This is a genomic window from Siccirubricoccus deserti, from assembly GCF_014283215.1.
Lineage (GTDB): Bacteria > Pseudomonadota > Alphaproteobacteria > Acetobacterales > Acetobacteraceae > Siccirubricoccus > Siccirubricoccus deserti.
In genome coordinates, this window is sequence record NZ_JACOMF010000038.1 from 1 (window position 1) to 51,198 (window position 51,198).

Sequence of the window (51,198 nt, forward strand, 5' to 3'; positions counted from 1 at the left end):
CGCGATCGCCGACCATTGCTCATCGCTCAGCCAGAACAGTACCGACATGCGCAAGCCCCTGATGCCCAAGGGGCAGCGAATCACAACCGGCCGGGCCACTCAAAGCGGTAATCGAGTTCCGAGCCTAAAGCTCCGGTTGGTACGAGTCAGCGCCTACGACGGCGCCGGGACGGCCCACCAGCGGCAGTTCCGCCTCGCAGACCAGCCCGGCCGCCTCCCAGCCAAGGGATATCGTCCCGCCGAGCTGGCGACGCACTGTGCCCTCCAGCACGCGCATGCCAAAGCCACGGCGGCCCGGTGGCCCCGCCACCGCCGGCCCATCTGCCTCCGCCCAGCGTAGCCGCAGAGTCCCGCTGGCCGGGACGAGGGTCCAGGACACCGAGACGCGACCCTCCGGCACCGAAAGCGCGCCATGCTTCACGGCGTTCATCGCTAACTCATGCAGCGCCATAGCGATAGGCTGCGCCGCACCGGCCGGCACCTTCACGGGCAGGCCATCCAGTTCCGCGCGTTGTCCGACGATGAAGATCGCGAGTTCGCCCTGCACCAGCGCGCGCATGTCGACCCCGCTCCAGCGGTCCTCGGCCAGTAGGGTTTGGGCTTGGGCCAGCGCCCTCACGCGCCCCTCCACTGCCCGGGCATATGCAGCGGCGTCATTCCTGGGTGTCAGCCGCAGCATCGCCTGCACCACGGCGAGCACGTTCTTGGCGCGGTGGTCCACCTCGCGCGCGAGGAGCGCCTGCCGTTCTTCGGCTGCCTTCCGCTCGGTCACGTCAGTAAGGACGGCGAGGAAGCGGCGGCGCCCCGCCTGCTGGAAATGGCGGCCATGGACCTCCACCCAGCGCTCAGCATGGTCGGAGGCGCGCCGGATCCGGTGGGTCAGGCCGAAGGTACCGCCTTCCCGCAGCGTGCGCTCGTGCTCCGCCGCAATTGCCGCGAGGCTGTCTGGGTGCATCAGGCTGACGAAGACGGTGCGCAAGGCCCGGCCGTCGGGCGGGGCAGGTAGGCCGTAGATCTCGAAGATGCGGGGTGTGCCGATGCCTTCCTCGCCTTCCAGGTCCACGTCCCAGATGCCGAGGCCGACTGCTTCCGTAGCAAGGCGCAACCGCGCCTCGCTTTCGCGCAAGGCAGCCTCGGTCTGCTTGCGGGCGGTGGTGTCGATCGCTTGGATGACAAAGAACCGCACGGCCCGGTCTGCGCCTCTGACCGCCGTGACGGCCGCGTCGGCAGTGCAGATCTCCCCACCGGCTGCTTGGTACAGGTCTTCGGACAACACGGGCCCTTCGGTCCGGGCGGCTTCGGCGAGACGGCCGGGCCAGGCCTGACGCACTGCGGGGATATCGGCCCAGAATGGCGTGTCCCAGAAAAGCCGCCCGATAACCTGCTCCCGGGTCAGGCCAGTGATGCGCAGCGGCAATTCGTTGATCTCAAGCGTAACGCCCTCGGGGGAGAGGACCGCCATGAATTGGAACTGCTGGTCGAAGACGCCGCGGAAGCGCTCTTCACTCGCCCGCAGCGCTTGTTCGGCGGCGTAGCGCGCGGTCTCGTCGCGCAGCGTGAGCACGGCGCCGACCTGCTTGCCTTCGGCGGTCAGCAGCGGCCGAGTGCTGCCCTGGGCGAGCACCTCTGAACCGTCAGGGCGGCGGATACGCCAGCGCGCTTCTGTCACCGTCTCGCCGCACAGCACGGCACGGGTGAGCGGCAGGTCTGCCGGGGGATAGGGACGGCCGTCCTCGGTCAGCAGATGGAAGGTTTCGCTGTAGGCGTCAGGCAAAACATCCAGCCGCACCGTACCGTGGATCCGGGCCGCGGCGTCGTTCACGAAAGTAATGCGCCCGGTCGCATCGGCGACGATCACTCCCTCGGCGACCTGCCCAAGGACGGCGGCGTGTGCGGCTATTTGGCCCCCAACCTCGCCCCGAAGATACTCCCTCTGCGCCGCTGGCATGCGCTGGCCCTCGTTCAGGGTCGCGCTGGTCTGGAGAGTATCGGTTCGCCTATTTAGTTTGTCAGCGAGACCGGGGTGAGTGGGAATGTGATCAAGGCCCGCGCCCAGGACATGCTTGGCATGAGCCAAGTCAAACTCCTGCTGAAGGTTGAGCCAATAGAAGGCTCCGGTGCCGCAGAAGCGTCCAAGGCGTATAGCCATTTCAGGCGTGACACTGGCTGTAGCAGAGAGCAGGCGGTGGAGCGCCTGCCGCGTCACCCCGAGCTCACGTGAAGCACGGGCAATAGAAAAACCGGACGCGGCAAGCACATGCTCTCGCAACACTGAGCCTGGGTGGGGAGGCGCTGCCTGCTGCGCTACCGCCAGGGCCGGTTTTCCCCTATCTACGCTCAAGTTTTCCCTCCGGCCTCATCGAGGGCGTACATGGCCCGCCCTCCGAGTGTAACTCACCACCCGCGTTCTCGGCCCAGGCCATCGAGTTCGCTTTGAGAACCCCGCAGCGCATGGTGCTGATTAATGGGAAACGCTTGGCAGATCTAATGGTTGAGGATGGTCTCAGGGTACGATCCAGCCGGAAGATTGAATTCAACACCTCTACGAGAATTTCTTCTCAGAGGAATGACCTGCCTGACTGGCGTACCGAAGTGTTCGCTCTCAAAGTACGGATTTCGGGCAAGTGGGGTTCGAACTAGGCCAAGCGCCCATGGCGCTGAAACCGGCCTATGACCTGTGTTTCTGCGTTCCGTACTTAAACGGCCAAGTCAGGAGGTCCGGAGAGAATTGGCCTCCAGAGAGCGATTTTCGCCCTTCTGCGCCTCAGGCCAGTCAACAGGTCTGCCCCAAAACCCCAGGAAACCTGCCACTCAGCGCGGCGGTCGTGTCGGCGGAGAGTATGGCTCGTATGCGAACTGGCGGAGAGGGTGGGATTCGAACCCACGGTCCGCTTGCACGGACTTCGGTTTTCGAGACCGACGCGATCGACCACTCTGCCACCTCTCCGGGGCGGGCGCTCGTATAGTAGAGAAGCCGCGGCCTGACAACGCGTCTTCCGCGCCCCTTGGCAATCGCCTGAAACGCCGGCGAATTCCCGGCGGACCCGGAACGTAAACCCCGGCGGTCTCTCCCAGGGGGCCGCTCCCCTACCCCGCCGCCCGTCGCATGCGGCGGGCCAGCAGCGCCAGCAGGATCGCGATGCCCGAAGCCGCGGTGTAGAGGCCGAACGCATTCACATAGCCGATCATCGCCGCCTGCCGGTCGATTTCCTTGCCCAGCCGGGCCAGGCCCTGCAACGTCCCGGTGGTCCACCCCCCCATCAGCCCAGGCACCGAGAGCAACTCGTTGTAGGGCGTGATCATCTCCGTCATCCGGCTGTAGTTCATCGCCGTGGAACGCACGATCTCGGCGACGCTCAGCGAGATGAACAGGCTCGATCCGATGTTCCGCAACAGGTGGAACAGCGCCATCGCTTCCGCCAGATTGCGGCTGTCCAGGGTGGCGAAGGCCATGACGGTCAGCGGCACCCAGATGATGCCGACGCCTATCCCCTGCAGCGCCGCATTCATCAGCAGCACATCGACATTGACATTCAGGTCCAGGCTCATCAGCCACATCCCGGACAGCACCAGCAGCCCGAAGCCAAGCGTCAGGCCGATCCGCGGGTCCCAGCGGCCGATCAGCAAGGTGCAGACGAAGCCGATGGTGCCGCCGATGCCGCGATAGCCGACGATCAGCCCGATGATGCTGTCGGGGTAGCCGGCATGCTGCTGAAGCAGCGATGGCAGCAGCACGATTGGGGTAAAATTCACCATCCCGTAGATGAACACCAGCAGCAGGCCGAGCGCGTAATTGCGGTCCAACAGCAACCGCAGGTTCAGGAATGGCCGACTCGCCGTCAGGCTGTGGGCGAGGAACAGGTAGAAGGCCAGCGCCGCGATGCAGGTCTCCAGGATGATCTCGGGTGCCTCATACCAATCCAGCCGCTGGCCGCGCGATAACACCAGCTGCACGCTGGCGATGGCGGTCGACAACGCAAGGAAGCCGATCCAGTCGAGCGGCACCTTTGTGCCCGGCTGGTCCGACGGCAGGGCCAGGCGCAGGCCGATCGTCGCCAGCGCCCCGGCGGGGACGATCATGTAGAAGGCCCAGCGCCAGTTATAGGTCTCCGCCAGCACGCCGCCGAGCGCCGGGCCAATCACCGGGCCCAGCACCACCGTCATCCCGAAGATCGAGCTGACCAGCCCAGCCCGCCGGCGCGGGAAGCTGTCCAGCACCGTGGCATTGGCCAGCGGCACCACCGGCGCGCCGGCGCCGCCCTGGACGATGCGCCACAGCACGATCGTCTCCAGCGACTCCGCCTGGCCACACAGGTAGGTGGCGATGGTGAAGGTGGCCACGCTCCAGACCATCACCCGCCGTCGCCCGAAGCGGGCGACCAGCCAGCCGGTCATCGGCGTGACGATCGCCGTCGCCAGGATGTTGAAGGTGGTGGTCCAGGCAATCTCGTCCGCCGTTGCCGCGAAGCTGCCCTGCATCTGCGGCAGCAGGGTGGAGGCGACCAGCAGGGTGGTGGCGTAGAGCGTGGAAGCCAGCACCACCGCCGCCATGATCAGAAGGCGGCGGTACAACGGCAGATCGAGGATCGCCGAGGCTTCAGCCATCGGCTCGGGCATCGGGCGCCGCCGCGGGAACCGCACGCATCGGGCAATGACAGCCTTGACGAAATTGGCTGATGCAATGGTAACCTAGGCAACGGTTCGCTGCCAATCCATCCTCGGATGGGTCCGGTCAGGCAGCCGCCCTCCTCTCCGCAAGGCGCCCCGTGCCCCCTGAAGATGGCCGCCGCTACATCGGATTCCTGATCGCCGACGTGGCACGAATGATGCGCTCGGCCTTCGACCGGCGGGTCCGCCGCATCGGCCTCACGCGCTCGCAATGGCTCGTGTTGAGCCTGCTGCACCGCCGCCCCGGCGTCAGCCAGTCCGAATTGGCGGAAATGCTCGAGGTCGAGCGCGCCACCGCCGGCCGGATGATCGACCGGCTGGAACGCAAGCACTGGCTGGTCCGCCGGCCGGACCGCGAGGACCGCCGCATCAACCGGCTCTACCTGACCGAGGACGCCAAAGGGGTGCAGGCGGAGATGGGCCGGATCGCCGCCGAGTTGCTCGACGATGCCATGGCCTCCCTCGCCGAGGGCGAGCGCGAGGCGCTGGCCGAGATGATGGAGCGGATGAAGGCCCAGCTTCAATCCATGGGCCAGCGCCGCGCGGCGCTGGCCGAGGCCGGTTCGCAGCCGGGCGTCGCGCCATGACCCAGGCCCGCCGGGTGCTGCTGCGGCTGGCGTTGCTGGTCGGCGTGCCGCTGGTCGTCGTGGCAGGCGGGCTGCTGGTCTGGCTCACAGGCGGCCGCTACATCACCACCGATAACGCCTATGTCCGGGCCGACATCGTCCAGATCGCGCCGGAGATCTCCGGCCGGGTGGCCGAGGTGGCGATTCGCGACCACGCGCAGGTCGCGACAGGCGCCCTCCTGTTCCGCATCGACCCTGAGCCCTACCGCCTGGCTCTGGCCAAGGCGGAGGCGGAACTCGACACCGCACGCACCGCGGTGGAGACCGCCCGCGCCACCTACCACGAAACCCTGAGCGAGCTTGGCGAGCTAGAAAGCCGGGCCGACTACCTCAGCCGCCAGGCCCGCCGGCAGCAGGAGCTGGCGTCCCGCGGGGTCGCCCCGGCCACCCGCATGGAGGAGACCCAGAACGACGCCCAGGTGGCGCGGGAACGGATCAACGTCGTCCGCCAGCGCCTCACCCGGCTGCTCACCACCCTGAAGGGCGACCCCGAACTCCCGGTCGACGAACACCCGAGCGTGCGCGAGCGGATGGCCGAGCGCGACCGGGCGGCGCTCGACCTGGCGCGCACCACCATCAACGCGCCGATCGGCGGCACCATCGTGAACATGCGGCTGCAGCGGGGCGAGCAGGTGCGGGCGGCAACGCCGGTCTTTGCCCTGGTTTCGGAGCGCCGGCCCTGGGTGGAAGCGAATCTGAAGGAGACCACCCTGACCAATGTGGCGATCGGCCAGCAGGTGCGGGTCGTGCTCGACATCTATCCGGACGTCACCTGGACCGGCGTAGTGGAGAGCATCAGCCCCGCCACCGGCGCCGAATTCGCCATCCTGCCGCCGCAGAACGCCTCGGGGAATTGGGTGAAGGTGGTGCAGCGCCTACCGGTGCGCATCCGGCTGGAGCCGCATGCTGGCGAACCGCCACTGCGCGCCGGCACCACCACCACTGTTGCCATCGACACCGGCCGGCAACGCCGCTTCGAGGATGTGGTCACCGGCTTCGCCAATCTGTTCCGCGACAACGCCCGGGCCGCCAATGGCCCGGGCCCCACCGCGCTGGCGCGGTAGCCGGGGCCTTCGCGCCCCTCCGAGATCCGCTCTATTCGGCGGTCGCGCCCGAACGCTGCACCAGTTCGCCCCAGCGGTGCTGCTCGCGGCGGATGAACTCCGCGAATTGCGCGGGGCTGTCGCTTGCCACCGCCATGGTCGCCGCGGCGGCGAAGCGCCGGCCGATATCGGTATTGCGCAGCACCGTCGCCAGCGCGTGGTGCCAGCGCTGGATGATCTCCGCCGGCGTCGCCGCCGGCGCCACCAGCCCCTGCCAGGAGCTGGCGACGAAGGCCGGGTAGCCGCTCTCGGCCATGGTCGGCACGTCCGGCATACCCGGAGTGCGGCTGGCCGTGGTCACCGCCAGCGCCTTCAGCCGCCCCGCCTGCACCTGCCCGACGGCGGAGGAGAGCGTGACGAACAGCCCGTGCACGTCGCCAGCGACGCAGGCCGTGACCGCCGGCCCGGCACCGCCCGGATAGGGCACATGCACCATGTCGAGCCCACCGCCGAGTTCACGTAGCAGCTCCATCTCCAGCCGGTTCAGGCTGCCGGCGCCGGGCGAGCCGTAGTTGATCTTGCCCGGATTGGCCCGCGCATAGGCCACCAGCTCGGCCACCGTGTTGAAGGGCGCCGAGGGGTGCGCCACCAGCGCGTCCGGCGTCTCCGACACCAGCGACACCGCGGCGAAGTCCACGCTCGGCCGTACCCGGATGGTGCGGGCGAAGATCGCCGGGTTGACCGCCAGCGTCCCGACGTTGCCGAGGAACAGCGTGTAGCCATCCGCCGCGGCCCGCGCCGCCGCCTCCATGCCCACATTGCCGGCTGCGCCAGTGCGGTTCTCGATGACGAGTGGCTGGCCGAACGCCTCGGCAAGCTGCGGCTGCAGGACGCGGGCGGCGAGGTCGGTGGCGCCCCCCGGCGCGAAGGGTACGATGATGCGGACCGGCCGGTCCGGATAGGTGCTGGCGCGGGCCGGCCGGATGGCCGTCGCGGTGGCGGCGCCGGCCAACAAGTGACGCCGTCCGGGCTTGTCGATCTGGATCATGCGATTTCCTCCCGGGTGGAGGCTACCAGACCGCGGTTAAGATCGCCGGTGTAACACCATCATCCCGCCCCCGGCCAATAGCCCCCAGAAGGCGCCGCTGATGCCGAAGACCGTCAGCCCCGAAGCGGTGACCAGGAAGCAGATCACCGCGGCCTCCCGCCCCTCGGGCGCCGCCAGCGCCGCCTGCAGTGCCGCGCCGAAAGCCCCCAGCAGCGCCAGCCCGGCCACCGCCTGGATCAGCACCGGCGGCGCCGCGCCGACGAAGGCCGTCGCCGTGCCGGCCAGGAGGCCGAAAGCCACATAGGCCGCCCCCGCCACCACCGCTGCCTGCCAGCGCCGGGCCGGATCGGGCTCCGCTTCCGGATTGGCGCAGAGCGCCGCGGTGATGGCGGCAAGATTCACTGCATGGCCGCCGAGCGGCGCGCCCAGCAGGGTGAAGAAGCCGGTCACGGTGAACAGCGGTCCCGGCGCCGGACGGTAGCCATTGGCGTTCAGCACCGCCATGCCGGGGATGTTCTGCGAGGCCATGGTCACCAGGAACAGCGGCAGCGCCACACCAAGGATCGCCGCCGGGCTGAACTCCGGCGCCACCCACACCGGCACCGGCCCGGCCTCGGCCGCCAGCCCGGGTGGCAGGGCGACCGTCGCGCCGATCAGCCCCATCGCCACCAGCACCGCCGCCGGCACCGCCAGCAGCCGGTTGACCCGCCCCACAGCCGCCCAGGCCAGCACGATGGCCAGACCCATCGCCGGCGCCTCCGCCACCGCCCGCACCGGCGCCAGGCAGAGGCCCAACAGCACCCCGGCCAGCATCGCATTGGCCAGCGGCGCCGGGATCGCGGCAACGCCGCGGCCGAGCGGCTTCCACAGCCCGGCCAGCATGATCAGCGCGCCGGTGACCAGGAAAGCGCCGACCGCCGCCGGGAAGCCGCCCGCCGGCATGGCCGAGGCCGCCAGCAACGCCGCCCCCGGCGTAGACCAGGCGACGCTGATCGGCATCCGCCGCCACAGGCTGAGGGCGATGCCGCAGACCCCCATGGCGATCGACAGCGCCATCAGCCCGGAGGCCGCCTGGGCCGGGCTTGCCCCCATCGCGGCCAGCCCCTGCAGCACCACGGCGAAGGAGGAGGCGAAGCCGACGAAGCCCGCCAGCAGCCCCGCCGCGACGGCGGGCGCCGACACCGCCATGCTCAACCCTCCAGGGTCAGGCCGAGACCCGGGCCCTGCGGCACCGCGACGAAGCCGCCCTGCGGCGCCAGCGTCGGATAGGGCGGGGCGGCGAGATCGGCGAAATACACCTCCAGCGGCTCCTCCACCGCGGCGGCGGCCAGGAAATGCAGCGTCGCCAGCAGGCCGGGACCGAAATAGGGGCTGTGCGGCACCAGCGCCACGCCATGCCGCGCCGCCGCCTCCCGCACCGCCAGCAGGCCGGAGATGCCGAGCTTGGTCACGCTCGGCTGCACCACATCCACTGCCCCGGCCGCAAGCATGGCGGCGATCGCCTGCGGCGTGCCAAGGCATTCCCCGGCGGAGATGCCGGTATGGCCGGCCTGCCGCACCGTGGCGATGCCGGCGAAATCCTCCGGCGGCCAAACCGGTTCCTCGACCCAGCGGATGTTCCATTCCTTCACCGCCGCGCAGAAGGCGGTGGCTTCGGCAACGCTGTCCCAGGCGCAGTTGATGTCGAGCATCAGCGGGATCTCGGGCGGCGCCGCCTGACGCGCCGCCTCGATGCAGCGCAGGTCCACCTCATGCAGCTTGATCTGCCGATAGCCGCGCGCCACCGCCTCCGCGGTGTTGCGGGCGACCAGCGCCGGGTCGCCGTAGCGCAGCAGGCTGGCATAAGCCGGCACCCGCGCCCGCTTCGCCCCGCCGAGCAGCGCGTGCAGCGGCTTGCCCGCGGCCTGGGCGGCAAGGTCCCAGAGCGCGATGTCGAGGCCGGCGAGGGCGAAGGTCACCGGCCCGTTGCGGCCGAAATTATGGAAGCGCCGGTGCAGCATGCGCATCAGCCCGGGAATGTCGCCGGCATCCTGGCCGATGCAGGCGGGCGCGATCAGCCGTTCCAGCGCATCCTTGGTGGTGCCGACCAGGGTGAAGCCGAAGCCCTCGCCATGGCCGATGAGGCCGGACTCGGTCTCGATCCGCACCACCAGCGTGTCCATGGCGCGGAGATGCAGGTTGCCGCCCGGCCCCGCAGGATTGCCGTAGGTGAAGCTGCTGCTGAGGATGCGGCCGGTAACGGCGGTGATGCGCATGAGGCTCCTTCCCCGCCCCCTTCTACCCGGGGCTGCGGAAGGCGATACTCGCAGCCGCAGCCGGATGGAGAAAGCCCCGGCAGGAGGATGCCCATGCTCGCCCGCCTATGCCTTGCCCTGTTTGCCTTGCTCGCCACCGGGACTGTCCCATGGGCTGCGAAGGCCCAGGACACCTTCCCCAATCGGCCGATACGGCTGATCGTTCCCTTCACCACCGGCGGCCCCAGCGACATCGTCGCCCGCATGCTGGTGCCGAAGATGACCGCCCTGCTCGGCCAGCCGGTGGTGGTGGAGTCGCGTCCCGGTGCCGGCGGCGTCACCGGCATGGATGCGGTGGCGAAGTCGGCGCCGGATGGCCACACCATCGGCCTCGGCAGCGCCGGTGGTCTGGCCATCTCGCCCAGCCTGCAGCCGACCATGCCCTATGTGGTGCCGCGCGACTTCGCGCCGCTCAGTCTCGCCGTCATCGTCAACGAGCCGCTGGTGGTGGGCGCCTCCGTGCCCTACCGGACGCTCGGCGAGTTGCTGGCGGCGGCGCGGGACAAGCCGGGGACGCTGAACTACGGCTCCACCGGTCCGGGCAGCATGCCGCATCTGGCGGGCGAGCTGGTGAAGCTGACCGCGACTGTCGACATCGTCCATGTGCCCTACCGCGGCGGCGCGCCGCTGGCGACCGCGCTGGTGGCGGGCGAGGTGCAGATCGGCTTCGCCGATTTGCCGATCCTGCTGCCGCATATCCGGGCCGGGACGATGCGGGCGCTGGCGATCGGCAGCGCCGAGCGCTATCCGCTGCTGCCGGACGTGCCCACCTTCGCCGAGGCCGGGCTGCCGGGCGTGATGACCGATAACTGGCACGGCTTCGTCGCCCCCGCCCGCACCCCGCCGGCGGCGCAGGCGACGCTGCACCGCGCCATCATCGCGGCGCTCAGCGATCCGGACACGGCGAAGCTGCTGCGCGAGCAGGGGGCGATCCCCTCCCCCAACACCCAGGCGGAGTTCGCCGCCTTCATCCAGCGGGAGACCGAGCGCTGGGGCGCGGTGATCACTCGGGCCGGGGTGAAGCCGGACTGATGCGACAGGCCCTGAACCTCAGGGCCCCAGCCAACCTGGAAAGCGGCCGGCGGCAGCGATGCTTGCCGGCCGCCGCGATCTCAGCCGCCCCGCAGCCGCGCCAGCGCCTCGGCCAACGGATCATCCGACTCCACCGCCGCCGCATCGCCCGGCAGGCGGATGACGGCATCGCCCAGGGTATCGAGCACCACCAGCGCCCGCCGCCCGCCCGACGGCACCGCCGCACCGGCCACCACCACCAGCTCCTCCGCCAGGGTGAGGGAGCGGTTGATCGGCGCCAGGCTCGCCGCATCGCTGCTGCCGACGCCGCCATAGGGCAGCCGCAGGAACAGCACGAGCGAGCCGGTGACGAGCTGGAAGCAGAACTGCCAGGAGGCGATGCCATGCCCGACATGGCCGAAGCCGAGCTGCGCCGGCACCGCAGGATCCTCGACCGCCGCCAGCACGCCGGCGAGATCGCCGAGCGTGAGCGGCCCGGTGCCGTAGACCGCCTCAGCGGTCCGGGTCAGCCGCTCCGCCAACTCGCGCGGGATGGGCGGCAGCCGCAGCCCGGCCTCCCGCAGGGTCAGGAAGGCATCCTCGACCACCGCCATGCCGATCTCGGCCGTCTCTGCCGTGCCGCTCACAGGATGCCCTCCCGCTCGAACGCCGCCGCGAAGTCGCGGCCGAACAACCCACCGGATTTATCCGAGCCCACACCGGTGCCGGCGGCCTTCAGGAAGGCTTTGGCGGTAAGCTGCGCCGGCGCCGGGGACCGCCAGGCGGTCCAGTCGGCGACGACATACTCCGGATGCAACCCGGCCGCATGCATCTTGGACAGGTTGAAGCGCGACTCCGCGGCCGTCACTTCCGCCGCCGTCATCAGCGCCGCGAGCTTCGGCCGCAGGTCACGATCGAAGTCCGAGGCGATGATCCGGTCATACACCTTCTTGTCGATCAGCGGCGGCATGCCCGGCGGCGTGGTGCGGCTGAAATACTGGCCCTTGTTGGCGTTCGGGTCGGTCTGCTGCGCGCCGAAGCAGACATCATTGTCGATGCCGGTCACGGTGACCTCGTCGCCGTTGATGTCGACCATGTAGTTGCCGCCATGCCGGTCCATCTGGCCGGTGATGACATCGGACCAGTCGAGCGAGGTGAGCTGTTCCATCAGCTTCGCCTGGGCGGTGGCGGAAGGCGGGTTGCCCGGCGGCCACATCTCCCGCCGCTTCTTGACCCCGGTGACCGGATCGGTGGTGGTGATCGTCTTGCCCGGCGCCATGGTCATCAGCAGGCCGATCTCCTGTTCGCCGGTGGTTGGATTGGTGTGCATCCCGTAGCACACCTTGGGGACAATGGGCTGGCCCAGCAGCTCGGCCACCGCCAGGGTGGCGATGTTGCGGTTGCCGTTGTGCGGCGCCTTGGCGTCGATGCCGATCGCCGAGGCGGCGGAGAGCTGCACGCCCTCATCCGACACCCGCTCCCCCTTGAACACCAGCGTATCGCCGTTGGCGTATTCGATCTTGGCCACCGAATTCGCCATGCCGGAGCCGAAGGCGTCATCCACCTCCTCGGCATTGGTGTCGTTGTACAGGTCGAACCGGCAGTCGGCGAAGGCCATGCCGCGCTGCTTGCATTCGATCGCCTGCTTCAGCGTGATGTGGTGCTTCACCTGGTCGAAGGCCGGGTCGGCGCGTACCGCGGCGAGTGCAAGTTTCTGCGCCTGGGCGCTCGCCACCACATCGTCGGCGGCACCCGTCTTGTCGTTGTTCTTCTTGTGCTGGGCGCGGTAGCGGCCGGCGGCGGCGATCAACGCATCGAGCTGGCCGTCGAGCCCGTCGAGATCCCCGTCGACGAGACTGGCGGCGCTGAGCGTATTGACCGCGGTGATCTCGGCGCGGACGGCCTTGTATTCGGTCGAGCGCTTCCAGTGGCCGCCGAGCCGATCCTTGTGCGGCCGGTGGCCGATCTTGTCCGCCAGCTCGTCGAAGGTGAGCATCCGCGCGCTGACTTCCTGGACCAGCTGCGGCGGCCGCTGCGGGGTGGGCGGCGGCGGTGGGGCCAGCACGACCGGCGGCTCTTCACCGCTTTCGAGCAGCGAACTCCGGCCGATCATCGATAGCACCGAATCCGACCAGCTGCGCTGGACCCGGCTTACCAGACTGCCGCCCCGCTTCCTCTTGGGCTTCTCCTGGACATCCGACATGCCTCAATCCCCCTAGCGGATGGCGGTGATGATCTGGCGGAACGCCACGTCCATGGTGTCGAGCAGCCCGATCTCGACGCCGAAGGGATTGTCGTCCAGCGCCTCGGCCAGGGGGCTGGAATGCAGCATGGCGCGATAGGCCCCCACCGCCTTGCCGACCGCCGCCGCGGCTGCCGCGCGGTCGGCCGGCGCCGCCCGGTCATAGTCCTGCAGCGCCGCCATCAATGCGACCGTCTGCCCCCCGCCGGTGAGCCCGAACAGGCCATACTGGGCGATCTGGTCGAGATCCGGGTCCCCAAGCCCGCGCAGCGTCCGGCCCAGCGCTTCCAGCCGGGCATCGACCGCTTCCTTGGCGTCGCGCCAGACGCCCAAGATCGGTTCGCCACGGTTGCCCGAGGCGCCGGCCGGGTCGAGATTAAGAACGCGGATGCACCATTGCCGCTGGTCTTCGCTTCCCGCCACCGGGCTGCCCCCCACCATTCACGGTTGTAAAGCGCAGGCTAGTATTTTCGGCTCGCGATGCTAATGATTGATGTTGATTGCCTCTCGATCCGACCGACGGCCATAATCCGGCTTGCCCTGGCCCCGCGCCTCTGCTGAAACCCGCGCCCCTTTGCGTGGTGCCTCAGACGAATGCCCTCCGTCATCGGTGTCGACTTCGGCACCACCAACAGCGTGATCGCGGTGCGTGATGAGGCGGGCGGCCTGACAACCGCCCGCTTCGCCGTCGGCGCCGAAGCCATCGACGTCTTCCGCAGCGTGCTGTGCTTCTGGACCGAGGCCGGGCAGTCCCGCCAGGCAGCCGGGCCGGCGGCGATCGAAGCCTATCTCGAGGACCCGCTGGCCAGCCGCCTCATCATGTCGATGAAATCCTACCTGGCGCTGCGCAGCTTCGGCGAGACCCGTATCCAGGGCCGCGGCTGGCGGCTGGAGGATCTGATCGCGCTGCTGCTGCGGGTGCTGCTGGCCGGTCAGCCAGCCGCCGCACAGCTCATCGCCGGTCGGCCGGTGCGCTTCGCCGGCGATGCGCCGGATGATGCGCTGGCCGAACAACGGCTGCGCGCCGCCTATGCCGCGGTGGGCTTCGAGAGCATCGGCTTCGCACTGGAGCCGGAAGCCGCGGGGCATCGCTTCGCCGCGACGCTCGACCAGCCGACGACGGTGCTGGTCGGCGATTTCGGCGGCGGCACCAGCGATTTCTCGGTGCTGCGCTTCGAGCCGGGCGCGACGCGGCGCGTCACCGCCCTCGGGCATGCCGGCATCGGCCTCGCCGGCGATGATTTCGACTACCGGATCATCGACCATGTCGTCTCGCCACTGCTGGGCAAAGGCGACAGCTACGGGGTGATGGGCAAGCGGATGCCGGTACCGGTCGGCTGGTACGCCGGCTTCGCCCGATGGCACCGGCTTTCCCTGATGCGAGCGCCGCGCACCCTGGCCGATATCGCCACCGTCGCCCGCACCGCCGATGATCCGTCGCGGCTGCATCAGCTGATCCGGCTGATCGAGGATGAGGCAGGCTATGCGCTGTACCGCGCGGTCTCCGGCGTGAAGGCGGCGCTGTCGCGGGCCGACCGGGCGATGCTGAACTTCCGCCACGACGGCTTCCTGGTGGAGGCGGAGATCACCCGCGCCGATTTCGAATCCTGGATCGCCCCCGACCTGGCACGCATCGGCGGGGCGGTGGAGGCGGCGCTGGCCGGTGCCGGCCTCGGCCATGGGCAGGTGGACCGGGTGTTCCTCACCGGCGGCACCTCGCTGGTGCCGGCGGTGCGGCAGCTGTTCGAGGCGCGCTTCGGCGCGGAAAGACTGGCCGGCGGCGGCGAATTCGTCTCGGTGGCGGAGGGGCTGGCGCTGATCGGTGCGGCGCGCGGCGCGACGGCCCGGCAGGCGGCCGACGCAGCGGTTCCCTGACCTAGCCCGCCGCGACGCCCTTCGCCATCGGCGCGGCAGGCTGCCCGGCGAGCTCGATCAGCTCCGCCTCATCCAGCGTCTCCTTCTCGAGCAGCCGGCGGGCGGCGCGTTCCAGCACCTCACGACGCTCGCGCAGCAGCTGCACCGTCCGCTCCAGCGTACCGTCCACGATGGCGCGCACCTCGGTGTCGATCGCATTCGCCGTCGCCTCCCCGAAGTCGCGCTCATGCGGACCCGGCAGCGGGGTGGGGCCGGCGATGAAGCTGCGCGGGTCGCGCTCATAGGCGACACTGCCGAGCGTCTCTGACATGCCGTAGCGCGTCACCATGCTGCGCGCGGTGTCGGTGACACGCTGCAGATCATTGGCGGCGCCGGTGGAGAGATGGTTGTAGACCACCAGCTCGGCGGCGCGCCCGCCGAGCATCACCATCATCTTGCGCTCCAGCTCCTCGCGCGTCATCAGGAAGCGATCCTCGGTCGGCAACTGGATGGTGTAGCCGAGCGCGCCGATGCCGCGCGGGATGATCGAGACCTTGTGCACCGGATCCGACCCCGGCAGGCTCAGCGCCACCAGCGCATGGCCCATCTCGTGATAGGCGACCACCTCGCGCTCCTTCGGGTTGAGCAGCCGGTTGCGCTTCTCGAGACCGGCGACGATGCGCTCCACCGCATTGCCGAAATCCGTCATGGTGACGGCCTCGGCACCACGCCGCGTCGCCAGCAGCGCCGCCTCGTTGACCAGGTTGGCGAGATCCGCACCGGTGAAGCCCGGTGTCAGCCCCGCCACCGCCTCGGCATCCACATCCGGGGCGAGCTTCACCTTGCGCAGATGGACCTTCAGTATCTGCACCCGGCCCGGCCGGTCCGGCCGGTCCACCAGCACCTGCCGGTCGAAGCGGCCCGCCCGCAGCAGCGCGGGGTCGAGGATCTCCGGCCGGTTGGTCGCCGCCAGGATGACGAGGCCGGAACGCGAGTCGAAGCCGTCCAGCTCGACGAGCAGCTGGTTCAAGGTCTGCTCCGCCTCCGAATGCCCGCCGCCATAGGCGCCGCCGATGCCGCGGGCGCGGCCGAGCGCATCCAGCTCGTCGATGAAGATGATGGCCGGAGCCCGGGTGCGCGCCTGCTCGAACAGGTCGCGCACCCGCGCCGCGCCGACACCTACGAACATCTCCACGAATTCGGCGCCGGAGATGGAGAAGAACGGTACCTTCGCCTCGCCCGCCACGGCCTTGGCCAGCAAGGTCTTGCCGGTTCCCGGCGGGCCGACCAGCAGCACGCCCTTGGGCATCCGCCCACCAAGACGGCCGTAGCGTTCCGGCTCCCGGAGAAAATCCACGACCTCGCGCAGCTCATCCTTCGCCTCATCGACGCCGGCAACATCGGCGAAGGTGACGCCGGTATCGGCCTCCACATAGACCTTCGCCTTGCTCTTGCCGATCTGCATCAGCCCGCCCTGGGCGCCGAGGCGCCGGCCAAGCCACATCCAGACGCCGACGAAGAGCAGAACCGGCAGTACCCAGGACAGCAGGTCGCGGAGGAAGGTACTCTCGACCTGGCCGGTGTAGCGCACGCCGTGCCGGCTCAGCTCCTCGGCGAATTCGGGCGGCTCGACCCGGGTCGTGGTGAAGCGCGTCTGCCCGCTGGGCAGCGGTTCCTTCAGCGCACCCTGCAGGAAGCGGTCGGAAACCCCGACCTCGGCGACCTTGCCCTCGGCCAGAAGTTGCTGGAACTGGCTGTAGGGAATGGTCGCCACCGGCTGGACGACGACTGCCGCGACATATTGCACGGCGAGCAGGCCGAACAGCGCCGCGACCCAGTACCAGGCGTTGAATTTCTGCTTGTTCACGCTCCGCCTCCTGCCCGTTTCGCCTCACCCCCCGGCCCTACCGGGCGCCGCCGGCTGAAACGCCCGCGGCGGGCAGCTTGCTCAACTCCCGCACCCGCAGCACCGAGCTTGCCACCGCCGCGCAGACCAGCCAGTCGCCGCCCCCCAGCGCAACGGTCGAGAACGCCACCTGGAGGAACGGCAGGTAGATCACCACGGCGTGCACCAGCGGCGGAAACCCGACCGCTGCCCACAGCCAGCAATTGGCGAAAATGCCGACGAAGGCGCTCCGCTCGCGGGGACGGGCGCTAAACAGATTGCATATCTGGAACAGCGCCAGCGTAGCGAAGGCCGCGGTCTGCGCGTACCGCAGGTCGCCCGAGCCCCCGGTCAGCCCGCTGGCAGAGAGGCGTCGAGCACCAGCAGCACCCCCGTGGCCATGGCGGCGCCGACGAACATGATGCCCGCCCACATGCGGCGGGTGACCACCCCTTCGCCGAGCGGCGGCGGCGGCCGCGTCATCGTTCCCGCATCCGTCGGATCACCCCCGAGAGCAAGTGCCGGCGCGCCATCCGTCAGGTTGATCCAGAGGACCTGCGTCGCCAGCAGCGGCAGCACCAGGCTGCCACCCTGCGCCGTCAGCCCGATGGCATCCGCCAGCAGCACGCCGAAGAACACCGTCATCACCCCGCCGATGTTCGAGGAGAGCAGGTAGCGCTGGAATTTCCGGCGATGCACAAGCCGCATCCCTGGCAGCAGATGCGGGTTCGCCTTGCGGTATTCCTATGCGTCAGGACAACCAATTATACAGAGAGAGCCCGCCATCCACCTCGATTGTGGTGCCGGTGACGTAGCCGGAGAAGCGGTCCACCAGCAGCGCCACCGCCATCTGCGCCACATCCTCGGGCGTGCCGAGCCGCCCAAGGGCGATCGCCGCCGCCAGCCTCGGGTCGGCCTGGAAGCCGCCGCCGGCAATGGCGCCCGGGGCGATGGCGTTCACCCGGATGCCATGCGGCCCGAGCGCCCGCGCCAATTCCTGCATCGTCATCGTCAGCCCGGCCTTGGCGGCGCTGTAATGCGGCAGGTTGCGCGGGGTCCGCGCATGCAGCGAGGTGACGTAAAGCAGCCGCCCGCGGATGCCGGCATCACGCATGTGCCGGCCAATCCCCTGCCCCAGCACGAAGCCGGCGCGCAGGTTGACGCCGACCATGCGGTCCCAGGCCTCGATCGGGACATCGAGCACAGCCTCGCTTTCCAGCCGGCGCGGACTGGCGCAATGGACGAAGAGCGAAAGGCCCGGCGCCGAGGCCAGCACCGTATCGAGCAGGGTCGCCGCGCCATCCGGCGCCGCCAGATCGGCGGCGACGAAACGGGCCGGCAGGGCGAGCGCCTCGGCCAGCGCCTCGCCGCGCTCGGCGTCATTGTCGGCAAGGATCACCTCCGCGCCTTCCGCCGCCAGCGCCTGGGCCGTCGCCCGGCCGATGCCGGAGGCTGCCCCGGTGATCAGCGCGATCTCGCCTTCCAGCAGCATTCCGCCGTCCTCCCATGAAATCCCCCGAGAAAGGCAGGCTGGCCCCTGCCGCCGGGCACCGCAACCAGCAGGTTGCCCACAGGGCCGGTCCGGGTCATGCTCGCCGTCCGGGAAGCGAGGAGAAGGACGATGCACGATCTGGTCATCCGAGGCGGCACCATTGTGGACGGTACGGGTGCCCCGGCCTTCACCGGTGACGTCGCCATCAATGGCGACCGCATCGCCCAGGTCGGCGACAAGGCCGGGCCCGGCAAGCGCGAGGTGAAGGCCGAGGGCCGGCTGGTCACCCCCGGCTGGGTCGACGTGCACACCCATTACGACGGCCAGGCCACCTGGGACCCGGTGCTCGCACCCTCCTCCTGGCATGGCGCGACGACCATCATGTTCGGCAATTGCGGCGTCGGCTTCGCGCCGGTGCGGAAGGCGCACCACCAGGCGCTGATCGACCTGATGGAAGGCGTCGAGGACATCCCCGGCATCGCCCTGGCCGAAGGGCTGAAGTGGGACTGGGAGAGCTTCCCGGAATACCTCGACGCACTGGCGCGGCTGCCGCGCACCATCGACGTCGCGGCGCAGGTGGCGCACCACCCGCTCCGGGTCTTCGTCATGGGCGAACGCGCTATCAACCGCGAGATGGCGACCGAGTCCGACATCAACGACATGGCGGCGCTGACCGAGGAGGCGCTGCGCGCCGGCGCCTTCGGCTTCACCACCAGCCGCACCGACCAGCACAAGACCCCGGCCGGGGAGCTGGTGCCGGGCCGCTACGCCGAGCATGAGGAGCTGATCGCCATCGGCCGCGCCATGGGGCGGGCGAAGCGCGGCGCCTTCGGCATGCTGTCGGATTTCGAGGATGAAAGCGCCGAGTTCGGCTGGCTGCGCCAGATCGCAAAGGACAGCAACCGTCCGGTGTGGTTCCTGCTGACCGACCGCAGCTACGACCCCGACCGCTGGCGCCGGCTGATGGATCACATCCGGGCCGCCCGCAAGGACGGGTTGCCGCTCTCCGCCCAGGTGGCGGGGCGGCCGGTCGGGCTGATCCTCGGCCTCACCACCTCGCTCAACCCCTTCGCGCTCCGCGAAGGCTTCGCCGAGCTGGCGAAGCTGTCGCCGGCCGAGCAGCTCGCCCGGCTCCGCGACCCGGAGGTGCGCGCCCGCATCCTGTCGCAGGAAGCCTCCCCGCGGCTGATGGAGGTGCTGCCGCCGCTGTCGCGGCAGATCGCCACGCGCTGGGACCGGATGTACGACCTTGGCGGCACCCCGGACTACGAGCCGCCGCCGGAGAAGAGCATCGCCGCGCTGGCGGCGAAGACCAACCAGAGCCCGCAGGAATACTGCTACGACTTCCTGATCGGCGGCGACGGCGGGCGGATGCTCTACTTCCCGGTCACCAACTACGTCCATGGCGACCTGGAGGTGGTGCGGGAGATGATCCTCGACCCGCACACCGTGCTCGGCCTGTCCGATGGCGGCGCGCATTGCGGCGTGATCTGCGACGCCTCGCTGAACACCACCATGCTGACACACTGGGTGCGTGACCGGACCCGCGGCGAGCGGCTGCCACTGGAATTTGTCATCAAGCGGCAGACCAGCGAGACGGCGGATTTCTTCGGCTTCCACGACCGCGGCCGGCTGGCGGTGGGCAAGAAGGCCGATGTCAACGTCATCGACTTCGACGCGCTGCGCCCGCACCACCCGGAGATGATCTTCGACCTGCCGGCCGGCGGCCGGCGGCTGGTGCAGCATGTCGATGGCTACGACATGACGATCTGCAGCGGCACGCCGATCTTCGAGCGCGGCGTCGAGACCGGGGCGCGGCCGGGCAAGCTGGTGCGCGCCACCGCCTGAGCGCCTGATCGGCCGCGCCGGAACGGGCGCGGCCGATCCATCGCGCGGAGCGAGCAGGATGCAGTGGCCAACCATCACCATCCGGCAGGCCACGCGCGACCACAGTGTTCGGTAACCCTGGCTTCACCGAACCTGGCTTCCTCGACCGCTGGCCGAATGACTTCCGCTACGTGCCGGGGCTGCCGGTGCTGTGGAGCGCGGCACATCATTCGCTGCCGCTGACGGTCATCGTCGTCAACAGCGCCGGCAACGGCGCCATGCGCAGCTTCAGCCAGGAGCTTGCTGAGACCGAGCCACGGGCGCCGGAGGCGGCGCTGCACGCTGGCCTCATCACGCCCAGGCCGATGCCGATCAAGGTCACGGTGGATGCCGCGGTCCCGACACTCTATCAGAAGCCTTGACCGGCACGCGGCGCCACCCGCGCTTGCTGCCGCGCAACACCGGAACCGGGACACGAGGAAACGCCATGGCCGACACCGAAGCGCAGCGGCTCGTCGCCGATGTGAATGCGCTGCTGCGGCTCAAGACCACCATCATCGGCATGCAGCTGTTCGAGACGGTCGAGGAGATGGAGGCGATCCCCCGCATCCGCCGGCCGAAGGCACGCCACACCACCGACCAGATCGTCAGCATGGGCTCCCGCCTCGGCTGGACCGTCGGCATCACCCAGGATGACCTGGTCGGCGCGCAATGCGGCGCGGTGATCGGCCTCGCCCCGCGCGACGAGGATTTCCTCCGCGGCGAGCGCTACGTGAACGTCTGGCACGGCACTCAGCCGGATGCCCAGGCGCGGCAGGAGGCGCTGAGCTGCGTGCCCTTCGGCCGCTACAAGGCGATGGCGGTCAGCCCGCTGGAAAGCGGCCGGCTGCCGGCGCCAAAAATCTGCCTGGTCTATGCGACGCCGGGGCAGATGATCATCCTGATCAATGGGTTGCAGTACCGGAACTACAAAAAATTCGAATGGAGCGTGGTCGGCGAAACCGCCTGCGCCGACAGCTGGGGCCGGGCGTTGGCGACCGGGGAGCCGAGCCTCTCCCTGCCCTGCTTCGCCGAGCGTCGCTACGGCGGCGTGCCGGATGAGGAGATGCTGATGGCGCTCTCACCGGCCGACCTGCGGATCGCGGTCACCGGCATGCGGGCGCTGGCAAAGAACGGGCTGCGCTACCCGATCCCGCCCTATGGCATTCAGAACGATCCCTCGGCGGGGATGGGCCAGAGCTACGCCGGGAAGAAGTAGGGCAGATACTTGGCGGCGCGCAGAGGCGCGCTCGGGCCGGTCGAGAACCGGCCCCACTGGTCTCAGGCCGAGCGGCGCTGCTCGGCCGGCAGCTGGTCCAGGCAGGCCAGGTACTGCCGCGCCATCTCCGCCCCGTCGATCGGCCGCGGCAGCCCCGCGGCCAGGGTGGCCGCCAGCGCCGGGTTCATCGCCCGCCGCATCGCCGCCACCAGATCCGCCGGATCGCCGACCCGGGCATGCAATCCACTGACGCCGTCCTGCACCTTCTCCGCCATGCCGCCAATGCCGGAGCAGATCACCGGCCGGCCGGCGGCGAAGGCCTCCTGGATCACCACCGGCGAGTTCTCCCACCAGGTACTGGGCATCAGCACATAGTCGCAGGCCGCCATCAGCGGCCGCACCGCCTGGTTCTGGTAGGGGCCGGCGAAGCTGAGGAAGGGATGGCGGGCCACCGCTGCCTCCAGCCTCTCGCGGAAGGCGGCGGGCTGGCCGACGACGGTGCCGTGGATGCGCAGGGAAAGCCGTGCCGCCAGCGCCGGCTGAGCGGCGATCAGTTCCGCCGCGCCCAGCAGCACGTCGATCCCCTTGTAGGGGTTGAGCTGGCCGAAATAGCCGAACACCCAGGGTGCGTCGCCGGGCGGGCGGGGTGGAGCGGGCGCCGTTCCGGCCACGCCCGGCAACCCGTTCTCGATGACCGAGATACGCTCCCGCGGCAGCCCCCAAGCGATGTAGCGTTCCATCAGGAAGCGGCTCGGCGCGATGAACTGGCCGATGTTGGCGAAGGCGCCCAGGTAGCGGTTCCGGCGCAGCGTGAATTGCGCCAGCTCATGTTCCGGGAAGCAGGCGGTGCAGGCCTCGGCCGAGGCGGCGTGACAGAGCGCCTGGCCCGGCCGGGTCACCATCTGGCCATCCCGCTGGCAGATGGCGGTGTATTCGTGCAGCGTCAGCAGGCTGCGCAGCCCGGGCAGGCCACTGGCCATCTGCAGCCCGGAAAGGCCGATGTTCAGGTGATGGTGGAAGCTGGCGAGGCCGATGTTCTCCGCCCGCAGCAGCGCCACCAGCCGGCGCGCCAGCCCCGGCGAGCCAGGGTTGTAGAAGGGCTCGTTGCGCTCCGGCGCGAAGACCAGCGCACGCTCCCCCGGGGTGTCGAATTGCAGGCGGTTGCGGCTCGCCTCCGGGCAGGCGGCGATATGGATGGCGTCGTGACCGAGTTCGAGCAGCCCGCGGTACAGGGTATAGGCGGCGATCTCCGATCCACCCTTGGAGACCGAGGGGTGCGCATGCGCGACCACCGCGATGCGCGGCCGGCGCTGTGAACTAGCCATGCGGGGTCTCCGGCGCGAAGAGAAGGGCGTTCACCGCCCGCGCCAGCCTCCCAACGGGGACCAGCCGGCCCGGATCGGCGCCGGCACCGGGCGGCGGCGCGGCACGGTTCGGCGGCAGGGCGGGCAGGCCACTCGCCAGGCCGCCGACCGGCACCGGCTGCGTTGCCAGCCAACCGAGGCATTCGGCCCGGCGCCAGGCGAAGCAGGCGGTGCCGGCCGCCGCGGCGGCATCGAGCGGACCGGAGCGCAGCGTCAGGCTGAAGGGCGCCGGCCCAGGTGCCGCCAGCACATCCAGCAGCGCATCCCAGCCAGCGGCATCCGGGAAGGCGCCAGGGCCAAGAAAGATGAAGCGCTCGGCCCCAAGGGCGTCGAGCACCGTGGGTAGCGCATGCAGCGCCTGGGCCGGGTCCGGCAGCTCGAACAGGCTGCCGCGGGCCGCCACCTGCTCCTGCAATTCACCGAAACCGGCCAGCGCGGTGGCGCGGGTCTCGCCAGAGCCGAGCAGCAGCACGATCGGCGGCAGGTCAGGCCGGCGGTCCGCCAGCAAGGCCAGATCGGCCAGCAGCAGCGCCGCGTCGCTGCGGTCGGCGCCGATGGTGGCGAGGATCGCCGCCGGTGCCGGATGCAGCAGCACCAGGGTGGCGCGGGCGGCGGCGCGGCGCAGCCCGGCGCCGATCGCCCGGGCGAGGTCGGGAAACCAGGCCTCCCGCTCCAGCGCCGGGTAGAAGGTGAGCAATTCCTCAATCTCGGCGGAATGGCCGAGCAGGCGGAGCTGCGCCGGCGCGACGCGGTGGTTGCAGCCAATGCCGCCCTCGGTCACCAGCTTCAGCACCGCCTCGCCGGCATCCTCCGGCGCGAGCGGGCCGGCGAAGACGGCGGTGAAGCCGGCCGAGGCAGCCAGCCGGGCGGAGCCGCCCGCATTCTCCAGCAGGTCGCGGCGCGCGGTGCGGGTGATGCTGCCAGGCAGCACCGGCAGCACCCGCTCGCCCAGCCGCAGCAGGCGGGGCTGCATCGGCTGCTGCGGGCTGAGCGCCCAGCCGGCGACCAGGGCGCCGAAGCCAGGCACCACCACCAGCCGCTCGACATGCGCCTTCAGCCCGAGGGCGGCGGTCTCCGGCCCATCCGGCGCCCAGGCGTTGGTCGCCGCGGCCAGCCGCTGCAACGGCCGGAGGAAGCGACCGGACAGCTTGGCCGCGGCGGCGGCGAGCCGGGTGGCGCAGGCCGGCTCGTCCAGCCACTGGCTGGTATCGAGACATTCCAGCCGGTCGGCGCCATCGGGGCCGAACAGTAGTTGTGGGCGCGGTGTCTCGCTGTCCGGGCGCCAGGCGGTATCGACCGCGGCGGTGAAGGCGACGCCGCCTTCCGGCAGGTCCGGGCGTGCCTGCCAAGCAATGGCCATGCCGGCCGGGTGCAGCGTCTCCTCGCCGATCCGGCAGGGGAAATGGTGGCCTGCGGTCGGCCGCATCCAGCCGAACAGCCAGAGCGGCCCGCCGGTGGTCGCGCCGAAGGCCTCGATGAAGCCGGCCTGACGCGGCGGCGCCGTGGCCGCCGGCAGGGTGGTTGCGAGCTGCCGCAGGCTGGCCAGGGCGGCCGGCAGGTCGCGGGCGGCAGCTTCTGCCGAGGGCGGCGATGGGGGAAGGGCAACCGGCGGCGCCACGGGCGGGGCGACCGATGGCACGGATTCAGTGGCCGGTGGCGGCATGGCGGATGACGCCGGAACACCGGCCGGTGGCTGCTCGGATGAGGCAGCCGGCGGCACGGGTTCGGCAGTCGGCAGCGGCCTGGAAGAGGCCGCAGGCGGGGCCGGCACACCAGCCGGAGGGGGCACGGGCGGCGGCGATGCGGCGGCTGCCGCCGGCTCGGCCACGGGTGATGGCGGGTCGTCTCCCCCGGCATCGACCAGTTCGTCGAGGCTCGGCAGCGCGACCGCCGCGTGCAATGCCTCGCCGGTGCCGGCAAGACGCAGGCTCAGCACGCCGCCCTTGCCACGTTGAGCCCGCGCGACGGCAGTCTGGAAGGCCGTGCGCGGCAGGCGGAAACCGGCGGCGGCGGCGGCCTCACCCAGCCCCAGATCGGGCCGCGGCAGGCTGGTGCGGCAGGTGGCGATGACCGTCTCGCCGGCCAGGACCTCGATCTCGGCCGGCCGCCCGGGATGCGACGGGTCAACTGCCCAGCCGGTCAGCCCGAGAAACCTGCCAGCCCGCTCTACCACGCCGCGCGTCCGGGCCGGCGTCTCAATTTGCGCATCCATGTGTCGGAACAGCACCGATTCCAGGCGTGGCATTTGGCACGCCTGATTGTCGCATGCAAAGCTTCCCACACCCTTGCCGCAAAGTTACTGGAATCGATACAGCCCGAGCGCGCTTGGCAGGGTCCGGGACGCTACGGCTCCACCATCGCAAAATCCCGCAGAGCCTCGCCACCCGCCATCACCATGGCGGTCAGCGCGCTGGTCTGCGGCAGCATGCGCTGCATGAAGAAGCGCGCGGTCGCCAGCTTGGCCCGGTAGAAGCCGGTCTGGTCGTCCGCCTGCCGCGGCAGCGCCACCGCGGCCATCCGCGCCCAGGCGTAGGCCAGCGCGGTCAGGCCGAACAGCCGCAGGTAGTCGGTCGCGGCGGCGCCGGCCTCGAAGGGGTCGCCGAGGCCGCGCCGCGCCACCTCGGCGGTCGCCTGCTGCAGCCGGCCGAAGGCCTTCGACAGCGGCAGGATGAACGCCTCCATCGCCGGATCATCCTGCTGCGCCTCGATGAAGGCGAGCACCGGGTGGAAGAAGCGCCGCAGGTAGCGGCCGCCATGCGCGCCGAGCTTGCGGCCGACCAGGTCCAGCGCCTGGATGCCGTTGGTGCCCTCGTAGACCTGGGCGATGCGGGCGTCGCGGACGAACTGCTCCATGCCGTTGTCGCGGATGTAGCCATGGCCACCCCAGACCTGCATGCCAAGCGACGCCACCTCGAAGCCCGCATCGGTGAACAGCGCCTTGATGATCGGCGTCATCAACTGGACGAAGTCATCGGCCTCGGCGCGGGTCTCGGCGTCGGGGTGGCGGAGCGAGACATCATGCTCCAGCGCCGTCAGCGCCGAGAGGGCGCGGCAGCCCTCGGTCCAGGCGCGCATGGTCAGCAGCATGCGGCGCACATCCGGGTGGTGGATGATGGCATCGGCCGGCTGCCCGGGTTCCGCCGCACCGCCCAGGGCGCGGCCCTGCCGGCGGTCCTTGGCGTAGCTGAGGGCGTTCTGAGTGCTGACCTCGGCGATGCCGAGCCCCTGGACGCCGACACCGAGCCGCGCCTCGTTCATCATGGTGAACATGGCGGAGAGGCCCTTGTGCGGCCGCCCCACCAGCCAGCCCACCGCTTCCTCGAAGGCCAGGGCGCAGGTGGCGCTGGCCTTGATGCCCATCTTGTGTTCGAGGCCGGTGCAGGTGACGCCATTGCGCGCGCCCAGCCCGCCATCCGCCATCGGCAGGTATTTCGGCACGACGAACAGGCTGATGCCGCGCGTGCCCGGCGGCGCATCCGGCAGCTTCGCCAGCACCAGATGGATGATATTCTCCGTCAGGTCGTGCTCGCCGGCACTAATAAAGATCTTGCTGCCGGTGATGCGGTGGCTGCCATCCGGCCGCGGCACCGCGCGGGTGCGGATCAGGCCGAGGTCGGTGCCGCATTGCGGCTCGGTCAGGCACATGGTGCCAGACCATTCGCCGCTGACCAGCTTCGGCAGGTAGGTGGATTTCTGCTCGGCCGTGCCGTGCCTGTCGAGCGCCATATAGGCGCCGTGCGACAGGCCGGGATACATGCCGAAGGAGAGGTTGGCCGAACAGATCATCTCCTCGACCAGCATGCCGACCGACTTCGGCAATCCCTGGCCACCATAGGCGGAATCGGCGCCGAGCGCTGTCCAGCCGCCCTCGCGGAAGGCGCGATAGGCTTCGGGAAAGCCCCTCGGGGTGCGGACCACGCCATTCTCCAGCACGCAGCCCGCCTCGTCGCCGCTGCGGTTCAGCGGCAGCAGCACCTCGGCGCAGAAACGCGCGGCTTCCTCCAGCACCGGATCGATGAGGTCGGGGCCGAGTTCCTCGCAACCGGGCAGCGCGCGCAGGCGGTCCAATCCGACCACCTCGTTCAGCAGGAAGCGCATGTCGCGCAGCGGGGCTTGGTAGCTCGGCATGGGGCGATCTCCCGATCTGACCGTCATGGCCGACCATGACGAGTGGCGTGACGTCGCGGGCCGTCAGTTCCGCAGCGGGCGGCCGGTCTCCAGCATGTGCTCGACCCGGGCGAGGGTGGCCGGGGTCCGCAGCAGCGCCATGAAGCCCTTGCGTTCCAGCGCCAGCACCTCGGCCTCCGGTGTCTCCTCAGTGTGGTCGCGCCGGCCGCCGGTCAGCGTCTCGGCCAGCGTGTCGCAGACCACCCGGTCGTGCGGGGTGACGCGGCCGAGCGCCGCCTGCTGCTCCACCGCCAGCCGCAGCGCGGCGCGGCCGGAGGCACCAGGCAGCCGCAGCGGCCTGGTCTCCGGCGGGACATGTCCCTCGATCATCGCCAGCGCCCGCGCCTTGGCATCGGCCAGCAGCCGGTCGTGGTTGAAGGTGATGCCATCCGTCTGCCGCAGCAGCAGCATCTCCTTCGCCTCGAAGGCGGATTTCGCCACCTGCGCGGTCGAGATCATCTCAAAGGCCTTGGCCACCGGCGGCATCGGGCCCTTGGGCGCGCGTGGGTTCTCGGCCCAGCGGCGCAGCATGGTGGTGCAGCCGCCCCAACCGGGGATGAGGCCGACGCCGGCTTCGACCAGCCCAATATAGGTCTCGGCATGCGCCTGCACCGCGGCGCAATGCAGCAACACTTCGCAGCCGCCGCCGAGCGCCATGCCTGAGGGGGCGCCGACCACCGGAAAAGGCGCCGCGCGCAATGCCCGCATCGCCTTCTGTCCGCCCTCCACCATGCTCTCGATCTCGCCCCAGGCGGCGATGTTGGCGGCAAACAGGGCGAGGCCGATGTTGGCACCGACGCTGAACTGCTCGCCCTCAGTGTGGATGACGAGCGCCTTGAAGGCCCCCTGCTTCCCCATCGCCACCGATTTGCCGAGCATCGCCAGCGTATCGGGGTCGATCGCATTCATCTTGGAATGGAATTCCAGGCAGGCGACGCCGTCGCCGATGTCCCAGAGCGAGGCGCTGCCATTCCGCGCCAGCGGCTGGCCGCGGCGCTTCACATCGGCCAGCAGCAGCACGCCCGCTGGGCGCGGCACCGGGTGGTAATCACCATCGGTGCCGAAGTATTCCAGGACACCGGCCTCGACGCGGTAGAAGCTGCCCTCGCCCAGCCGCGCCAGCAGCGGCGGCACCGGCCTGCCGTCCTCGGCCAGCGCCCGCGCCAGCCAGGCAGCGCCGAGCCGATCGATCAGCTCGAACGGCCCGTATTTCCAGTTGTAGCCGAGCCGCATGGCGGCATCGACATCCGCCACGCTGTCGGCGATCTCCGGCACCAGCGACGCGGCGTAGCCGAGCAGGTCGAGCAGCACCGCCCGCAGGTAGCGTCCACCGCGGTCCGGATGCGTGGCCTGCGCCCGCAGGTCGCGCAGCGACAGGCTTTCGAGCCGCGGCGTCTCGCTCTCCCGGTACTCGCCGGTGGTAAGGTCGAGGGCACGCTTCAGGCTCTCGCCATCGGCCCCTTTGACGCGGGTGTAGAAGCCGCCTTTGGCTTTGCGCCCGGTGCGACCCTCGGCGATCATCTTCAAGATGACGGCATGCTCGCGCAGCCCCTGCACATAGGGATCGGTGCCGGGCAGCGTCGCCTTCATGCTGGCAGCGACATGCGGCATCAGGTCGATGCCCACCAGGTCGAGCAGCCCGAAGACGCCGGTCTTCGGCACGCCGATCGGGCGGCTCATCAGAGCATCCGCCTCCTCCACCGTCAGGCCGAGGTCGATGGCGCGGTTGATGGCGGATTGCATCCACAGCCCGCCGATGCGGTTGGCGATGAAGCCCGGCCGATCCTTGCAGGGGATCACGGTCTTGCCGAGGCTGCGGTCGGCGAACTCACTGATGGCCGCGACCGCCTCCGCCCGCGTCGCCGGCCCGCGCACCATCTCCAGCAGCCGCATGTAGCGCGGCGGGTTGAAAAAATGGGTGATGAGGAAATCCATGGCGAAGCTGTCGCCACGGCCCTCCACCAGCGCGGCCAGCGGAATTGTCGAGGTGTTGGAGGAGAGGATGGAGCCGGGCTTTCGCACCGCGTCGAGCTGGGCGTAGAGCGCGCGCTTGGCCTCAGGCTGCTCGATGATCGCCTCGATGATCCAATCGCATCCGGCCAGCAGCGCAAGGTCGCCGCCGAGGTCGCCCGCCGTCACCAGCCGCGCCGCGCCCCGGTGCATGAAGGGCGCCGGTTCGGCCCGCAGCATGGCCTGCACCGCCCTGGCCGCGCCGCCGGCCACGATGTCCAGCAGCACGACAGGAATGCCGGCATTCGCCACCTGCGCCGCAATGCCGGCGCCCATGACCCCGGCGCCCACCACGCCGACCCGCCGGATGGGGGACCCCGGCGGCACGGCGCCGGTTGGCGCGGTCATGGCCTGCGCCTCGGTCGCCACCATCGGCGCGCCGGTCGTGCCGGACATCACACCGCCTCCAGCACCGTGGCGATGCCCTGGCCGCCGCCGATGCATTGCGTCGCCAGCGCGTAGCGCCCGCCTTCCCGTTGCAACAGCTGCGCCGCCTTGCCGGTGATACGCGCGCCGGTCGCCCCCAGCGGATGGCCGAGGGCGATGGCGCCGCCATCCAGATTCACCTTCGCCTCTTCGATGCCAAGCTCGCGCAGGCAGGCCAGTGCCTGGGAGGCGAAGGCCTCGTTCAGCTCCACCACATCGAGGTCGCGCGCCGCAATGCCAGCGCGGGCCAGCGCCTTCCGCGTCGCCTCCACCGGCCCCATGCCCATCACCTCCGGCGCGCAGCCGGCGACCGCCACCGATTTCACCTTCGCCAGCGGCGTCAGCCCATGGCTGCGGGCGTATTCGGCCGAGCAGACCAGCAGCGCCACCGCGCCATCCGTAAGGGGAGAGGCGGTGCCGGCGGTCACGCTGCCATCCTGGCGGAACGCCGGCTTCAGGCCCCCCAGCCCCTCGGCGCTGGTTTCCGGCCGGATGCAGCCATCCTGCGCCACCGGCTTGCCGGCAACCTCGACGGGGGTGATCTCGGCCTCCAGCCTTCCCTCGCGCTGCGCCGCCGCCGCCTTGGCGTGACTGCGCACGGCGAAGCCATCCTGCTCGGCTCGGGTGAGCTGGTAGCGGCGGGCGACATTCTCCGCCGTCTCGCCCATGGAGATGTAGGCCTGCGGGTAGCGCTCCGCGAGGCCGGGATGTGGCATCGGGTTGAAGCCCATCATCGGCACCCGCGACATGCTCTCGACGCCCGCACAGAGGAATGCGTCCCCGGCGCCCATGTGGATCGCGCCCGCGGCCTGGTGCACCGCCTGCATCGAGCTGCCGCAGAAGCGGTTCACCGTGGTGCCGCCCATGCTCTCCGGCAGGCCGGCGATGAAGGCGATGAGCTTCGCCGCGTTCAGCCCCTGCTCGCCCTCCGGGAAGGCACAGCCGAGGACGAGGTCCTCGACGGTCGCCGGGTCGATCCCGGTGTCGGCGACCAGGGCGCGCACCACCTGCGCCGCCATCTCATCAGGCCGCAGCTTCACCAGCTCGCCCTTATGGGCGAAGTGGAATGGCGAGCGGCGATAGGCCGCGATCACCACATCGGTCATGCCGCTGTTCCTCGTCCTGCCGGCCGGGGCGGCGGTATCCGCCTCAGCCGCGCGTTGCTTCCCGCGCCGCCAGCGCCTCGGCCGCCTCGCGCGCCACCTCGTGCAGTTCGGCCAGGGTCTGGTCGAGGTCGCGCCGCTGCTGCTCCAGCTCGGCGATGCGTTGCCGGGCCTTGGCCAGCAGCAGCCCGACCTGGGACAGCTGGCTGCGGTCGGCATCGTAGAGGTCGAGGTATTCGCGGATCTCGGCCAGAGAGAAGCCGAGCCGCTTGCTCCGCAGCACCAGCAGCAGCCGTCCGCGGTCGTGTCGGTCGAACACCCGCGTCGTGCCGGCCCGGCGCGGCGCGATCAGCCCCTTCGCCTCGTAGAAGCGGATGGCGCGCGCGGTGACGCCGAGTTCCTCTGCCAATTGGTTGACGGTGAAGAAATCGTGCATCCCTGCCCGCGTCCCCGGCCTTGCCGCTTGGAAGATGGCCCGGCACAAACCGCTCCGCAACGACCTGTCGCATCACCTCTTGTCCTTGCGCAACGCCAGCAACTCCGCCTTCAACTCTTTTTTCGAAAGCTTGCCGACGGCGGTGCGCGGCAGGCTTGCGCGGATCTCGATCCGCCGCGGCCGTTCGATGGCGGACAGCTTGTCACGCAGGAATTCACGCAGCGCATCGGCATCCGTCGTGCTGCCCGGCCGCAACTCGACAAATGCGACCGGATGCTCGCCGCGATAGGGATCCGGCGCCCCCACCACCGTCGCCGCCACCACATCCGGGTGACGGTACAACACCTCCTCGATGGTGCGCGGATAGACATTGTAGCCGGAGCAGAGGATCAGATCCTTGATCCGATCGATGAGGGTGACATAGCCATCGGCATCCATGACCCCGACATCGCCAGTGCGGAGGAAGCCATCCTCGCCGAGCACCGCGGCGGTCTCCTCCGGCCGCCGCCAATAGCCGGCCATGACGTTCGGCCCGGCGACGCAGAGCTCGCCCGGCTCGCCCGGCAGCAGCACCGTGCCGGAGCCGTCCAGCGCGCGGATCTCGACCCGGACCGCGGGCAGTGGCAGGCCGATGCTGCCCGGCCGGTTCTCACTCTCGACCGGGTTGCAGAGGCAGACCGGGGAGGCCTCGGTCAGCCCGTAGCCCTCCACCAGCACGCAGCCAGAGGCGGCCTCGAACGCCCGCTTCACCTCCAGCGGCAGCGGCGCGCCGCCGGAGATGCAGAGCTTCACCGACGCCAGTTCCCCCGGCTTGGCGCCCCCCGGCTTCGCGCAATGGTCGAGCACCGCCTTGAACAGCGTCGGCACGCCGAAGAACAGGGTCGGCCGGGTGCGGCGGATGGTGGCCAGCAGTTGCGCCGGCTCGAACCGCGGCAGCAGCACCAGCTCGGCCCCCCAGCCGATGCCGGCGTTCAGCACCGAGGTCAGGGCGAAGACATGGAAGAAGGGCAGCACCGCCAGCACCCGCTCCTGCCCGGGGATATTGCCGGGCGACCAGGCCTGCACCTGCGCCAGGTTGGCGGTGAGGTTGGCGTGGGTCAGCATCGCCGCCTTCGGCGTGCCGGTGGTGCCGCCGGTGTATTGCAGCACGGCGACGTCACCCGGCCGCACAGCCAGCGGCGCCGCGATCGGCGGCGCCGTGGCCAGCCCTTCCCAGTGCAGCACCCGCGGGTCATCGGCCGGGACGCGGGCGATGGCGCGACGCCGCAGCAGCCGGAAGCCGAGGCCCTTCAGCATCGGCAGCGCCGCCGCGAAGCGGCACACCACCACGCGGCCCACCGGCCCCTTACCCAGCAGCCCGAGCACCCGCGGCAGGATGGGGTCGAGGTCGGGCGCCACCATCAGCGTGACCTCGGCGTCCCGTGCCTGCGCCGCCAGCTCCTCGGCAACATGCAGCGGGTTGAAATTCACCACCGTCGCCCCGGCCCGCAGCGCGCCGTAGAAGGCCATGGGGTAGTAGGGCGAGTTCGGCAGGCAGAGCCCGACATGCGACCCCGGGCCGATGCCGAGCCGGCGGAAGCCCTCCGCCACCCGTGCCACCGCCTCGCCGAGCTCGGCATAGCGCCAGCGGCGGCCGAGGAAGTCCAGGCAGGGGCGGTCGGCGAAGCGGGCGACCGCGTCCTCGAACATCGCTGGCAGGGTGCCGGGCTCCGGCACCATGTCCCAGGCAATGCCGGGCGGGTAGGACCGTAGCCAGGGGTAGGTTGGCGCGATGATCTGCATGGGGCTTGCGCCTCAGAACAGGAAACGCAGCTGCGCGGTCACGATATCGACCGAGGCGCTGTAGACGGAGTTCAGGTTGCCGCGCAGCAGGTTGCTGCTGCCCGGCCCGGGATCGGCCAGCTCCACCCTGGCGTCCGGCGCGAAGATGTGGGTGTAGCCGGCCGAGACGATCACGCCCGGCTTCAGCGCGTAGCTGGCGCCGATCGAGAGCCAGGTGCGGTCGTTGTCCGGGATGCGTGGCGTGCGCTCCGCCGTGCGCACCGGCGTCTGGTCATGGGCGATGCCGGCCCTGAGGGTCAGCGCCTCATTCCAGCGATACTCGCCGCCGAGCGAGAGGAACCAGTTGTCGCGCCAGCGCTGCTCGGTGACCGAGGGCGCCCGACCGTTGTCGAAGGTGACCACCAGTTCCTGGAAGCGGGACCAATTGGTCCATTCGGCGCCTACCAGCAGGGTGATCCGGTCGTCGATGCGTTGCTGGAGGCCGAGCGTCAGCGTCTCCGGCGTCACCAGCTTGGCGCGGGCGCTGGTGTGGGCGAAGTCCCGCGGCCCGGTGAGCGGGGCCGGCACGCCTTCGAAGCTCGCATCGCCCTTCAGCCCGTGGAACACTGCGGAGCGGAAGGCGAGGCCGAGCCGGGTGCCGACGAGCGGCTCCCATTGCGTGCCGATCTGCCAGCCGAGGTCGATGTCATTGCCGCTGACGGTGGCACGGCCGTCGCGGCTGCCGGGGACCAGCCCGGCCCGGGCGCCGACGGCGCCGAAATCAACCGCGTTGGACAGCCGCGCCACGGCATACTGGATGTGGAGCGCGGCACCGAAGGCGAGGTTCGGCAGTGGCCGCCAGGACACCGCCGGGGCGATGTCAACGGTCCGCAGCGAGGAGGTGAGCGCGTGGTAGAGGCTGATGGATTCATTGGCGGATTTCGTCACCAGCCCCCAGGGCGCGGTGACGCTCAGGCCGACACGCCAGTCGGGGCCGATGGCGGTGGTGGCATAGACTGCGGGGACGAAGGCATCGACCCCGATGTCGCCGCCGAGCGAGCCGGCGATGCGGGACCCGCCGAGAGTGGCATTGCGGGTCGCGGTGCCGGAGATCGCCTCGACGGCCGGGAAGACGCCGGAACCGACGATTGCGACCTGGGTGCCGGGCAGCCAGGCCATGGCGGCGGGGTTGAAGAAGATCATGCTGGGATCGTCGCCGCGCGCCGCAGCGCCGGCGAAGGCGGCGCCCTGCCCTACCGCACTCTGCTCGCGCAACTCATAGCCGGTGGCTCGGGCGTCGGTAGCAAGGATGACGGCACCGAGGGCGGCGGCGGTGCCTATGCTGCTGCTACGCTGCATGACTTGCCATACTCCCGCCCCGAATGTGCCGCCGGTGACAGTGTACTCACCTAATATCAAAGAATATTACGTATAGGTCAACCATAACGCGCCCGGTCGGGCGCCGGTTTCCAGGCGCCATATCCTTGAATATCAATACATTTACGCTTGGCCGCCGCACGCCCGGATCACGCAGGAAGGAGTGCCACCAATGCCCGATGCCGCCAGCCTGATCGCCAGCCTTGAAGCCCGCGCCGGGGCGCTGCGGCGGCTGGGCTACCGGGTGCGCTTCGACCTGACCGACACCGGGGAGGCGATCCTGCTCGACGGCACCGGGCCGGCCGCCGTCATCACCGCCACCGCGCCGGAGACCGAGGCCGATACGGCGCTCAGCCTCTCGGCCACGGATCTGGAACGGCTGATCGCCGGGCGGCTGAGCCCGATGCTGGCGTTCTCGACCGGCCGGCTGCGGATCGAGGGGTCGAAGGGTGTCGCCATGAAGCTGGCCGGCATGTTGGATGAGGAATAATTCCAGGGACCGGTTCACCGATCGGCCCTGAGCCACAGATCCAGCCCGCGCCAATCGGTACGAAGCCAAGCAGATCGGAGATTTGCGCCTGGCGCTTGAGTCCCCTTAATGTGTCCAGCGCTCAGGGCTGTTAATGCGATTGCAGGCTTGACAGCCGCGCCGGGAGACCTTCCGGACCATTCCGAAATCGTCCAAATTCGGCCAGCGGTACGCAAACTGATTAACGCTGCGGCAACCGCATTCTGCCTTCTATGCCGCCAGCCAGCGCCGGTTGCCGATGCGCTTTGTCAGGAAGGCCAGATGATCAACGCCGCCCGTGGTGACCAGAAGGACCCGCTGACCGGCGCAGCGACCGAAGCCGCGCTGCACCGCTTCCTGGAGGCGGTGCTGGGCCTGACCGAACCCGGCGGGCCACTGGTCGGGCTGCTGTGCCTGGAGGTGGACAGCCTCGACCTGCTGCGGGCCCGCCATGGCCAGGCGACCGCCGATGCGGTGCTGCTCGGCGTCTCCGACCGGTTGCAGGAGGTCATCCGCGGCCATGACCTGGTCGGGCGCATGGGCGCCGGCTTCGCCATCTGCCTGGCCGAGATCTTCCCCGCCCAGGCCGCCACCGCGGCGGAGCGGCTGCGCGCGGCCATCGCCGATGCCCCGGTGCCGACCCCGGCCGGGGCCATGCCGGTGAGCTGCAGCATCGGCATGGCGGTCGGCCGCGACCTGCCGGGGGATGCGCTGGTGTTCTCGGCGCGCGACGCGATGTGGACGGCGCGCCACCGCGGCGGCGACCAGGTCGTCGCCGCCTCCTGAACGCCGGGCTGGAAGTTTTGACAAGGCAGGGGCGAACCGCGAGGGTCGGGGCTTCCGCATCGCGGCTGCCATGACCGATCCCATTCCAAGGCTGTTCGCCCTGCAGGACAGCGCCAATATCTTCGAGGACATCATCGCCGGCCTCTACCGGGCGGTGCTCGCCCCCGGCGCCCTCGCGGTGGATGGCGGCGCCAACCGTGGCCTGCACAGCTTTCCCATGGCCGAGCTGGTCGGCCCGACCGGCCATGTCATCGCCTTCGAGCCCATCCCCTGGCTGGCCGAGACCCTGCGCATCGAGCGCGACCAGCGCCGCCTGCCACAGCTCGAGATCCGGCAGGAAGCGCTGGCCGAGCAGGACGGCAGCGCCAGCTTCCACTGGATTCGCAATGCCGACGGCTACAGTGGCCTGCAACCCCGCCCCTATCCCCTGCCGCCGGAACGCGAGCTGATCGCGGTGGAGACCATCCGCCTAGACCAGGTGCTGGCGGGCACCGGGCGGGCCTGGCGCTTCGTCAAGCTTGACCTTGAGGGCGGCGAGTTCCGCGCGCTGCAAGGCGCCGCCGAGGCGATGGCGCGGCATCGGCCGGTGATCGTCTTCGAGAATGCCCGGGCCGGCTCCGCCAGCGCCTATGGCTATGATGCCGAGAGCTATTTCCGCTTCTTCGAAGGGCTGGGCTACCGGCTGCGCGACCTGTTCGGCCGGCCGTTCGGCCGCGCCGAATGGGACTCGCCCGGCCTGCCCTGGTATTTCATTGGCGCCGCCGAGGCGGCGGACCAGGCGCTGCTCGACCGGGCAGTGCCGGAGATCCTGCAGGTGGTGCTGCAGCAGGCAGGGTGAAGGCCGGGGCGCTTCCGCCCCGGCGACCGCCGCCGCTACTGCGCCGCCGCCAGCGCTCCCTGCGGCTTCGCCGGCAGCAGATGCTTCACCTTCGGCAGCACCTCGGTCTGCAGCATGCCGAGCGAGGTGCGCCACGCCTCCGGCTGGTCCTTGTAGTCGAAGCCGAAGACCAGGATCTGCCCGAAGCCGCCGACGTCGTGATAGACCTTCTCCAGCTTCTCGATGACCGTCTTGGGTGAGCCGACGATCCAGTTGTGCTTCGCGCAATACTCCACCGTCACGTCGCTGTCGGCGACCTCCGGGCTGTGCTTCAGGTATTCCTTGAAGCCGAAGTTGGACAGCAGCGGCAGGAAGTATTCGCCCATCATCCGGCCCATCATGGAACCGACGGAAAGCCGCCAGGCCTCCTCGTCGGTCTCGGCGACGAAGACCTCCCGCACCAGCCGCCAGTCGCCGCGCCAGGGCGTGCGACCCGACTTGCGCGCGCCGGCCTCAACGCTGTCCCAATGGCTGCTGACATAGGCTGGATTGAGGTTCAGCGAGAGCGGCAGGAAGCCCCGCTCCCCGGCCAGCTTCAGCGTGTCGGAGTTCTTCGACAGGCCCGCCACGCCGATCGGCGGATGCGGCCGCTGCAAGGGCAGGATGTGCGGCTTGAGGAAGCCGAACATGGTCTCCGGCTTGTCCACCTTCCAGTACTTGCCCTCGTAGTGGAACGGCCCCTCCTCGCTCCAGAGCTTCAGGATGATCTCCAGCGCCTCCCGCGTCATGTCGCGGTTGGCGCCGGACATGCCGTCCACGTTGAACATCGCCCAATCGCTCGGCAGGCCGCTGGCGGCGATGCCGAACATCAACCGCCCGTCCGAGAGGTGGTCGAGCATGGCGACGCGGTTCGCCAGCTCGGCCGGGTGGTGGTAGGGCAGCAGGAAACCGCCGGGGCCGATGCGCAGCCGCTTGGTCTGCAGCAGCGCCTGGGCGACCAGCAGGTCGGGCGCCGGATGCGGCTCCCAGGGCGCGGTGTGGTGCTCGCCGATCCAGGCCTCGGTGAAGCCCAGCTCATCCAGCCACCGCAGGGTCTGGAGATCCCACTCATGGCCTTCCTTCAGGCCCCGCTCCGGCGGGTGGGAAGGCATGGAGAAATATCCGAATTCCATCGCGGCCGTCCTCCGTATGGCGGGGTTAACCCCCGCTTGGCGTCGGATGCTCGCGCCGGTTGTTGCCGTAGGCAAGGAAGAAAGGCGAGGGAGGGAACTCCCCCGAGTTTCCTCCCTTTTCCGTGAGCCTCCTGTTTCTGCGAGTCTGCTACGTCATCAACCGCAAGATTTCGGCTACATCGGCGACGCTGCGGACCGGACGGGGGTTGGTGGCGATGGGCGGACCTCCGTCCCAGCGGGCGGCGAGGCCGTCGATCTCCTCCTGCCCAATACCGACCTCGGCGAGGGTCGTCGGCAGGCCGAGGCCGCGGATGAAGCCGCGCAGCGCCTCCGCCCCGGTCGCGCCGCCGAGGATACGGGCGATATCCGCCTGCCGGTCGGCATTCACCGGCGCATTCCACTGCATCACCGCCGGCAGCCCGAGGCAGGAGGTGATGCCATGCGGCACCCCCCTCGCCCCGCCGAGGATGTAGCCGATGCCATGGCTGGCCCCGGTCGGCACCCCGGCCCAGCCGCCCATGACCGAGAGCCACATCGCCTGCTGCGCCACGCCGCGGGCGGCAAGGTCGCCGGGGTCACGATGGACCGCCGGCAGCGCCACCGCCAGCATCTCCAGCGCCTGGCGGGAGACGGCGTCCGAGAAGGGCGCGCGCTCCGCCGCGCACCAGCGCTCCACCGCATGGTCGACCGCACGGATGCCGGAGGAGAGCAGCAGCTCCGCCGGCGTTTCCAATGTCGCCGCCGGGTCCAGCACCACCGCGCGCGGCACCTGCATCGCCTGGGTCGAGCGGTATTTCCGCCCGGCGGCGAGGTCGGTGAAGCCGGCATGCGGGGCGAACTCCGCCGCCGAGAGCGTGGTCGGCACGGCGATGATGCGCGGGCTCGGCTCCACCCGGTCCCAGGCCGCGGCAGCGGCGCCCCGCGTGCCGGCGCTGGCAACCAGCGCCGGGCCATCCGTGATGCCGTTCCATACCGCGAAGCAGGCCACCTTGGCGCCGTCGATAACGCTGCCGCCGCCGAGCGCCACCACCCGCTCCGCCCCGCTCTCCCGAAGCAGCGCGGCGAGCGCGAGCACATCCTCCACCGGCGAATGCGCCCGCATGGCGGCGTGCTCGGCGACCAGCTTCGCGCCAATCGCCGCCCGCACCGCCGCGGCGATGCGGCCGCCGGCCAGCGAGCGCGTCGTCGCCAGCAGCACCTTGCCGCAATCCTCAATCTCCGGCGGCACGCCCTCGGCCACCGCGGCATGGCGGACGCGCTGCTGCGCCGGCCAGCTATGCAGCGTCATGCTCATTCCGCGATCGCGCCCGCATCGCGCACCACCTGCGCCCAGAAGGGCATCTCTTTCTCCGAGAAGGCGGCGAAGGCCTCGGGGCTCTCGCTCGCGATCGACTGCAGCCCCTCCTGGGCGAAACGGTCCTTCACGGACTGCTGCGCCAGCACCTCGCGCAGCACGTCGAAGTAGCGGTCGCGGATCGCCTTCGGCAGCCGGGCCGGACCGTAGAAGCCATACCAGCCGGAGATGTCGAGCGCCGGCAGCCCGGCCGTGCCGGAGCCGGGCACGTCGGGGATCACCGGCGAGGCCGCGGTGGTCGAGAGCGACAGCGCCGTCAGCCGGCCGGCGCGGACATGCGGCAGCGCCACCGGCGGCGTACCGATGAGGATCTCGACATCCCCGCTCAGCACCGCGGTCAGCGAGGGCGCGCCGCCGCGGAAGGGCACATGCGTCAGCTCCAGCCCGGTGGCCTTCGACAGCATCGAGCCGGTCAGGTGGCTCGGCGTCCCGATCCCGGGGGTGGCGTAATTCCATTTGCCCGGGCTGCTGCGGATGCGCCCCAGCAGTTCGCCGAGGGTGTTGATGCCCTTGTCCGCGTTCACCGCGATGATGGTCGGCAGGTCGCAGACCTGGGTGATCGGCGTGAAATCGGCGATAGGGTCGAAATTCACCCGGCGGAACATCGCCGGATTCACCGCATGGCTGAAATTGCCGCCGAGCAGGACAGTGTACCCATCCGGATCGCTGCGCGCGACATGTTCGGTGGCGATGTTGGAGCCGGCGCCGGGACGGTTGTCCACCACCACCGTCTGTCCAAGCGCGCGGCCGAGCGGATCGGCCAGGGTCCGCGCCAGGAAATCCGCCGAGCCCCCGGGTGGGAAGCCGATCACCAGGCGAATCGGGCGTGCCGTCGGCCAGGCGCCCTGGGCCAGGGCCGGCGTGGCGAGCGACGCCATCATCGCCGCGAAGATGTTGCGACGAAACATTTCGTGCTGACGCACCCTGTCCTCCGATTACAGTTAGGCGCCATGGTGCCTGCGAAAGCCACCGGACGGGAGGGGCGTGATGACGAAGCGGAGAGTTTTGCTGGTGACGGGCGGCGGGCGCGGCATCGGCGCGGCGGTGGTTCGGCTGGCTGCGGCGCGCGGCTGGGATGTCGCCTTCACCTACGCCGGCAACCGGGCGCGGGCGGCGGAGACCGAGGCGGCGGCGGTGGCGGCAGGCGCCTCGGTGCTGGCGCTGCAGGCGGATGTGGCGGACCCCGCCGCCGTCGCCGCCAGCTTCGCCGCCATCGATGCCCGCTTCGGCCGGCTGGATGCGCTGGTGAACAATGCCGGCGTCACCGGGCCGAAGGGTACCTTGGCCGAGACGCCGGAGGCGGTGTGGGAACTGGTGCTGCGCACCAACGTCATCGGCCTCGTCACCTGCTGCAAGGAAGCGCTGAAGCGGCTGCCGCAGGGCGGTGCCATCGTCAACGTCTCCTCCCGCGCCTCGGTCTTCGGTGGCCCGGGCGAGTGGATCCACTACGCCGCGAGCAAGGGCGCGGTGGATACGCTGACCATCGGTCTGTCGAAGGAGGCGGCGGCGCAAGGGGTGCGCGTCAATGCGGTGAACCCAGGTCTCATTGAGACAGAGCTGCATGCCGCGGCGGGCATGCCGGACCGCGTCGCCCGCATGTCGGTGGGTGTCCCGCTCGGCCGCGGCGGCAGCGCCGAGGAGGTGGCGGAGCCGGTGCTCTGGCTGCTGAGCGACGCGGCCAGCTACATCACCGGTGCGCTGGTGCCGGTCGGCGGCGGGCGCTGAGGCCACCCTGCGGAAGCGGCCACCGCCAGTCGTCCTGCCGCGGCTTTGCCGCGGAAGCGGTGCGAAGCCCGGGGGAAGACAGGGAAGCCGGAACCCTCGCGACGGCGCGAGTCCATGTCGCGGGGAAAGCTATACGTGCTGCCCGCCGTTGATGTGCAGCTCCGCCCCGTTCACGTAGCTGCTCGCCTCGGTGCAGAGGAAGTAGATCGCCTGCGCCACCTCGGCCGGGGTGCCCAGCCGGCGCATCGGGATCTGCTCCTTGACGATCTTCTCCGTCCCTGGCGAGAGGATGGAGGTATCGATCTCGCCCGGGGAGATGGCGTTCACCCGAATGCCAAGCGGCGCGAAATCCGCCGCCATCTCCCGCGTCAGCCCGGCCAGCGCAGCCTTGGAGGTGGCATAGGCGGCACCAGCGAAGGGGTGCACCCGGCTGCCGGCGATGGAGGTGACATTCACCACCGCGCCGTGGGCGCGCTGCAGCTCCTCCATCAGCCCGCGCGCCAGCAGGATCGGGGCGAAGAAATTCACCTGGAACACCCGCTGCCAATCCGCCAGCGGCGTGGCGATGCTGCCCATCCGCGCCCCGCCGGGACCCTTCGGGGAGATGGCGGCGTTGTTGACCAGCGCATCCAGCTTGCCGCCCTCCGGCTCCAGCCGGGCGCGGATCTCCCCGATCGCCTGCGCGGTCGCGGCGGGGTCGCCGAGGTCGAGCTGGATATGGTCCTCCGGCCCCATCTCCCACGGGCATTGCTCGGGGAAGGGCTGGCGGGAGACGGTGATGACCCGCCAGCCGGCCGCCGAGAAACGCTTCACCGTGGCATGGCCGATGCCGCGGGAGGCGCCGGTCAGCAGCAGGATTCGGCGGGGACCGCTGTTGCGTGGCCTGGAGGTGTCTACCATGGCATCAGCCTAGCACCCGGTCGCGGGCCCTCCTATCCCGTGCAGCGACTACAGCGGCTTGGCGTTGAGGTCTGAACGCCAATCCGCTGTAGCCTGTCGTGGTAGAGTGAACTCAGGCTCCGGGGTGTTCACGCCCCTCCGCGATCCGGTCTATCCGGCCTGGCCGAGAAGCGGCTTCCGGGCCGCAACGAACTCCTCCACCGCGGCGACGTAGCGGGCGCAATCCGCGTCGGTCACCGGCAGGGAGAGTGCCGCCATGCCACGCCGCGCCAGGTAGATGCCCTGGGCCAGCATGTCGAAGAAGAACAGTTCCCGGAGCTTGTTCTCCGCCTCGGTGGCGGCGTAAGGCCCGGTGATCGGCTCCGCGCGGAAGTGCACGTTCACCATGGAGCCGAGGCCGGTGAACTGCATCGCCGCCCCGGCCCGCCGCGCCACGCCGTTCAGCGCCAGCCGCAGTGCCTCGCCTCGCGCGTACAGTGCCTCGGCCGCCGCGGCGTCAAAGATCTCGCCCATCGCCACGCAGCCGGCGGCCATCGACCAGACGTTGTTGTTGAAGGTGCCGGCATGCGCCAGGGTGCCGGGCTTGTGGCCGTCGAACACCGCCATGACCTCGCGCCGGCCGCCGAAGGCGCCGAAGCTCATCCCGCCGGCCATGTATTTGCCGAGCGTCGTCATGTCCGGAATGACGCCATGCCGCGCCTGCAGCCCGCCGGCGGAATGCCGGCTGGTCATCACCTCGTCGAAAATCAGCACCGCGCCGGTCTGCCGGGTGGCGTCGCGCAGCGCCTGCAGGAACTCCCGCGTCGCCGGAATGCAGCCGCCGGAACCCAGCATCGGCTCCACCAGCACCGCCGCCAGCTGGTCGCCCTCGGCCAGGATGTTGCGCCGCGCCGCCTCGGGGTCGTTGTAGTCGGTGAAGGCCAACGGAATGGGCACGTTCACCGGGCTCTTCTCGGTGGCGAAGGTCAGCACCCCGCCGTGGTAGCCGCCGCGCATCACCATGGTCTTCACCCGCCCTGTGAAGGCGCGCGCCGCCGCCAGCGCCAGCAGGTTCGCCTCGGTGCCGCTGTTGGTGAAGCGCACCATCTCGACCGAGGGAAAGCGGCCGACGATGAGGGAAGCAAGCTGCCCCTCCTTCTCCCCCACCGAGGCGAGGTTGATGCCACGCTCCAGCGCATCCCGCACCGCATCCAGGATCCGCTTCTCCGAATGGCCGAACAGCCCGGCAGTGTATTCGCCGAGCAGGTCCAGGTATTCGCGGCCATCAACATCCCACAGCCGGCAGCCCTCGCCGCGCGCCATGGCGGTCGGGAAGGGGGTGTAGAACAGCACGCTGCGGGTATTCCCGCCGGGCATCACCTCGCGCGCCCTGGCGTGGATGGCGGCGCTCTTCGGCCGGGCCGCGGTGTAGGCCTCATGCGCCTCGGCCAGCGCGGCGTCGAGGTCGCTGTTGCGGAGCGGCGGCGGTTGGTCGAGCGGGCTCATAGCGGCAACTCCCGGTGGCTACGGACGATCGCTGTGGCGCAGCTCGCCGGTCATGTCGATCGGCCGGCAATCGGCGAAGGGTCGCGCCGCCGGGCAGCGGCGTCAACCGCGGCGGTTGCCAGCGCCGGCCGCCAGCCATAGCGTCCGCGGCAAGCAAGACCGAGGAACGCCCGAACCATGCCCAGCCTGCCCCGCTCCCCATCGCGCCGTGCCGTGATGGCCGCGCTGCCGGCGGTGCTCGCCGCCCCGCGTCCGGCAAGGGCCGCATGGCCGGAGCGGCCGATCCGCATCATCGTCACCTTCCCGCCGGGCACCCAGACCGACATCCTGACGCGCCTCTATGCCGCGCCGCTGTCGGAGCGGCTGGGCCAGCCGGTGGTGGTGGACAACCGTGGCGGCGGTCAGGGGCAGATCGGCATCCGCGCCGCGCTGGCCGCGCCGGCGGATGGCCACACCCTGGTCATGGTCGGCGTCTCCACCGGTGCCAGCGCGCCGCACATGATCAAGGACCTGTCCTACGACCCGCGACGTGACCTGCTGCCCATCGCGCTGATCGCCGACGCGCCCTACCTGCTGGTCTGCAATCCGCGCCTGCCGGTGCACAGCACCGCGGAGCTGATCGCCTATGCGAAACAGCGGCCGGGCCAGCTCAACTTCGGCCATGGCGCGCCGAGCCGGCAGATCGTCGGCCAGCTCATGGCACACATGGCCGGCCTCGAGGTGCCGGATGTCGCCTATCGCGGCCAGCCGGAGGCGCTGACCGACACCGCCCAGGGGCGGCTGAGCTACACCTTCTCCGACCTCGGCGACGCGCTGGTCTGGGCGCGCGAGGGTCGGGTTCGGGCGCTGGCCGTCTCCACCGCGCAGCGCTCGCCGCTGGCGCCCGAGATCCCGAGCCTGGCGGAAACCCTGCCCGGCTTCGGCCTTTCGGTCTGGTTCATGCTGGCCGGCCAGCCCGGCCTGCCGCCGGCGGTGGTGCAGCGGCTGAACACCGAAATCGCCGGGGTGATGGCCGAGCCGGCACTGCGGGCCAAGCTGGCCACCCAGGGCCTCGATGTCCGCAGCGAGGACCCGGCCCGGCTGCGCGAATTCCTCGGCACCGAGATTGAGACCTGGGGCCGGGTGGTGAAAACGCTGGGGCTGACGCCGCAGTAGCGACGGGGAGCCGAGGCGCGTTGCGGCAGGCCGTTGCCGCCATGCGCCTGCCAGCCCGCGCGCCGGCTCACCGCTCGCGATACGAAAGCTTGGAGTACCGGATCGCCTTCTGTATCACCGGTGCGTGCGCACGCTCCCTGCTCTGGGCCTTGCCCTCGCCCTCCTCGGCCTGGCCGGCCCGGCACTTGCCGATCCGCCGGCCGCCGGCATCCCTGCCCCCGGGCCGCTCGCCCGCCCCACGGCGGAAGCCCAGCAGCGTCTGGCCGAGCGGCTGCGCCGGCTGGAGGAGGACGGGCTCGACCCCCACGCCTATGGTGTCCCCGAGGATGCCCAGGCCCTGGCCGACCCCGCGGGCTACCAGGCCGCGCTGCAGCGCGCCGCGCTGCTGGCGCTGACCGACCTGCTGCATGGCCGGGTCACCAGCTTGCCGAACCGCCCCGACATCCGTCGCGACACGGCGGCCCTGCCGATGGGCCCTTGGCTGGCACGGCTGGCGGCGGCACCGGAACCCGCTGCGGTCATCGACCGCGCCGCCCTGCTGCCGCCCGGCACCGCGGCGCTGAAGCGGGCGCTGGCCGCCGCCCGCGCCCGGGTCGCGGCCGGCGGCTGGCCTGCGGTCCCCGCCGGCAGCGACACGCTGGAGCCTGGCGCCGTCGATCCGGTGCGGGTGCCGGCGCTGCGTGCCCGCCTCGCCGCCAGCGATCCGCTGGTCCCGCCGACCGGTGACGACACCTATGACGAGGCCCTGGTCGCCGCGATGAAGCGCTTCCAAGAGGCCGAGGCGCTGGAGCCGGATGGCCGGGTCGGCCGGCTCAGCTTCGCCGCCCTCAACCGCCCGGCGGAGGTGGCGGTGCGCCAGCTTCGCGCCGCGCTCGACCAGCGCCGCGCCGCCGGCCCGGCGCCCACTGAGCGGCACATTGAGGTCAATGTCGCCCACCAGCGCCTGCAGGTGATCGAGCGCGACCGGGTGTTGCTGGAGATGGCGGTCATCGTCGGCAAGTCGGCCCGCGCCACGCCGATGATGCGGGTGCGGCTCACCAGCGTGCAATTCAACCCACCCTGGGGCGTGCCTGAACGCAATGCCCGGGAGGATCTGCTTCCACGCTTCCGCCGCGACCCGCGGGCGATGATGGAGAAGGGCTTCCGTGTCTTCAGCTATGTCGAGGGCCAGCGGGTCGAGATCGACCCGATGACGATCGACTGGCAGACCGTGAACCCGCAGCGCTTTCCCTACATCATCCGCCAGGACGCGGGCGATACCAATGCCCTCGGGCGAATCAAATTCGTCATGCCGAACACCGAGGCCATCTACATGCACGACACCCCCGACCGGCACCTGTTCCGCCGTCCCGATCGCGCCTTTTCCTCCGGCTGCATCCGGCTGGAACGACCGCTGGAGCTGCTGGACCTCGTACTGGAAGGGGCGGCCGGCTGGAACCGGGGGCAGGTGCAGCGGGTGCTCGACAGCCGGCAGACCACCGCCGTGACCGCGCCGCGCAGCCTGCCGGTGCGGCTGCACTACACCACCGCGGTGGTCGAGGGGAACGAGGTCCGGCTGCGGCCGGACATCTACGGGCTGGACGCCGCCTATGTCCGGGCCATGGACTCCACCCGCGCCCGGGTGGCGCAGCGGTGACGGGCTGGCACTGGCGCTGCGCCTGCTGCGAGGGTGGCGCGGCCGGCGGGCGGCGCGGCCTGCTGCGCGGGGCGCTCGGGCTGGCCGCCAGCGCGGCGCTGGCGGCGCCGGCGGCGGCGCAGCTTATTGCCGGCGGCGGTCCGCGGCGGCTGCTGATCGAGCGGATGCAGACCAACGAGACCTTCGACGGCATCTACTGGCGGGATGGCCGCTACGACCGCGAGGCGTTGAGCCAGCTCAACTGGGTGTTCCGCGACCCTTCGCGTGGCGAGGCGACGCCCATGGACCCGCGGCTGTTCGACCTGCTGCACACCATGGCGGCGCGGCTGGACGCCACAGAGGGCTTCCAGGTGATCAGCGGCTACCGCTCGCCAGAAACCAACGCCGCGCGGGCCCGGCAGAGTCGCCGGGTCTCGAGCGCCTCGCTGCACATGTCGGGGATGGCCGCGGATGTGCGGCTGCCGGGGCGGGACAGCATGGCCCTGGCGCGGCTGGCGGCGGAGATGCAGGTCGGCGGGGTCGGGCTGTATCGGCGCGACGGCTTTGTCCACCTGGACTGCGGCCCGGCGCGGCGCTGGTAGGGCGGGTCCCGGCGGGGCGCGCACGCCCCGGAGCGCCGATCCGCTCAACCAGAAACAGGCTACCCCCCAATCAGTCCACGTATTGCATCTTCCGCGTCATTCCGCCGTCGATGACGAAATCCGCGCCGGTGGCGAAGCAGGCCTCCGGCCCCAGCAGCCAGGCCACCAGCGCCGCCACATCCTCCACCCGGCCGACCCGGCCGGCGGGGTGCTGGATGTGGTCCTCCGGCCGCAGCCTCTCCTCCGAGGTATGGATCCAGCCGGGGCTGACGCAGTTCACCCGCACATCCGGACCCAGGCTGATGGCCAGCGCATGGGTCAGCGCCACCAGCCCGCCCTTGGAGGCGCTGTAGCTCTCGGTATCCGGCTCCGACTGCCGCGCGCGGGTGGAGCCGATGGTGACCACCGCGCCATGCGAGGCCCGCAGCATCGCCTCCGCCGCGCGGACCAGCAGGAAGGTGCTGGTCAGGTTGGTGCCGAGCACGGCGTTCCACTCGCCGAGCGTCAGCGCGCCGAGCGGCTTGCGCACCATGAAGCCGGCATTGCAGATCAGCCCGTCCAGCCGGCCCTCCCGCTGGCGGATGCCGTGCACCAGCGCCGCCACCGCGGCTTCGTCGGCGACATCGACCTCCACCGCGCGCCCGCCGTCGGGTGGAGCAGCGGCCGCGCGGTCGGCCACCACCACGCACCAGCCATCCCGCGCCAGCCGGGCGGCAACCGCCTGGCCGATGCCACGCGCGCCGCCGGTCACCAGCGCCACGCGATGCTGCTCTCTCATCCTGGGCTCCTCCGTATGATGCGCTCAACCGATACGGAGGGGGTAGGGTTCCCGTTGGCGCAATGCGCTGTAGCATGGCGACGAAACCTGAAGGGAAATCGCCATGGCCGCGCCGCTGCTGTTCACCCCGATGCCACTGCGCGGGGTCACGCTGAAGAACCGCGTGGTGGTCGCGCCGATGCATCAATACGCCGCCGTGCGCGGCTTCTCGACCGATTGGCACCTGATGAACGCCGGGCGCTACGCCGCCGGCGGCGCCGGCCTGGTGATGATGGAAAGCACCAAGGTGGAACGGCGCGGCTGCGGCACCGTCGGTGACCTCGGGATCTGGGAGGATGCCCATGTCCCGGGCCTCGCCCGCTGCGTCGAATTCATCCAGCGGCATGGCTCGGTCGCCGGCCTCCAGCTCGGTCATTCCGGCCGCAAGGCACGGCGCTTCCGCCCCTGGGACGGTGGCCGGCCGCTGGTCCGCACCCCGGACATCGAGGACTGGGAGGGCTGGGAGCTGGTCTCCTCCTCCGCCATCAACAGCCCGGAAAGCGACCCGACGCCGCGCGCCCTGACGCGGGAGGAGATTCCCGGCGTCATCGAGAATTGGGGCCAGGCCGCCCGCCGCGCCCATGAGGCCGGCTTCGAGGTGCTGGAGATCCACGCCGCGCATGGCTACCTGATCCACCAGTTCCTCTCGCCCTTCAGCAATGTGCGGAACGACGAGTACGGCGGCTCCGAACTGAACCGCATGCGCTTCTGCATCGAGGTGGTGGAAAGCATCCGGGCCCATTGGCCGGCGGAGAAGCCGCTGTTCATCCGCTTCTCGGTCGAGGACGACGCCGGCTGGGACCCCGACCAGAGCGTCCGCCTGGCGCGGCTGCTGAAGCCGAAGGGGGTGGATGTGGTGGACTGCTCCTCCGGCGGCATGCGCGGTTCGCCCGTGGTCTCGGCCGGGCCGATCGGCTACGGCTACCAGGTGCCTTATGCCGCGAAGCTGCGGCGGGAGGCCGAGATCATGTCCATGGCGGTCGGGTTGATCGTCCATGCCGACCAGGCCGAGGCCATCCTGCAGAAGGGCGAGGCCGATCTCATCGCGGTGGGCCGGGAGCTTCTCTACAATCCGAACTGGCCGATGGATGCGGCGCAGAAGCTGGGTGTCGACGCCGAGTTCGCCTCGGTGCCGCCGCCTCAGGCCTATTGGCTGGAGAAGCGCGCCCGACAGGTGAAGGGGCTGGAGCCGAGCACCTACCGTGAGAAGCTCGGCGCCTGAACACGGGGAGGGGTTGATGCGGCGGCGCGCGATACTGACAGCGGGGGCGGCCCTGGCCGCGCCGGCGGAGATCGTCCAGCGGATGCATGCCGCGTTGCAGGCAGACTTCGCCGACCCTCCGGTGGTGCAGCGGCGCTCGGCGCTGACGGTGGAGCCGGTGACCGAAAGCATCGCCGGCACCCGAGCCTACATCTCGGCCGATGTCGGCAAGGACACCGCCCTGCTGCGCGACGCGCGCTTCCAGCCGGAGTGACCTTGCCCGATAGCGAGAAGGCCGCGCCCGCGGGGCTGGACCGGCCGCGCCGCCATCCAGCCCCATCCACGGAAGCCGGGCCCGCCATCCGCAACCGCTTCCTGCGCATCTCCCTGCCCTTCGCCGGCATGGGCTTCCTGAACCAGGCGTCGCGCAGCGTCGTCGCCACGGTCGGGCCGGCAATGGCGCTGGAATTCGGCCTTTCCGCCAGCGGCCTTGGGGCGCTGGCGGCGGTGTTCTTCGCCGCCTATGCGCTGACTCAGCTGCCGGTGGGGCTGGCGATCGACCTTTATGGCGCGCGGCGGGTGCAGATGTGGCTCGCGCTGGTCGCGGCGCTCGGCTTCGCGCTCTGCGCCCTGGCGCCCGACCCCGGCCTGCTCGGGGTCGCCCGCTTCGTCACCGGCATCGGCATTGCCGGCGCGCTGATCGGGCTGATGAAGGCCAATATCCAGTGGTACCCGCCGCAGCGGCTGGCGGCAGTCACCGGCGCCGGAGTGTTCATCGGCGCCGCCGGTGGGCTGGCGGCGACGGTGCCGGTGCAGCTGCTGCTGCCGGTGATCGGCTGGCGTGGCGTGTTTCTTGGCCTCGCCGGTCTCGGCTGCTGCGTCTCGCTGTGGATCGCGCTCTCCGTCCCACACGTGGTGCCGGGGGCGAAGCCGGTGCCGCGCCGGCGGCTGGCGGTGGAGATCGGCGAATTCGCCCGGATTTTCCGCCACCCGGAGTTCCTTCGCTACATGCCGGCGATGGCGCTGCTCTCCGGGCTGGTGTTCACCTACCAGGGGCTCTGGGCCGGGCCCTGGCTGCGCGATGTCGGCGGGCTGGAGGATGGGCCGCGGGCGCAGGTCCTGTTGTTCTATGCCCTTGGCATGATGACCGGGCACCTGCTGGGCGGCCACCTGGCCTCGGCGGCGCAGGCGCAGGGGATGGATCCGATGCTGGTGCCCTTCACCGGCCTCGGCGCCATGCTGCTGGTGCAGGTGGCGCTGATCGCCCAGCCGCGCGACCCGCTGGCGCTGCACGCGCTGTGGTTCGCCTTCGCCTGCGTCGGCTCCTGCGGGCCGGTCGCCTACGCGGTGCTGGCGCAGCGCTTCCCGCCGGAGCTGACCGGGCGGGTGGCGACGGCGCTGAACGGCAGCATGTTGGCCCTGGTCTTCGTGCTGCAGAACGTGATCGGGCTGATCCTCGACCTTTGGCCACGAACCGCTACCGGTGGCTGGGATCCGGCGGGGTATTCCTGGGCACTCGGCCTGACCCTGGCGGCGCAGGTGCTGACCGTGGTCTGGCTGCGGCTGGCGCGATGACAGGAGCGATGCCGATGGACAGCAAGGCCCGCCGCAAGCTGCTGACGCAATACCGGGTGGAAACCGGCAAGGGCTTCCAGCTGAAGGACCATGACCCGGCCGACACCGCCGGCTTTAAGGTTGACAAACCGACCGCCGCCGCCCTGCTGCAGGAGGGTGTCGAGCGCTTGGCCGCCCTGCAGGACATGCTCTACGCCCAGGACCGCTGGGCGGTGCTGTGCATCTTCCAGGCGATGGATGCCGCGGGCAAGGACGGCGCCATCAAGCATGTGTTCAGCGGCGTCAATCCGCAGGGCTGCCATGTGGAAAGCTTCAAGGCGCCGGGGCCGGTCGAAAAGGACCACGACTTCCTCTGGCGCCACCTCCGCGCCCTGCCGGCCCGCGGCATGATCGGCATCCACAATCGCTCCTGGTACGAGGAGGTGCTGGTGGCGCGGGTCCATCCGGAGATCCTCGAAGGCCAGAGGCTGCCCCCGGCGCTGCGCACCAAGCGGATCTGGAATGAGCGCCTGGCGGATATCGCCGCGGTCGAGGCCTATCTCGGCCGGCAGGGGGTGAAGGTCGTGAAATTCTTCCTGCACGTCAGCAAGGAGGAGCAGCGAGAGCGCTTCCTGAAGCGCATCGAGGAGCCGGAGAAGCACTGGAAATTCAGCGCCGGCGACGTGGCTGAGCGGCGCCACTGGAATGCGTATCAGGACGCCTACGAAAAGGCGATCCGCGCGACCAGCACCGCCCAGGCGCCCTGGTATGTGGTGCCGGCCGACAACAAATGGTTCACCCGGCTGGTGGTCGCCGAGGCGCTGGCGGTGACGCTGGAGGGGCTCGACCTGCACTATCCGAAAGTGGATGAAGCGGCGCTGGCCCGGCTGCAGGCGGCGCGGGCCGAACTTGGATAGCGCGGCCGAGGCGCCGCACGGCGTCGGCGGCTGGCTGCTGCTGTTCTGCGTGACCCTGACCTTGCTGATGCCGGCGGCCACCATCGTCGCCACCTGGATCGGCTGGCCTGAAGCGGAGGTGCTGGCGGAATGGCCAGCGCTGACCAGGGCATTGTGGGTGAACCTGGCCGGGGAAGCGCTGATCCTGCTCTACGCCATTCGCACCGGCAGCCTGCTGTGGCGGAAGGCTCCGGGATCGCTGCCGCGGGCCAGGCGCTTCCTGCTGGCGCTGCTCGGCTGGCGGGTCGCGGCGCCCTTCCTGCTGGCCGGGCTAGCGCAGCTCCCCGCCCCCGGCGCCGAGGCGATGCTGGCGGAGGGGCTGAAGGACAGCGTGCGAACGGCGGTCTTCGTGCTGGTCTGGTGGCTGTATCTGCGCCGCTCGAAGCGGGTTGCGGCGACCTTCGGACCGGAGGTTTCCAAGAGTGCCGGGTGACCCTGACCTGGAGCCGGGAAAAGTAGTGAGACCTGTGCGCGGATGCGCCGAATGGCACGCATGCTCCAGCGGCACGGGCTTCTGCAAGCTCTGAGCTTGATGATGCGCGCCGATTTCGCCCTTCATCGGAGCGCCGGGCGCGATGCAGGCAGATTCCTCCTGCATCAGGCGGCCACGGCGTGCAGGAGGGTAGCCGTGCGCCGGAGATTGTAGGCCATGGCAGCGA

General features: G+C 70.4%; 45 protein-coding genes and 1 tRNA gene. 19 read left to right on the plus strand and 27 right to left on the minus strand.

All coding sequences use genetic code 11. The features are described 5' to 3' along the window. Window positions 1–124: 124 nt before the first annotated feature. From H7965_RS21705 to H7965_RS21715, 3 genes are all read right to left on the minus strand, one after another. Window positions 125–2,341, minus strand: a complete 2,217-nt coding sequence (locus tag H7965_RS21705) for a HigA family addiction module antitoxin (protein ID WP_222440744.1) — start codon at window positions 2,339–2,341, stop codon at window positions 125–127. 516 nt (window positions 2,342–2,857) lie between these two features. After that, window positions 2,858–2,947: transfer RNA gene (locus H7965_RS21710), tRNA-Ser, on the minus strand. A gap of 140 nt (window positions 2,948–3,087) precedes the next feature. Continuing rightward, the gene (locus tag H7965_RS21715) at window positions 3,088–4,617 is read right to left on the minus strand and encodes a DHA2 family efflux MFS transporter permease subunit (RefSeq protein ID WP_186772680.1); all 1,530 of its coding nucleotides are present in this window, start codon (window positions 4,615–4,617) and stop codon (window positions 3,088–3,090) included. A 149-nt stretch (window positions 4,618–4,766) separates the two neighbouring features. Here H7965_RS21715 and H7965_RS21720 point away from each other — a divergent pair, with 149 nt between their 5' ends. Then, a complete protein-coding gene (locus H7965_RS21720; protein WP_186772681.1) occupies window positions 4,767–5,255 on the plus strand; it encodes a MarR family winged helix-turn-helix transcriptional regulator in 489 nt (162 codons plus the stop codon). Further along, the gene (locus H7965_RS21725) at window positions 5,252–6,358 is read left to right on the plus strand and encodes an HlyD family secretion protein (RefSeq protein ID WP_186772682.1); all 1,107 of its coding nucleotides are present in this window, start codon (window positions 5,252–5,254) and stop codon (window positions 6,356–6,358) included. Before H7965_RS21720 ends, H7965_RS21725 begins: the two co-directional genes overlap by 4 nt. A gap of 31 nt (window positions 6,359–6,389) precedes the next feature. Here the strand turns inward: H7965_RS21725 and H7965_RS21730 are convergent, their stop codons facing one another. From H7965_RS21730 to H7965_RS21740, 3 genes are read right to left on the minus strand one after another with little or no spacing between them, the layout of a single operon-like run. Beyond that, window positions 6,390–7,385 (minus strand): Bug family tripartite tricarboxylate transporter substrate binding protein, encoded by a 996-nt coding sequence (locus H7965_RS21730; protein ID WP_186772683.1) that lies wholly within the window; start codon window positions 7,383–7,385, stop codon window positions 6,390–6,392. Window positions 7,386–7,421: 36 nt separating this feature from the next. Then, window positions 7,422–8,573 carry a benzoate/H(+) symporter BenE family transporter gene (locus H7965_RS21735; protein ID WP_186772684.1) on the minus strand — a complete coding sequence of 384 codons (1,152 nt, stop codon included), beginning with the start codon at window positions 8,571–8,573 and terminating at the stop codon, window positions 7,422–7,424. A 2-nt stretch (window positions 8,574–8,575) separates the two neighbouring features. Next, on the minus strand, window positions 8,576–9,640 hold the full coding sequence (locus H7965_RS21740; protein ID WP_186772685.1) for a mandelate racemase/muconate lactonizing enzyme family protein: 1,065 nt from the start codon (window positions 9,638–9,640) through the stop codon (window positions 8,576–8,578). 93 nt (window positions 9,641–9,733) lie between these two features. On the opposite strand from H7965_RS21740, the gene H7965_RS21745 reads away from it, so the two are divergent. After that, the gene (locus tag H7965_RS21745; protein ID WP_186772686.1) at window positions 9,734–10,711 is read left to right on the plus strand and encodes a Bug family tripartite tricarboxylate transporter substrate binding protein; all 978 of its coding nucleotides are present in this window, start codon (window positions 9,734–9,736) and stop codon (window positions 10,709–10,711) included. 80 nt (window positions 10,712–10,791) lie between these two features. Here H7965_RS21745 and H7965_RS21750 read toward each other — a convergent pair whose 3' ends face one another. The 3 genes from H7965_RS21750 to H7965_RS21760 are packed head-to-tail and all read right to left on the minus strand — an operon-like array spanning window position 10,792 to window position 13,355. Continuing rightward, on the minus strand, window positions 10,792–11,337 hold the full coding sequence (locus H7965_RS21750; protein ID WP_186772687.1) for a hypothetical protein: 546 nt from the start codon (window positions 11,335–11,337) through the stop codon (window positions 10,792–10,794). Next, window positions 11,334–12,893 carry a hypothetical protein gene (locus tag H7965_RS21755; RefSeq protein WP_186772688.1) on the minus strand — a complete coding sequence of 520 codons (1,560 nt, stop codon included), beginning with the start codon at window positions 12,891–12,893 and terminating at the stop codon, window positions 11,334–11,336. Before H7965_RS21755 ends, H7965_RS21750 begins: the two co-directional genes overlap by 4 nt. 12 nt (window positions 12,894–12,905) lie before the next feature. Continuing rightward, the gene (locus tag H7965_RS21760; RefSeq protein WP_186772689.1) at window positions 12,906–13,355 is read right to left on the minus strand and encodes a hypothetical protein; all 450 of its coding nucleotides are present in this window, start codon (window positions 13,353–13,355) and stop codon (window positions 12,906–12,908) included. Between the two features lie 171 nt (window positions 13,356–13,526). Between H7965_RS21760 and H7965_RS21765 the strand changes: the two genes are divergently transcribed. After that, entirely contained in the window at window positions 13,527–14,807 is a 1,281-nt protein-coding gene (locus tag H7965_RS21765; protein ID WP_186772690.1) for an Hsp70 family protein, read from the plus strand. Window position 14,808: 1 nt separating this feature from the next. On the opposite strand, the gene ftsH is transcribed toward H7965_RS21765, so the two are convergent. Genes ftsH through H7965_RS21780 form a run of 4 tightly spaced genes read right to left on the minus strand, consistent with a single transcriptional unit; the run spans window position 14,809 to window position 18,163 of the window. Next, window positions 14,809–16,653, minus strand: a complete 1,845-nt coding sequence (gene ftsH, locus H7965_RS21770) for an ATP-dependent zinc metalloprotease FtsH (protein WP_186772691.1) — start codon at window positions 16,651–16,653, stop codon at window positions 14,809–14,811. 37 nt (window positions 16,654–16,690) lie between these two features. After that, window positions 16,691–17,104, minus strand: a complete 414-nt coding sequence (locus tag H7965_RS30430; protein WP_222440745.1) for a cation transporting ATPase C-terminal domain-containing protein — start codon at window positions 17,102–17,104, stop codon at window positions 16,691–16,693. Next, window positions 17,023–17,370, minus strand: a complete 348-nt coding sequence (locus tag H7965_RS30435) for a cation transporting ATPase C-terminal domain-containing protein (RefSeq protein WP_222440746.1) — start codon at window positions 17,368–17,370, stop codon at window positions 17,023–17,025. Before H7965_RS30435 ends, H7965_RS30430 begins: the two co-directional genes overlap by 82 nt. A 52-nt stretch (window positions 17,371–17,422) precedes the next feature. Further along, window positions 17,423–18,163 carry an SDR family NAD(P)-dependent oxidoreductase gene (locus H7965_RS21780; RefSeq protein WP_186772692.1) on the minus strand — a complete coding sequence of 247 codons (741 nt, stop codon included), beginning with the start codon at window positions 18,161–18,163 and terminating at the stop codon, window positions 17,423–17,425. 129 nt (window positions 18,164–18,292) lie between these two features. On the opposite strand from H7965_RS21780, the gene H7965_RS21785 reads away from it, so the two are divergent. The 3 genes from H7965_RS21785 (at window position 18,293) to H7965_RS21795 (ending at window position 21,248) form a co-directional block, all read left to right on the plus strand. Next, entirely contained in the window at window positions 18,293–20,011 is a 1,719-nt protein-coding gene (locus H7965_RS21785) for an N-acyl-D-amino-acid deacylase family protein (RefSeq protein WP_186772693.1), read from the plus strand. Window positions 20,012–20,115: 104 nt separating this feature from the next. After that, entirely contained in the window at window positions 20,116–20,412 is a 297-nt protein-coding gene (locus H7965_RS21790) for a hypothetical protein (RefSeq protein ID WP_186772721.1), read from the plus strand. 65 nt (window positions 20,413–20,477) lie between these two features. After that, the gene (locus tag H7965_RS21795) at window positions 20,478–21,248 is read left to right on the plus strand and encodes a DUF169 domain-containing protein (RefSeq protein ID WP_186772694.1); all 771 of its coding nucleotides are present in this window, start codon (window positions 20,478–20,480) and stop codon (window positions 21,246–21,248) included. 62 nt (window positions 21,249–21,310) lie between these two features. Here the strand turns inward: H7965_RS21795 and H7965_RS21800 are convergent, their stop codons facing one another. From H7965_RS21800 to H7965_RS21835, 8 genes are all read right to left on the minus strand, one after another. After that, window positions 21,311–22,573, minus strand: coding sequence for a glycosyltransferase family 4 protein (locus H7965_RS21800; protein ID WP_186772695.1), 1,263 nt, complete (start codon window positions 22,571–22,573; stop codon window positions 21,311–21,313). Further along, window positions 22,566–24,857 carry a hypothetical protein gene (locus tag H7965_RS21805; protein WP_186772696.1) on the minus strand — a complete coding sequence of 764 codons (2,292 nt, stop codon included), beginning with the start codon at window positions 24,855–24,857 and terminating at the stop codon, window positions 22,566–22,568. Before H7965_RS21805 ends, H7965_RS21800 begins: the two co-directional genes overlap by 8 nt. Window positions 24,858–24,955: 98 nt before the next feature. Next, on the minus strand, window positions 24,956–26,740 hold the full coding sequence (locus H7965_RS21810) for an acyl-CoA dehydrogenase C-terminal domain-containing protein (RefSeq protein WP_186772697.1): 1,785 nt from the start codon (window positions 26,738–26,740) through the stop codon (window positions 24,956–24,958). A 63-nt stretch (window positions 26,741–26,803) separates the two neighbouring features. Then, window positions 26,804–29,185 carry a 3-hydroxyacyl-CoA dehydrogenase NAD-binding domain-containing protein gene (locus tag H7965_RS21815; RefSeq protein WP_456308192.1) on the minus strand — a complete coding sequence of 794 codons (2,382 nt, stop codon included), beginning with the start codon at window positions 29,183–29,185 and terminating at the stop codon, window positions 26,804–26,806. Then, window positions 29,185–30,321, minus strand: coding sequence for a thiolase family protein (locus tag H7965_RS21820; RefSeq protein ID WP_186772698.1), 1,137 nt, complete (start codon window positions 30,319–30,321; stop codon window positions 29,185–29,187). Before H7965_RS21820 ends, H7965_RS21815 begins: the two co-directional genes overlap by 1 nt. A gap of 43 nt (window positions 30,322–30,364) precedes the next feature. Then, a complete protein-coding gene (locus H7965_RS21825) occupies window positions 30,365–30,754 on the minus strand; it encodes a MerR family transcriptional regulator (protein ID WP_186772699.1) in 390 nt (129 codons plus the stop codon). A 72-nt stretch (window positions 30,755–30,826) separates the two neighbouring features. Further along, window positions 30,827–32,536: a long-chain-fatty-acid--CoA ligase gene (locus H7965_RS21830; RefSeq protein WP_186772700.1), complete on the minus strand. Its 1,710-nt coding sequence runs from the start codon at window positions 32,534–32,536 to the stop codon at window positions 30,827–30,829. Between the two features lie 12 nt (window positions 32,537–32,548). Further along, window positions 32,549–33,874: an OmpP1/FadL family transporter gene (locus tag H7965_RS21835; RefSeq protein WP_186772701.1), complete on the minus strand. Its 1,326-nt coding sequence runs from the start codon at window positions 33,872–33,874 to the stop codon at window positions 32,549–32,551. 190 nt (window positions 33,875–34,064) lie between these two features. On the opposite strand from H7965_RS21835, the gene H7965_RS21840 reads away from it, so the two are divergent. The 3 genes from H7965_RS21840 (at window position 34,065) to H7965_RS21850 (ending at window position 36,024) form a co-directional block, all read left to right on the plus strand. Beyond that, entirely contained in the window at window positions 34,065–34,382 is a 318-nt protein-coding gene (locus tag H7965_RS21840; protein WP_186772702.1) for an SCP2 sterol-binding domain-containing protein, read from the plus strand. A gap of 300 nt (window positions 34,383–34,682) precedes the next feature. Beyond that, a complete protein-coding gene (locus H7965_RS21845; protein WP_186772703.1) occupies window positions 34,683–35,186 on the plus strand; it encodes a GGDEF domain-containing protein in 504 nt (167 codons plus the stop codon). A 70-nt stretch (window positions 35,187–35,256) separates the two neighbouring features. Then, window positions 35,257–36,024 (plus strand): FkbM family methyltransferase, encoded by a 768-nt coding sequence (locus H7965_RS21850; protein ID WP_186772704.1) that lies wholly within the window; start codon window positions 35,257–35,259, stop codon window positions 36,022–36,024. A 35-nt stretch (window positions 36,025–36,059) separates the two neighbouring features. Here H7965_RS21850 and H7965_RS21855 read toward each other — a convergent pair whose 3' ends face one another. The 3 genes from H7965_RS21855 to H7965_RS21865 form a co-directional block, all read right to left on the minus strand. Further along, entirely contained in the window at window positions 36,060–37,175 is a 1,116-nt protein-coding gene (locus tag H7965_RS21855; protein WP_186772705.1) for an LLM class flavin-dependent oxidoreductase, read from the minus strand. A 148-nt stretch (window positions 37,176–37,323) separates the two neighbouring features. Beyond that, window positions 37,324–38,463, minus strand: a complete 1,140-nt coding sequence (locus H7965_RS21860; RefSeq protein ID WP_186772706.1) for an iron-containing alcohol dehydrogenase — start codon at window positions 38,461–38,463, stop codon at window positions 37,324–37,326. A gap of 2 nt (window positions 38,464–38,465) precedes the next feature. Next, complete coding sequence (locus H7965_RS21865; RefSeq protein WP_186772707.1) at window positions 38,466–39,452, minus strand: Bug family tripartite tricarboxylate transporter substrate binding protein; 987 nt, start codon at window positions 39,450–39,452, stop codon at window positions 38,466–38,468. Window positions 39,453–39,516: 64 nt separating this feature from the next. Here H7965_RS21865 and H7965_RS21870 point away from each other — a divergent pair, with 64 nt between their 5' ends. Further along, the gene (locus tag H7965_RS21870; protein WP_186772708.1) at window positions 39,517–40,254 is read left to right on the plus strand and encodes an SDR family oxidoreductase; all 738 of its coding nucleotides are present in this window, start codon (window positions 39,517–39,519) and stop codon (window positions 40,252–40,254) included. A gap of 129 nt (window positions 40,255–40,383) precedes the next feature. On the opposite strand, the gene H7965_RS21875 is transcribed toward H7965_RS21870, so the two are convergent. Continuing rightward, complete coding sequence (locus tag H7965_RS21875) at window positions 40,384–41,154, minus strand: SDR family NAD(P)-dependent oxidoreductase (protein ID WP_186772709.1); 771 nt, start codon at window positions 41,152–41,154, stop codon at window positions 40,384–40,386. 150 nt (window positions 41,155–41,304) lie between these two features. Beyond that, on the minus strand, window positions 41,305–42,639 hold the full coding sequence (locus tag H7965_RS21880; protein WP_186772710.1) for an aspartate aminotransferase family protein: 1,335 nt from the start codon (window positions 42,637–42,639) through the stop codon (window positions 41,305–41,307). Window positions 42,640–42,816: 177 nt separating this feature from the next. On the opposite strand from H7965_RS21880, the gene H7965_RS21885 reads away from it, so the two are divergent. The 3 genes from H7965_RS21885 to H7965_RS21895 all read left to right on the plus strand — a co-directional run bounded on the left by H7965_RS21885 (window position 42,817) and on the right by H7965_RS21895 (window position 46,011). Beyond that, on the plus strand, window positions 42,817–43,794 hold the full coding sequence (locus H7965_RS21885; RefSeq protein ID WP_186772711.1) for a Bug family tripartite tricarboxylate transporter substrate binding protein: 978 nt from the start codon (window positions 42,817–42,819) through the stop codon (window positions 43,792–43,794). 124 nt (window positions 43,795–43,918) lie between these two features. Continuing rightward, window positions 43,919–45,430, plus strand: coding sequence for a L,D-transpeptidase family protein (locus tag H7965_RS21890; RefSeq protein ID WP_229682736.1), 1,512 nt, complete (start codon window positions 43,919–43,921; stop codon window positions 45,428–45,430). Further along, window positions 45,427–46,011, plus strand: coding sequence for a DUF882 domain-containing protein (locus H7965_RS21895; RefSeq protein WP_186772712.1), 585 nt, complete (start codon window positions 45,427–45,429; stop codon window positions 46,009–46,011). Before H7965_RS21890 ends, H7965_RS21895 begins: the two co-directional genes overlap by 4 nt. Window positions 46,012–46,081: 70 nt before the next feature. On the opposite strand, the gene H7965_RS21900 is transcribed toward H7965_RS21895, so the two are convergent. Further along, a complete protein-coding gene (locus tag H7965_RS21900; protein ID WP_186772713.1) occupies window positions 46,082–46,789 on the minus strand; it encodes an SDR family oxidoreductase in 708 nt (235 codons plus the stop codon). 103 nt (window positions 46,790–46,892) lie between these two features. Between H7965_RS21900 and H7965_RS21905 the strand changes: the two genes are divergently transcribed. From H7965_RS21905 to H7965_RS21925, 5 genes are read left to right on the plus strand one after another with little or no spacing between them, the layout of a single operon-like run. Then, window positions 46,893–48,050, plus strand: coding sequence for an NADH:flavin oxidoreductase/NADH oxidase (locus H7965_RS21905; protein ID WP_186772714.1), 1,158 nt, complete (start codon window positions 46,893–46,895; stop codon window positions 48,048–48,050). A 16-nt stretch (window positions 48,051–48,066) separates the two neighbouring features. Next, window positions 48,067–48,303, plus strand: coding sequence for a hypothetical protein (locus H7965_RS21910; protein WP_186772715.1), 237 nt, complete (start codon window positions 48,067–48,069; stop codon window positions 48,301–48,303). 2 nt (window positions 48,304–48,305) lie between these two features. After that, window positions 48,306–49,604, plus strand: a complete 1,299-nt coding sequence (locus H7965_RS21915; protein WP_186772716.1) for an MFS transporter — start codon at window positions 48,306–48,308, stop codon at window positions 49,602–49,604. Between the two features lie 14 nt (window positions 49,605–49,618). Beyond that, a complete protein-coding gene (locus tag H7965_RS21920) occupies window positions 49,619–50,500 on the plus strand; it encodes a polyphosphate kinase 2 family protein (protein ID WP_186772717.1) in 882 nt (293 codons plus the stop codon). Beyond that, window positions 50,493–50,972: a DUF2569 family protein gene (locus H7965_RS21925; RefSeq protein ID WP_186772718.1), complete on the plus strand. Its 480-nt coding sequence runs from the start codon at window positions 50,493–50,495 to the stop codon at window positions 50,970–50,972. Before H7965_RS21920 ends, H7965_RS21925 begins: the two co-directional genes overlap by 8 nt. Window positions 50,973–51,198 lie beyond the last annotated feature (226 nt).

Coding starts and splice junctions, on each gene's coding strand:
- H7965_RS21715 (WP_186772680.1), bottom strand. CDS start 4,617: ATGCCCGAGCCGATGGCTGAAGCCTCGGCGATCCTCGATCTGCCGTTG.
- H7965_RS21725 (WP_186772682.1), top strand. CDS start 5,252: ATGACCCAGGCCCGCCGGGTGCTGCTGCGGCTGGCGTTGCTGGTCGGC.
- H7965_RS21730 (WP_186772683.1), bottom strand. CDS start 7,385: ATGATCCAGATCGACAAGCCCGGACGGCGTCACTTGTTGGCCGGCGCC.
- H7965_RS21735 (WP_186772684.1), bottom strand. CDS start 8,573: ATGGCGGTGTCGGCGCCCGCCGTCGCGGCGGGGCTGCTGGCGGGCTTC.
- H7965_RS21740 (WP_186772685.1), bottom strand. CDS start 9,640: ATGCGCATCACCGCCGTTACCGGCCGCATCCTCAGCAGCAGCTTCACC.
- H7965_RS21745 (WP_186772686.1), top strand. CDS start 9,734: ATGCTCGCCCGCCTATGCCTTGCCCTGTTTGCCTTGCTCGCCACCGGG.
- H7965_RS21755 (WP_186772688.1), bottom strand. CDS start 12,893: ATGTCGGATGTCCAGGAGAAGCCCAAGAGGAAGCGGGGCGGCAGTCTG.
- H7965_RS21765 (WP_186772690.1), top strand. CDS start 13,527: ATGCCCTCCGTCATCGGTGTCGACTTCGGCACCACCAACAGCGTGATC.
- H7965_RS21780 (WP_186772692.1), bottom strand. CDS start 18,163: ATGCTGCTGGAAGGCGAGATCGCGCTGATCACCGGGGCAGCCTCCGGC.
- H7965_RS21785 (WP_186772693.1), top strand. CDS start 18,293: ATGCACGATCTGGTCATCCGAGGCGGCACCATTGTGGACGGTACGGGT.
- H7965_RS21795 (WP_186772694.1), top strand. CDS start 20,478: ATGGCCGACACCGAAGCGCAGCGGCTCGTCGCCGATGTGAATGCGCTG.
- H7965_RS21800 (WP_186772695.1), bottom strand. CDS start 22,573: ATGGCTAGTTCACAGCGCCGGCCGCGCATCGCGGTGGTCGCGCATGCG.
- H7965_RS21805 (WP_186772696.1), bottom strand. CDS start 24,857: ATGCCACGCCTGGAATCGGTGCTGTTCCGACACATGGATGCGCAAATT.
- H7965_RS21810 (WP_186772697.1), bottom strand. CDS start 26,740: ATGCCGAGCTACCAAGCCCCGCTGCGCGACATGCGCTTCCTGCTGAAC.
- H7965_RS21815 (WP_456308192.1), bottom strand. CDS start 29,185: ATGTCCGGCACGACCGGCGCGCCGATGGTGGCGACCGAGGCGCAGGCC.
- H7965_RS21820 (WP_186772698.1), bottom strand. CDS start 30,321: ATGACCGATGTGGTGATCGCGGCCTATCGCCGCTCGCCATTCCACTTC.
- H7965_RS21825 (WP_186772699.1), bottom strand. CDS start 30,754: ATGCACGATTTCTTCACCGTCAACCAATTGGCAGAGGAACTCGGCGTC.
- H7965_RS21830 (WP_186772700.1), bottom strand. CDS start 32,536: ATGCAGATCATCGCGCCAACCTACCCCTGGCTACGGTCCTACCCGCCC.
- H7965_RS21835 (WP_186772701.1), bottom strand. CDS start 33,874: ATGCAGCGTAGCAGCAGCATAGGCACCGCCGCCGCCCTCGGTGCCGTC.
- H7965_RS21840 (WP_186772702.1), top strand. CDS start 34,065: ATGCCCGATGCCGCCAGCCTGATCGCCAGCCTTGAAGCCCGCGCCGGG.
- H7965_RS21845 (WP_186772703.1), top strand. CDS start 34,683: ATGATCAACGCCGCCCGTGGTGACCAGAAGGACCCGCTGACCGGCGCA.
- H7965_RS21850 (WP_186772704.1), top strand. CDS start 35,257: ATGACCGATCCCATTCCAAGGCTGTTCGCCCTGCAGGACAGCGCCAAT.
- H7965_RS21855 (WP_186772705.1), bottom strand. CDS start 37,175: ATGGAATTCGGATATTTCTCCATGCCTTCCCACCCGCCGGAGCGGGGC.
- H7965_RS21860 (WP_186772706.1), bottom strand. CDS start 38,463: ATGACGCTGCATAGCTGGCCGGCGCAGCAGCGCGTCCGCCATGCCGCG.
- H7965_RS21870 (WP_186772708.1), top strand. CDS start 39,517: ATGACGAAGCGGAGAGTTTTGCTGGTGACGGGCGGCGGGCGCGGCATC.
- H7965_RS21875 (WP_186772709.1), bottom strand. CDS start 41,154: ATGGTAGACACCTCCAGGCCACGCAACAGCGGTCCCCGCCGAATCCTG.
- H7965_RS21880 (WP_186772710.1), bottom strand. CDS start 42,639: ATGAGCCCGCTCGACCAACCGCCGCCGCTCCGCAACAGCGACCTCGAC.
- H7965_RS21885 (WP_186772711.1), top strand. CDS start 42,817: ATGCCCAGCCTGCCCCGCTCCCCATCGCGCCGTGCCGTGATGGCCGCG.
- H7965_RS21900 (WP_186772713.1), bottom strand. CDS start 46,789: ATGAGAGAGCAGCATCGCGTGGCGCTGGTGACCGGCGGCGCGCGTGGC.
- H7965_RS21905 (WP_186772714.1), top strand. CDS start 46,893: ATGGCCGCGCCGCTGCTGTTCACCCCGATGCCACTGCGCGGGGTCACG.
- H7965_RS21910 (WP_186772715.1), top strand. CDS start 48,067: ATGCGGCGGCGCGCGATACTGACAGCGGGGGCGGCCCTGGCCGCGCCG.
- H7965_RS21920 (WP_186772717.1), top strand. CDS start 49,619: ATGGACAGCAAGGCCCGCCGCAAGCTGCTGACGCAATACCGGGTGGAA.